Genomic DNA, 57,671 nt, shown 5'->3' with positions numbered 1-57,671 from the left:
TCAGCCTGTAGTTGATTTATATGAATCGCGTGTATTAGGGTTTGAAGCGCTGATTCGCTGGAATCACCCGGAATTTGGTTTGCTTCCCCCGGATAAATTTATCAGCATTGCCGAAGATACAGGCTTAATAGAATCAATTGGCAGCTGGGTATTGGATCAGGCTGCAGCGCAAATTAAAAAATGGGCACAGCCGGGGCGGAAAGATTTATTTATGGCGGTGAATGTTTCGGTAAGGCAGTTTCGCGGTAACTATTTTTTAGATGAATTAAAAACGGTGATCCAGCGCCATGATATTTTTCCTGAACAAATAGAAATAGAAATCACCGAATCAATGCTGCAGGATTTTCACAGCATCAGAAAAATGGTGCTGGGCATGCGTGAATTAGGCGTGAGTGTAGCGATTGATGATTTTGGCACCGGCTATTCATCACTGGCTCTGCTTAAATATCTGCCTGTTAGCCGAATTAAAATTGACCGCTCTTTTGTTATTTCCCTGCCGGGTACGGCTCGCGATGTGGGGCTGTTTTCGGCCATTATGCAAATGGCGAACAGCTTGGAACTAAATGTGACTGCTGAAGGCGTAGAAACATTTGAGCAGTCACAAATCTTACGCACCATGGGCTATCCGGCAGTGCAGGGGTATTTTTGGGGGCGGCCTAAGGCCGCTGAAGATTATGATGAAGCGTGGATTAAAAACAGCAGCGTAAGCGGTTACTTTTTGGCCGGAAATAAATAAGCTGATCTGCACTTTATATCAGCGCGTTTTAAACGGCATGAATAAAGACGGGCCGGTTTTTTTATATTTAATCTTTTTCGCCTTAAGCAAAAAACAGCATTGTGATTTTTTTATAAATAATGGACGGATTCAGGCTGACTGTGCCATTTTGTTGTTTTTTAAGGCGCGTCTTCGCAATATTTTTAAATATTTATATATCACGACAGGTGAAAATTCTTCGTGTAAAAAATGCCAAATCACTTTATGATTGCTATTGCAATTTTCTTGAGTTCCTTAGTTTGGCACTTTATAATTAAATTTCGGTTTTTTTATATATTTTCTTTTAATTTGCTGCTTGGGAACGGGTTTTTTCGTAAATCCACCTGGATTGAGAGTCAAAATGAGACGCTTCTTTTTGCGTTCGGTGTTTGGGTTGCTGTGTGTCAGTGCATCATCTGCTGCGTGGGCTGCTGAAGTTTTGCGTGTTTTAGCATGGCCGGGCTATGCAGACGGTGACTGGGTAAGCGAGTTTGAAAAGCGCTTCGATGCACGTGTTGAAGTGACTTTTATCGATACAGATGAGGCGCTGTGGGACAAACTGAGCAAAAACCGGGGGGAAAATTTTGATGTTTTTGCCGCCAATACGGCAGAAATGCAGCGCTATATTGATCAGGCCATTGCCGCTCCAATTAAATCAGCACGTATTCCGAATACTAAAAAACAATTACCCCGGTTCAGGCGGGTTGAAAAAATACCCAGTATTAACCGGGATGGGTATTTATATGCTATTCCTTTTGTCTATTCTGAAATGGGCCTGATTTACGATAAAAAACAAATGAAGCAAGCACCTGCTTCTATGAATGAGTTATGGAATAAAAAATATCTTGGTAAAGTTGTTTTGCATGATGGCAGTAATCATAATTTTAGCTTTACTGCCCTGACTATTGGAATTAAAGATCCGTTTAATTTAAATAAACAGGAAATGGCACGGTCGGTAAACAGGCTGCTGGAGCTGCGTGATCAAAAACCATTTTTTTATAACAGCCCGGAAGAAGGCACTCAGGCTTTTATAAAAAACAAAGCCGCCTTAATGTTTGCAAATTATGGCATGCAGCAGCTTAAATTATTACGCGCTGCCGGGGCGGATGTGGGTTATATCGTGCCAAAAGAAGGCGCTCTGGCATGGCTGGATTGCTGGGCAATCAGTATTAAGGCAAAAAATAAAATGCTTGCAGAAAATTGGATTAATTTTATGCTGGATAAATCGGTGAGTAATGAATTAACTCAGAGGCAGGGGCTGGCCAATACGCTGAGTAAATCTAATTTATCTGCACGCGATAAAATTATCTGGATTCAATCGTCCGAAGATTTTGCTTTGCGCTCGCAATATTGGGATCGTATCCGTGCGGGCAATGCCAGAAATGGTAATAACAGGCCAAAAAAACCAACTGTATAAGCTGGGTTTTTAATATATATTTCTGATTAAATCTGCTGCAGAATGCCTGCTTTGGCTGGCTTTATTTGCGTGGGGCAGATCAGGCATGGCGTCCGGCAGCGAACGCCTCGCAGATGGGTTTACAAAGGGTTTTCAAACTTATTTAGCGAGCAAAGGCAGGGCATCGCCACCGTGTTTTTTAATCTGTTTAGCTGCTTTCTTTTCTTTGGCGCTCAGCAGCGGTTGCTTCTTTGATTCTTTGAGGCTTTGCTTAGACTTACTCATGGCACGGCTCCTGTTGGGTACTGGCAAATGCACAGTACGCATTCAGTATAGGCCGATGTAAGAGATATAAAAGCCAGAATTAAGGAAATATGTGCCTTGATTTAATCTTTATTTGAGTGGCGATCAAAGCGTGCTGCAAGCCACAAGCCACTGTTTTTCATGGCAAAACCAAAAATCAGCCCCATCAGCAGTGAGGCACTCACAAGCTGCCAGTTGCCATTTGCTGCAAAAGTGGCACAAGCGCCAATAAATGTGCCCGGTATAAAACTCAGCCAGCGCTGTTTAGCCTGAATACACATCAGAAACGCCACCACGCCAGTCAGCAGATAGCCTGCGATCTCTAGGTGAGGTGCAATCGCGCTGCCCTGAATAATCACCATGGCCCAAAATACACCGCTGCAGCAGCTTAATGCGCTGAGCAGCAGGCCACGTATGCCGCCTTGCGGGCAGGCAAAATAAGCCGTACAGCCTAAAAATCCTGCCCAGCTTAATAAGCCCAAAGAAACAGCCGCCCAGCCCCAAAGGCTGGAAAGCGCGCCTGTGGTGATGGCAATCATGAGAAGTGGATTCATTGTTTTCAGCAAAAAAGGCCGAAGTGTAGCGGATTAAGCGGCTTTCTTTTTGACCAGGATCTAGTTTTTACGAGGCCTGACGACAGGCGGCACAGGCTGCCAGCCTATTTATTGGTTTAAGCAATGAGGTACGAAACGCCCGGCGTTTCGTACCTGCTTATTGAATGCGATGTTAGTGAATCGAGTGGGCTTCAGCCTGGCAGGTAGTTAAGGCTGCTCTTGTCTGCTGGTTAAGGCAAGCCTGCTGTCTGCAGTGGATTAATCGATATGGCTTTTCCTTTTGTTTCTGGCGCTTTTGCTGATGATTTTCCATTTGGCCAGCTGTGCTTGTTTTTGCAAGGGCGTCTGGCTTTCTCTGCTTTGCTCCCGCAGCAGTTTATGAAAGCTTTTTAGCCTGTCGCTGCTGATTTGCCCGCGCACAGCGCAGCCAGGCTCATCCTGATGCTGGCAATCCCTGAAACGGCATAGGGCCGCCTGCGCCGTAATATCGGCAAAAGCGGCGTGGATGCCTGCTTCATCGCTATCCAGGCTGATGGTGCGCAAACCCGGCGTATCAATAATGCAAGCGCCATTGGGGCAAAGGTGCAGGCTGCGCGAGGTGGTTGTGTGCCGCCCCCGGCTGTCATCCATGCGTACTGCACCTGTGTCCTGCACCCGGGCGCTGATCAGGGTGTTGGTCAGTGTGCTTTTACCTGCGCCGGATGAGCCAAGCAGCACCACGGTCTGGCCTGCAGCCAGCCAGGGTAATAAAGCTTCTCTTGCAGAATCTCCCCGGCCATCCAGCGCCAGCAGCCCGATATGGGCGGGCAGGTGGGCACGGGCCTGAGCCATTTTCTCTGCCGCCTGTGGTGAGCAATCGGCCTTGCTGAGCACCAGCAGCGGGGTTACATCATTGGCAATACAAAGGGTGAGATAGCGATCCAGGCGGCGCAAATTAAAATCGTGATCCAGCCCCATTACCAGCAGGGCCAGATCAATATTGGCGACTAAAGCTTGTTTTTGCCCTTCGGTATTACGGCGGCTGAGGCGATTTTTTGCCGGAAGAATGTTTTCTATCCATGCGTGATCCTGCTGGCTGAACAGCACCCAATCGCCCACGGCCAGCGTTTCAGCCCGGCTTTGCAGCGCATGATAAAGCGCAGGCCGCAGCTGTGCAGGCTGTTCAGATGCACCATCGTGCAGCATAAAGCGATCACGCTGAATATTGCTGATTCGGGCCAGCTGCAGCGGGCTGCTGCCTGGCTCTGATTGAATAAGGTGAAATGCTTGTAAAGCGTGCTGGTCGAAGCCGATCGCACGCAATTTTTCTATAGAGGGGTACATGGTCTTATCCGAAAGACGAGTCAGAAAGCCTAGCGCAGCGCAGGGGCTGCCAGGCAAGAAGCTGGGCCGGTCGGATAAAAGTGGCGGTTTATGCCTTGCTGAGATATCCGACCGCAGTAGAAATAGGCGCAGATGTATTCATGGCTTGTCCCCGGTCGGTGAATGGAAGTGGCAATTTAGGCTGGCTTGCCGCCTGGGTCAAGCTGGATGAGGAAGACTGTTGCAAAGATGTTGAAAGCATTTATGCCTGGGGCTTAACTTAATGATCTGTACTTTCGCTGAAACATGAATCCATGTCTTTACCCAAAATGCATTATCTTTTTTTCATAAGATATTGATTTATTGAGTGAATAAATGCTGATCGGGTCGTTTTGGGGTGGAATATTCAGGTGATATTTACAATATGACGATCATTTAGCTCAGATGCTGAAAGTGGTACTAATTCGCCTACCGGCCAAAGTGAAAATAATGATAAAAAGCGCCCCGCAGGGATGATGTTAATGAGATTAATTTCTTTTTAGCCAGGGTCTGCTTTCGTCGCATGCCTTGTGCCTGGCCGTTTTCCGGCTCAGCGCAATTGTGAATGAAACGTCAACAGACCCTGGCATCTGCCTTTTTTTTAAACACAGGAAACCCGAAGCAAGATGGACCCAGAGCCTCCCGGTTGTTGTTTTAACTGGAATTCACTTTTTAAAATTATTCCGGCATTGCGCGGAAGGCCTCCCCTCGTTTAAAAATTGAGAGGTGTCCTGATGCGCGCTGCCGCTGAAGGATATCGACTCTATGAAGCACCATGAATTATCAAACGCCATTCAGGCTATGCTGCGCCAATACGATAGCCAGGCCTTTGCAAGGCTGGCCCGCAGCACCCCTCTGGCCGATATGGCCGATGTTTTAGAAGCTCATCCCATCGCGCAAATTGCGCAATTGTTGCGAGCGCTTGATCCTGCCGCCCGCTGCGCTTTGTTTGCCCATTTTGCGGCCCCGGTACAAGACAAAATTCTCGCTGCTTTACCTGCAGATATCGTGGTTAATTTGTTTGAGCTGCTGGCTTCAGATAAACGCGCCGATATTTTTAACCGCTTAAATGCAGAAAAAAAAGAGCTGCTGCTGCCTGCGCTGGCCAAGGCAGAGCGCGACGATATTCTGAATCTGGCGTCTTTTCCTGAAGGCTCGGTGGGCTCTGCCACCACTTCTGAATATGCCACAATCACATCGCAGCAGACGGCAGAGCAGGCTTTGCTGTCCTTGCGCCAGGGCGCACCGGATAAAGAAACCATTTATGTGGTGTATGTGGTGAATGAGGGCAGGCAGTTACTGGGTACCGTTTCCTTGCGGGAATTAGTGCTGGCAAGGCCAGAGATGCGGGTGGATGAAATGATGAAAACCAATTCGGTTTTTGCCCGTGCAGAATGGCCAGCCGCAGAGGCTGCTGAACTGATCCGCCGCTATGATTTATTGGCAATACCCGTGCTGGATCAGAATGAGCGCATGATCGGCATCATGACCGTTGATGATGCGATGGATATTGAAAAAGAGCAGGACGCAACGCGCTTGTCTCAGTTTGGCGGTACCGCATCGGGCGGCGGGGCGGATCTTAGTCTGCGTGATTCAAGCATCCGGCAATTATTTAAAGTGCGGGTGCTGTGGCTGATTATCCTTACCGGTTTTGGCATCATCACCAGTACCTTTGTATCGCAGCAGGAAGATTTAATCAGCGAAGTGATTATTCTGGCCGCGTTTTTGGCGCCCATTGTGGATATGGGCGGCAACACCGGCAGCCAGTCTGCCACCCTGGTGCTGCGGGCCATGGCTCTCGGTGAAGTGCGCCTCTGCTGGAAAGACGTCTGGTTTGTGATTAAGCGCGAAATACCTGTGGCTTTGGCGATTGCCATTGTGATTGGTATTCTGGAAACCATACTGGCTTATTTCAGCAAGGACGCAATGAACTTTGACATCCTGATGGTGATTGGTCTGAGCATGATGGTTTGTACAGCCGCTGGCGGCATTATTGGTGCTCTGCTGCCTTTCGGTGCCCGCCTGATGCGTGCGGACCCGGCCACACTGAGCGCACCTTTAATTACCTCAATCATGGATTTACTCGGCGTCTTTATTTACTTTGGCTTTGCTTATGCGTTTCTCGGGCATCTGATCAAGTAATTTAGCCTGCAGTCATTGTTTTACAGGGGGCGCAGCTGCGCCCCCTGTTGTTTTTAAAGAAATCATTCAGGCGGCTGGTTTGGTGGCCAGATCAATCTGGCGCACGCTGCCTGCTCCGCCATGCTCACCAAGCCATACGCTGCTGGCGCGAATCTGGCCAAGTAACTGCTCGTTTTCTTTCATGCCATATTCCGTTTGCACGCTGGCGGTGGCCATGGCACCTACGCCAGCTTGCGCCAGTGTTTGCACCCGCCCGGCAGGCTGATCACCGCTTTGCCAGAGTTTCAGATCTTTATAAGCTGCATCGCCTTCGTCTATCCAGCCATTGTGGTCCTCATCCAGTCTGGCCAAATCATTAAAGCCATTACCGCTTTGCGGGCCAAACAGTTCACTGCCATTATCGGCGATGCCATTCTGGTTTTTGTCTAAAAACAGCAGGCCAGAGCTGGCATCAGGCAGGCGCATGCTTTCTTTTTTGCCATCATTATCTAAATCAAAATCCACACTTTGCTGGCTGAGCTTCGTGGTGGCTGGCCCCATATCAAGCACCAGCGGGTCTTTTAATGTAAGCCACTGTGCCCCCAGTATTTTAGTGCTCTCGCTGCTTTGGGCATTCTGATAAGCAACGTCAAATTGCCGCGTGCTGCCATCTTGCAGGCAAACCTTGCCGCTGGCATTAAAACTGCAGCTCTCGGTGGTTTTGTTGTGCTCAACAGCCAGCACTTGCAGGGTAATGGGCTGCGGCTTGGGTGTGGCCGGGCTGCCGGCACCGGACTCCGCCGCCGTGGATTTGTCCGGGCAAGTGGCCGCTGGCTGGCTGCTGGTGTGATTGCCAAACAGCATTTCCCATAAAGATTGAAAACGCTGCGCCTGGCTTTTATCCACCGCCTGCAAGGCTTCTTCCTGTTTAGCGTCTGTTTGCGGCGCAAAGCGGGCAAGGGCGGATAATTCCTGATTAAAAAACGCTGAAAACGGGGTTTGCGATGGATCTGCCGAAGCGGACCCTTCCGCTATTTGCAAGGATTTCCAGCTTTCGCTGCTGCTGGCCTGATGGCTGGTGAGCTTTAAATCACTCTGCTCGATACGCATGATATTTCCCTTTAGTGAATGCAGAAGGAAAGATGCGATCAGCATGATTTATGCCAGAGGGGATGAGAGGTTGCCCTCTCAAGCAACTTAAGCCGCTTTTCGCAGGGGGAAAACCCGCCGCTTTTATCGTACGTCATAGCAAAATCTGGCGGGCTTCACCTCATGTGCGCCAACTAAAGTCAAAAAGACCTTTTTAGTGCCTTCGGCACGTTGATTTTGGAGCGGTAGCCACCGCGGGGGCCTTCCTTTCTTGAACGGCCAAGAAACGAAGCCAAGCCGCAACCCCAAAAGCACGAAGGTCCCTCACTGCGGATAATCGGCTCGGCGAAAAAGGCTGCTCGCTCGCTGCCTCGCTACCCCTTTTCCGAAACCCCGATCCGCTTGTTCCTCGCTTCGGCGTGCTTCAAGGGGACCCTAAAGCCCCGTGCAAAGAGCGCGTGTATTGCATTTGTCACTGTTTGCGAATAACAAATCATAATTTCAGCTTTTAACTGTTAACGCAGACATAGCTTTGATAAAGGGGGAGACTGCAGCACTAAAATGAAGCTAAAAGTTGAGCCATAGAATGAGTTTCAACCTCCGTGTAACTATTTAATGGTTTTTTTTGTGTACTCACTGATCTTTGTGTCTGCAGATCTTTTGTCTTCTATGGCTCTGTGGGCACAACCCTGTGCCTACCCTGCATTTACCCCCCTGAAAACGCATACTGCTTGCCCATCTGGCTCAGCCCCAGCCCTGCTGATTTATGGATTTTTAGCTGCACGGGGATACGTTCTTTCAGGGCTTCTACGTGGCTGATGATGCCTATCATTTTGCCGCTGGCATTGAGATGGTCGAGCGCGTCGAGGGCGATTTCCAGTGTTTCGCCGTCCAGCGTGCCAAAGCCTTCGTCTAAAAACAGCGAGTCAATCGATGTTTTGTGGCTCACCAGATCAGACAGCGCCAGGGCCAGAGCCAGGCTGACCAAAAAGCTTTCGCCGCCCGATAATGTTTTGGTGTCTCGTGCCACATCGCCTTGCCATGTGTCGATAATCCCCAGCTCCAGCTCACCTGTGCTTTTACGCATCAGCTGGTAGCGGCCATGCAGGCGCTCCAGCTGACGGTTGGCCAGATGAATCAGATGATCCAGCGTTAAGCCCTGTGCAAATTTGCGATATTTTGCACCATCAGCCGAGCCAATCAGGCTGTTGAGGTGCTGCCAGTAATCGAAATCCACGCTCATGGCTGCAATCTCAGCAAACAGTGCTGCCTGGCCGCTGCGCCTTGCATCGTCACCCAGCAATGCCCCGCGAATTTCGCCCTGGCGCTGCGCCAGCTGGCTGATTTCTGCACTGAGGCTGGCCAGCTGCTCATCCAGTTCAGGTATTTCAAGCGTTGTTTTGGCCTCTGCCTGCAGCGGCGTTAAGATTTGTTCCGCGCTGCTGAGCAGGGTGCTGGCACTGATCAGTGCGGTATCGAGCTGCTGTTTGAGCGCACTTAATGCATTGCGCTGATCGTCTTCGAGGCGTGCGGCCATAAATGCCGCTTCATCAGCAAAAGGGCTGGCAGCCAGCGCGGCCAGCCATGCACTGCTGGCGTGCTGCAGCTGCTCCTCATGCTCTTGCCTGCGCTTTTGCAAGGTGATTTCACGGCCTTTTTGCTGATTAATCTGCTCTTGCAGGCGGTTGATCTGCGTGATGCACGCGGCTAGATCAGCTGCTGGCTGAGGTGAGGCGGGCAGGGGGGGCTGTGCTGCCGCGCCCGTATCCTGCCAGCATTTTTGCCAGGTGTTTTTTGCCTCTTCAGCGGCATTGACGGCCTGCTGCTGAACAATTAAATCTTGTGCCAGCTTTTGCAACTGTTGCTGCGCGGCTTGCCAGCCTTGCCATAGTGATTCTTGCGCCTGCAGCCAAGCGTTGCTGTCAGCAGGAAGCTTTTGATCGGGCAGAGAGCATCGCAATGCTTCAGTTTCTGTGCTTATTTGCCCGGCCAGCTTGTTTTTTCTCTGGTTTAAATCTTGCAGATGGGCCTGTGCGTTTTCCAGCTTTTGCGTCAGCAGTTGCAAAGCTTGCTGGCATTCAGCCAGTGCTTTTTCAGCGGCCAGCTTTACTTTTTGCGCTTCGTCCAGCCGCGCTTTAATTTGGGCCAGCTGGTTTAAGGTGGCATCTGCATCCTGCAAGGCTGCGGCGTGTTGCTGGCTGAGTGTGGCTAAATCAGGTGCGGGAGCAGCCAGCTTGCTGCAGAGCTGTTTCCACTGCTCAAGCTGCTCAGCGCTAAGAGCTGCGATATTTTGCAGCTGAGATTCCAGCGCGCTGATTTCTGCTTCCAGCCGGGTGAGATCAAGCTTGAGCGCCTGCCCCTCTTCAGTAAGCTTTTCCAGTTCTGCTTGTTTGGCCTCCATTGCTGCTGTGGTGGCAGAAACATTCAGCGCCTCGTAATCATGAATGGCCGGATGCTCATGAGACCCGCAGAGCGGGCAGGCTTCGCCGGCTTGCAATTGCTGGCGGTAGGCTTCCAGCCCTTGAATGCGTTGTTCTTGCTCCAGCAATTTTTTCTTATCGTTCAGCTGTTGTTTTAAATCGCTGAATACCAGCCTGAGCATTGCCAGCGCCTGCTCTTTCTGGCTTACCATGGTCTGTTTTTCGGCCAGCGTGGTGGCCAGCAGTGCAGATTGCTGCTGTGTTTTTTGGTTGCTGATTTCCAGCTCGGCCAGCTTAGCGATATCTGCGCCACGCGCAAGTAAGCTTTGTTTCTGCTCCCAAAAAGCCGCTTCGTCTTTACCGGAAAGCAAAGCCTGCCATGCCGCTTGTGCGGTGTGTTCTGCCAGCCCAGCCGCCTGGCTTTCTGCTTGCTGGCTGCTGACGCTTAGAATGTTTGCCGCTTGTTGCTCAATCAGTGCCTGGATATTTTGCTGATTGATCTCTGCTTCCAGCTTGCTCATCCCGCTTGCCAGATTATTTAAGCTTAAAAATTGCGCCCGCCAGCCCACCAGTTGCTCGCCCAGTTTTGCGTGCTCGGGGCGCTGGCTGCTGATTAATGCGCTTTGCGCGGCTTGGGTTTGGCTAAGCTGGGCGCGGCTTAGCTGGCTTTGTTGCATCGCCAGCTGCTGCGCCTGCCAGAGTCTCGCCCGGTGTTCTTCAAGTGCGCTGTTTTGCTCTGCGCTTAGCTGCAGCAGCTCTTGCCCGGTCTGGGCGAGTGCCGCTGTGGCCATGCTTAATGTGTTGTATGGCAATTGTAGTTTGGCTGCTGGCTCGCTTCGGGCAAGCTGATCCAGCTGCGGCCGGGCGCTGGCCAGTGCAGCATGGGCTTCTTGCTGGCGGGATTGAGCCTCAGCATGCTGGTGATTGGCTTTACTCAGTGCTTCGCGCCACTGGCGGTTGATTTGCACCTGGCTGAGTTGGCTTTGCAGCGCTTGCCCGGTATGGGCTAAGTCAAATGCTTCCTGGTGTAAGCCGCTGCGCTGCTCTTCGCTCAGCAGCTCTACGCCCGATGCTTTGGCACGCAGCTGATCGAGCGCTTGCTTGCTGCTGCGGGTTTGCTCAAACACAGATTGTGAAATCTGGCCGTAAATATCGGTGCCGGTCAGTTCTTCTAAAAGCTCGGCGCGCTCGTTGGCGGCGGCATTTAAAAAGGCCGCAAAGCCACCCTGTGCCAGCAACATGGATTTGGTAAAACGGCCAAAATCAAGGCCGGTCAGGGCCTCGGTGAGTTTGAGTTTTTCATTAATTTTATCGGAGAGGATTTGCCCACTGGCGTCTGCCAGCTCCACTCTGGGCGCTTGCAATGCGCCGCTGGGCAGATTACGCGCACGGCGCTGGCTCCAGAAAGCACGGTAGCGGCTGCCTTTCACTTCAAACTCGACTTCTGCAAGGCAATCGCTGGTGTGGCGGGTCATCAGTTCATTGCTGCTGGCCGAAATACTGCTCATGCGCGGCGTTTGATGATAAAGCGCCAGGCAGATGGCATCCAGCAGGGTGGTTTTACCTGCGCCGGTGGGGCCGGTAATGGCAAACAGGCCGTTATCTTTAAAGGGCGCGGCGGTGAAATCGATTTTCCACTCGCCTTTTAAAGAGTTCAGGTTTTTTAAACGCAGGCTAAGCAGCTTCATGCCTTGCCCTCCTGCAATAGGGTGATGGTTTGTGCATAGCGTTTTTCCAGCTCAATCAGGAGTGGCGCTTCGATTTCTTCGCTGGCGATGCGCTGGGCAAATACATCGGCAGGGCTCAGCTCGGCCAGCGTTTCCTTGCTGTCTGCTTGCCAGGTGCTGGCCGCATTGCCGCGCTCTCTGCGGATGCGCAGCACTTCTATTTGCGTGTCTTTTGTCAGCCCTTCTATGCGGCTTTGTAAGTCGCTAAGGTAATCATCGCTGCTGACCAGCACTTCCAGCCAGATTGATTCGTTTTTTTCGAGAGAGCTGATGGCTAATTCCAGCTCAGCCAGATTGCCGCGCAGTGAGATCAGTTGCTGAGAGCGGGGGATGGCGAGCGGCTCAACCGCTTGCAGGCCCTGATGATCTAAGCTGACCAGCAGCACTTCTTTGGCCTGCTTAGCTTCATCAAAGCTCAGTGGAATCGGCGAGCCGCAGTAGCGGATATGCTCAAAGCCACCTACTTTTTGCGGGCGGTGAATATGCCCCAGCGCAATATAGTCAGCAGGTGGAAAGGCGCTGGTGGGGAAGGCTTCCAGCGCGCCAACATAAATCTCCCGCACCGATTCACTGGCGCTGGCACCAACTGTGGTGAGATGGCCGGTGGCGATAATGGGCAAGGCAGGCAATCTCAGCTCGTTTCGCACAGCTAATGCCCGCTGATACAGCGTTTGATAGTGCTGAAAAATACCTGCTTGCAGGCTGAGCTGCTTTTCATCGCCGCTTTGCCCCGCTACGCTTTGCTGCACATCGCGCGCACGGATAAAGGGTATCGCACATAAAACCGCCCCGGCGCTGCCGTCTTTTTGCCTGAGCAGCAAAACCTGTTCGCCAGCATCCGCTGCCATGCCAGGAATCACGCTGGTGTTCAGCTCAGCAAGCAGCGATTTGCTTTCGCCTAAGGTGGCAACCGAGTCATGATTCCCACCCAAAATAATCAGCCTGGCGCCGGTTTTGCTGAGGGCCACAATAAAGTGGTTGTAAAGCTCGCGGGCATAGCTGGGCGGCGATCCGGTATCGAAAATATCCCCGGCCACCAAAATAGCGTCGGCATTGTGGGTAATCGCAGCGGCCAGCAGCCAGTCTAAAAAAGCCTGATGCTCAGCCTGGCGCGTCTTGCCCATAAAATGCTGGCCCAGATGCCAGTCCGAGGTGTGGATGATTTTCATGTGGGGGAGTGGTCATTCAGGATGAGGGGATTATGAAGGCTGGCGGAGAGGGTGTCTTGCTTACCGGCGCTAAAACCCAAATCTTGAACCACGGAGAATACAGAGGACACAGAGAAAACCGGTCGTTTCCTCTGTGCTCTGCGTGTTCTCAGTGGTTCGGGATTTTGCTCCCGGACATCAGCAAAGTATTTCGGCAGCCTCTTGGGGCTGATCAATAACCGGGCTTAGATTATGCGCCCGCCGCGCCTTATTACATTGCTCATCCCCAGCCATGACTTCTTTACACGTGCTTGAGCGCTGCTCATAGATGCTGCAGCTGACCGCTTCACCTACTTTTCCTGTGAGTGCCACGCAGCGGCTGGGGTGCTGGTCTGTGCCGCGCATGGCAACATAAACAGAATGGATGGGGATGGTTAAGCGGGCTGGCACGCTGCCGCCCTGTGCAGCATCGCTTTCACCCCAATAGAATGAAACCCGGAAATGGGCGCAGCATGCGCCACAGCTTTGGCAATGATCGCTCATGGTTGTATTTGAGTCTGCTGATCAGATGATAATGGTTGTCAGGTTTTAGACAGTGTATTGTGGATTAACTTTAATAGGTGAAATTTAAAATGCCCAAAATAATACAAAAAAAGGATTTACCCGTGCAAGCCTGGAAAAACGGCGGGGGAATAACGTCAGAGATTGTTATTTTTCCGAAAGACGCATCGCTGGATTATTTTGACTGGCGTATCAGCATGGCCACGATCGGGCTTGACGGTGGCTTTTCAGAATTTGCAGGCGTTGACCGCAGCCTGGCTATTGTGGCGGGGAAGGGGGTAAGCCTGCAATTTGGCAAGGGCGGGCCGCAGACTCTGATGCCCCAAGATCAGCCGCTGCGTTTTGCCGGCGAGGCTAAGGTGCATGCCCGTCTGCTGCAGGGCGAAGTGATTGATTTTAATGTGATGACAAGGCGCAGCAGCTATCGCCATTTATTGCGCCAGCAGGTATTTAGCCAGCCGGAAACCTGGGTTTTTTCGGGTGAAAGTGGCCTCTTATTTTTGGCCGGAGGTGAATCTTTTTTATGCCAGAAGGGCGGGCAGCAGTTTGTTTTAAAGGCGATGGATAGTTTGTTCTTAAGTGCAGATGATGCAGGTGAATGGCTTTTGGTGCCTTATGGGGAGGTGTGTCTCTTTTTTACTGATTTTAATAAAGTGTGATTAAGCGTTTAAATCAATATCCTAATAAGCAATTATGCTTACAATAATTTATGTATTTACTTTCTATTTAATTGAATTTTCCTTTCTTGATTATTTAAATATGTTTATTTAAATAAATCATAAGCACATAATGATGTTCTAATTTTTTAAGTATTACTAATTGGAGCTGACTTATGCGCATTAAAAAAGTAATAAATAAGCGAAGTACGCAGGCTGGCGTATTGGCAATTGCTCTTGCCAGCATCATGGCCGCATGCGTGACAACGGGAGGCGAAAGCACGGCAGAGTCTGCCCCGCCACCCGCTGCCAGCCAGCAGGGTCAATCAGAGCATGCCCCTGTTCTGGGTGAGCAGCCCAGCTATCCGTTTGGCCTGCCGCCACAGGCCGGGGCAAAAGGATTGCCTGATCATCCACAGGTATCAGCCCTGCAAAAAGGCGTGGCGGCAGCGCCGCTTTATGCAGAATGCGATCAGCGATTATTTTCTTTATCGGGCGCGGCACTGGCCAGCTATGTGGCGACGGTAGAAGGGCGCTGTATTAACCGGCTTTTTGAGGCCGATGCGGCAACTTACCCGGTGATCTCGGCTGCAAATATGCAGGCCGTAGCAAAAGAAGCCCGCTTGCGCGCACGCCAGTGGAATCCGGCCAAGCCCAATGGCCTTTGGCCTCTGGCCACATTTTTAAAAGCGGGTTATTTCACCCAGTACAGCCATGCCAGAGAAGTGGGCGAATACGGGCGCACAGTGGATCAGCCTGTGATGCAGGTGGTGAGCGCGCTGGCAGATAACCCGGCGATCTGGTTAAACCCTGCAGAGGATGAATCTCTGTCCAGTGAGGCATGGGAGCGCCAGAATGATGCGCGGCAAAGTGTCAGTGAAACCATGATTCTGGCCGATTCGGTGCGCCAGCCTGAATATGCCTTGCCATTGCTTAGCGCTTTTTTTGGCCGTTATCAGGGGCAGTTTAAGCAAAGCTATGCTCAATACGCTTTGCATCCTATGCAAACCACTTTGTTTAATTTGCACGGGCAGAGTGGCTTTGATCAGAAAGCAGAATCAGGCCAGCTTGATGGTTTGGTTAAGTCTCTGGCGGCTATTGTGCGCCAGGGCAGCTCTGCTTTTGCAGATGAGCAGATGTTTTTAAATACACTGCGTGAAACCGGCCGCTTTATGCTTTACCCAAGAACCTCGCCACTTGCCGAGCCTGCTGTGGCGCAGCATCTGAATTCAGAGCGCTATTCTGCGGCTTGGGCCGAGGCGGTTTATGCGCTGAAAAAAATCGCCAAAGTGCCTTGCGATCGTTACAACATTTGCAATGCCGAAGCCGGGCTGAAAGCCCGCTTATTTCCTAATCGCTGGTCATTTGATAATGGCAATCTGGTTTTTGAAACGCCGCTTAGCCGCAAGCAGGTAGAGCCGCTTTATTACGCCATGAAGCAGGTTGAGGCGCAGCTTAAGCGGGTAAGTGGCGTAAGCCAGCCGGTAAAAGATGATCCGAATGCACGTTTACGTATGGTGATTTACGGTACAAAAACCGATTACGGCCGCTATCAGGGCTTACTCAATGATTTATCTGCCGATAACGGGGGTATTTATATTGAAAACGGCGCTACTTTTTATACCTTTGAGCGCACCAGCCAGGAAAGCACGCTGTCTTTAGAAGAGCTGGTCCGCCACGAATATGTGCATTATTTATCCGGCCGCTTTATTCAGCCGGGCATGTGGGGCTCCGGCGAATTCTTCCGCGACAGCCGCCGTATGCCCTGGTATGACGAAGGCTTTGCCGAGTTTATGGCGTGGAGCACCTCGCGTGAGGGCATTAAAGTTCGTGGCCATGTAGTGGATGTGGTAGCGAATAACTGGCCAGCCAGTTTTCAGACTCCCGCGCAAATTATGCGTTCAAGCTATAGCGATGGCTGGGATTTCTACAGCCATTCGGCACTGTGGTTTTACTTCTTGCATCGCAATGAGCCGGGCATTCTGGCCGATGTATTGCAGCAATTGCGTAACGATGATGTAAAAGGCTTTGATGCACTGGTGAAACGCCTCGGCGCTGATACGGCTTTAAGTGCCCGCTTTAAAGAGTTTGTCGCGCAGCAAGTTGCATTGCAAAAGGCTGGCCAGCTGGGGGATACCTCTACTATCGAGGGCCAGGACTGGCTGGCGCAACCGGCATGGCAGTTAAGTGATGTGGCGCATATTCAATCCTTAATGGGCAAAGCGCTGCCGCTGGCCTGCCGCATATGGGCAGAGGGCGCGGGCAGCGAGCTGCGCCGTTTTGAATGCACAGGTCAAACTGCTATTCGTGCCAGTACGCTGACAGAAGCGCATCAGGAAAGCGATGTCTTACTAAATAATGCACTGAAAAACCTGCAAGGCAGCGCCAATAATATGCTGGCGGTTAACTGCTTTGCCAGTGATTATCAGCTGGATGCGCATCGTGCCGCGCTGCGCTGCGAAGGCCCGCTGGCCAATGGCACGGGGCCAGCACCAACGGCTGTACCTGTTGCACCGCCAATCCGCCCGACTGCAACGCCTGTGCCAACCAGCCCGCCAGTCCGCCCTACTGCGGTGCCAACGCCGGTCAGCCCGCCAACGCGGCCTTCTGCAGTGCCAACTACGGTGCCCACCCTGCCACCAGTTAATCCCAATAATCTGGCCTTGTTACAAACGCGCTTTAGCAGTGCAGGGCGCTGCCTGCGGGTTACCCTGGCCGCTAATCAGCAGGTTGATCGCTTTGTGCTGCTGAATTCAGCCAGGCTGGGGCGGATTAATTTTGCTGAATATGGCAGCTTCACTTACCACCGCGATGCCGGTCAGGCCGGGCTGGCAGACAGCATTACTGTTCGCCTGCAGCGCGGTACGCAATTTAAAGATATCCGGGTGGTGCTGGATGCAAAACCTGTGAACCAAAGTGAAGAGGCCTGCTGGGCCGGGGCTTAAGCGTATTGGATGAAATCAGGGCAGCTGCTGCCCTGGTTTTATTTTTTATTGCAGGGCAGGCCTTGGCAGACCGGCGTTTATTCTGGGTCTTATTACCAGAAACAGCCTTGCTGATTAGAAAACATCAGGGCTGTTTTTAGCCCTCGATATGGGTATTTACTGGTTTTAACTACTTGTAATAAAAGATTTTTTACCGCTTTGTAAATGCCTCTTAAGCAAGGGCTCTGAATAAGACCATGGCCGTGCTTCAGCAAACTCATGGCTTTTTTCTGGCTTGACAGCCCACCGCTGCACGGCCGAAGATGCGCTCACTATGATGAATCTGATCCGCGCTTTTTCTTATTATTATCTGGCCTGCCCACTGGCAGCCCGATGGTTCGCGTTCATCTGAAACACACAGATTAAAGCATCCAAGGCCGCCAAATCAGGCGGCCTTTTTGCATTTATGGCCCGCCTGATTTGCTGGTTCCTTAGCTCAAAAAAATAAAGGACCACATCATGACTACTCGCTCTAACTGGGGCTCTAAGCTGGGATTTATCCTTGCCGCAGCAGGCTCGGCCATTGGCCTTGGGGCTATATGGAAATTTCCTTACGTGACGGCCATGAATGGCGGTGGCGTGTTTTTACTGCTGTTTTTATTCTTTAGCTTCACCCTGGGTCTTGCCCAGATGGTGGTGGAATTTACCCTGGGCCGCAGCGCGCAAACCGGCCCGGTAGGGATGTTTCGTAAGCTGGCGGGTAAATCCTGGCCGCTGATTGGCATGATGGGGATTTTCGCAGGCTTTGTGCTCTACAGCTTTTACAGCGTAGTGGGCGGCTGGACGCTGGCGTACCTTGCGCTGGCCATGGATGGCTCGGTGCTGACTACCGACACCAAGGTGCTAAAAGATACTTTCGAGCATTATGTATCTAATCCTTTCTGGCCGATTCTGACCCACGGCGCTTTTGTGCTGGCAACGCTGGGCATTGTGATTGGCGGTATTGAAAAAGGCATTGAGCGCGCCAGCAAATTGCTGATGCCCGGCCTCTTTATCATCATGCTGATTCTGATTGCCCGCTCTTTGACGCTGCCAGGCGCATGGCAGGGCGTGGTGGCCTTCTTTGCCCCTGATTTTTCAAAGCTAACACCTGCTATGGTGGTCGATGCCCTTGGCCTTGCGTTTTTTTCCTTGTCTTTGGGCACGGGCGGCATGATTGCTTACGGCTCTTACGTTAAACAAGAAACACCGGTATTGCACTCGGCAGCCTGGGTGGTAGGCCTCTCTTGTACCGTAGCGATCTTGGCCGGGCTGATGATTTTTCCTGCGCTGTTTGCCTTTAAGCTGAACCCTGGTGCAGGCCCTGGCCTGACCTTTATGACTATGCCGGTGGTGTTTGCCAGCCTGCCCTTCGGCCAAATCTTCGCCATCGCCTTCTTTGCCCTGCTCTCGGTGGCCGCGCTGACGTCATCTGTTTCGATGCTCGAGCTGATCGCCACATTATTTCTGGATGAATATAAACTGCCACGCCGCAAAGTGATTCTTTGTTTATCGCTGGCGGTTTTCCTCTGTGGCATCCCGGCATCGCTGTCTTTTGGCCCTTGGGCAGATGTGAAATTCTTTGGTAAAACTATTTTTGACCTGATGGATTACAGCGTATCCAATGTGATGATGCCGCTGGGGGGCATCGGCGTGGCGCTGTTCGCAGGCTGGCGCGTATGGCCGTTATTGGAAGAGCACTCTGGCCTTGCTGGCCTGCCACTCCTGGGCCTGAAATGGAGCTGCCGCGTCATCGCGCCTTTATCCATTGCGGTGATTTTGGTGAAGAATCTTTGATATTAATTTGCAAACTCTAAAATCAAGATAAATACCCAAACCCTGAAATACGGCGTTTCACGTAGAAAAACAGGCGCAAATTAAAGCGTTTAAATGGGTTTTAACATTGTTCAAACTCAGCAATTTGAATTTTGAGCATTACTCTTGGCATGGGGCTTAAATCACCCCCTGAAAACACGCTTCGCTCCGAACAAGCGGGGTGGGGTAGTCGTCAATTCGTGTTTGAGCGAAGCGAGTTGACACAACGCCACTGTCCGCAGCGAGGGGCCTTCGTGCATTTGCGGTTGCGGCTTGGCTTCGTTTCTTGGCCGCGCAAGAAAGGAAGGTCCAGCGGGACGCCCGCACCTAAATACCGTGCTGAAGGCACTTAAAAGACCTTGTTTTAGATTTGTTGAATGCTTACAGGCTGTAACTAGCCCCGAGGCCTATTTAATTAATAAACGCAGGATGTTTTATGACAACACGTAATGCTTGGGGCTCGCGTTTGGGCTTTATTCTGGCTGCGGCTGGCTCTGCCATTGGGCTGGGGGCAATCTGGAAGTTTCCTTATGTCACGGCCATGAATGGTGGCGGGGCGTTTTTGCTGTTGTTTCTGATTTTTAGCTTTACCCTGGGCCTCGCGCTGATGATGGCCGAGATTGCCCTGGGCCGCTCGGCCGCCAATGGCGCGGTGGGCGCGTTTAAAAAAGTGGGTGGCAAGCACTGGGCGCTCCTGGGCCTGCTTGGCGTAATTGCAGGCTTTGTGCTGTTTTCATTTTATAGCGTGGTGGGCGGCTGGACTTTTGCCTACCTTGGCAAGGCCATGGATGGCAGCGTACTCAGTGCTGATCCAAAAGCATTAGAAGCGATGTTTGGCAGCTTTGTATCTGATCCGGTGAAGCCCCTGATTACCCACGCGCTGTTTACGCTGGCCACTTTGGGCATTGTGCTGGGCGGCATCGAGAAAGGCATAGAGCGGGCAGGCAAGGTGCTGATGCCGGCGCTGTTTATTATTATGCTGATCCTGATGGTGCGCTCTTTAACACTGCCTGGCGCATGGGCCGGAGTGGTGCAGTTTTTAGCGCCAGACTGGAGCCGCGTTAATCCGGCTATGGTGGTGGAAGCGCTGGGGCTGGCGTTTTTCTCGCTGTCTTTGGGCGTGGGGGCGATGGTGGCTTATGGCTCTTATATGCATTCCAGCGAAGAAATTCTTTCAGCATCGCTGTGGGTGGTGTTTTTGGCGGTGATGATTGCGCTCTTAGCCGGGCTGATGATTTTCCCTGCAGTGGCGGCTTTTGGCTTAAACCCGGCGGCGGGGCCAGGGCTCACCTTTATGACCATGCCGGTGGTGTTTATGCATCTGCCCTTTGGTCAGCTGTTTGCGATTGCCTTTTTTGCCCTCCTGGCCACTGCAGCCTTGTCTTCATCAGTGGCGATGCTGGAATTAATCGCTATCTGGTTTATTGACGATTTAAAACTGCCGCGTCGCCCTGTATTGACCGGCATCGCGCTGGCCGTGTTTCTCTGCGGTATCCCGGCATCCTGGTCGTTTGGTATCTGGTCTGATGTGCGCATCTTTGGCAAAAGTGTTTTTGATGCAATGGATTACTTTGTATCCAATCTGGCTATGCCTGTGGGCGGGATAGGCTTGGCGCTGCTGGCGGGCTGGAAGGCAGGCGACACGCTGGTGGATGAAGTGGGCCTGCAAGGCTGGAAACGGCAGGCATGGCTGATTACCTGCCGCTACCTTGCGCCTGTGCTGATTACCACGGTGCTGGTGAAAAATCTGTAAACACTTGCTGCAATGCAAAATTGCTACTTGACGGCCTCACGGCTTACAAGGCATTCTAAAAGCATGAATACAAAACAGATCAATTCCTTTGCAGGCTGGTGGCGCTTCTAATTTGAGCGGCACCATTGATCTATGGGGCCGCCGAAAGGGCGGCCTTTTATTTAGCTCGCGCATTCGGTGGCAGATTTATTTGGCAAATGGCTTTTATATTTGCCGCTACCAGGAAATAGCGCATGTCTCGTTCGCAATGGAGCTCTAAACTCGGCTTTATTCTTGCCTCTGCAGGGGCAACGGTCGGTTTGGGATCAATCTGGAAGTTTCCCTACGTCACGGCCATGAATGGTGGCGGTGCCTTTCTGCTTATTTTTATTCTGATCACTTTTACCCTTGGTATTGCGCTGATGCTGGCCGAAATCGCGATTGGCCGTGCTGCCGCGTGTGGTGCTGTGGGGGCGTTTAAAAAGCTGGGCGGCAAGGGCTGGTCGGCCGTCGGCTATATCGGCGTGTTGTGTGGGCTGACCGTGTTTTCTTTTTACAGCGTGGTGGGCGGCTGGACGATCGGCTATCTGCTGCGTGCCATCGATGGCCGCGTCATGAGCAACGATCCCAAGGCTCTGGGCGCTTTATTTGGGCAATATGTTTCCAGCCCGGTTGAGCCGATTATCACCCATGCCCTGTTTGCCCTGCTTACCCTGATTGTGGTGATGTCCGGCATTCAAAAAGGCATAGAGCGAGCAGGCAAGATACTGATGCCTGCCTTATTTTTGCTGATGCTGGGTCTGATTGTCCGCTCTCTCACTTTGCCGGGAGCAGGGACTGGCGTGCTGGCGTTTTTAGCGCCGGATTTCTCTAAAGTAAACTCAAAAATGCTGGTCGATGCGCTGGGCCTGGCTTTCTTTTCGCTATCAGTAGGCGCGGGCTGCATGCTGGCTTATGGCTCCTACCTGGGGCGTGATGTGAAGCTCACCAATGCCGCAATGTGGGTCACCGGCTTAACCACGATGACCTCCATTCTGGCTGGCCTGATGATTTTCCCGGCCATTACCGCCTTTGGCCTAGATGCCGCAGCAGGCCCGGGCCTTACCTATATGACCATGCCGGTGGTGTTTAACCATCTGCCTTTTGGCCAATTTTTTGCCACGGCTTTCTTTGCACTGCTGCTGGTAGCGGCGCTTACCTCATCGGTATCTTTGCTGGAGCTGGTGGCGGTGTACCCGATTGATGAATGGAATCTGCCACGTAAAGCCACCACCGGTGTGATTACTCTGCTGGTGTTTCTTGCAGGCGTGCCAGCCTCGCTCTCCTTTGGTGTGCTGGGCGAATACAAATGGTTTGGCCGCAATGTGTTCGAGCTGATGGATTACAGCGCATCCAATATCCTGCTGCCGCTGGGTGGCATTGGCACGGCACTGTTTGCAGGCTGGAGAATCTGGCCCGTAATCGAAGCCGAGCTGGAGCTCAGCCCTGTTTCAAACTGGGGAATGAAGTGGATGTGCCGCGTAGTGGCCCCGGCGCTGATTGCTTTGATTCTGGTTTACAACTTGTAAGGAGCGGGTTGCAGACTGATTAATCAAGTAAACGAATCCGTCATCCCCGAGTGAATTTATCGGGGATCCAGTTCAGTGCATGATGGATCAATCTATGCAGGTTTTATGGTTTGGATAACCTTACCGTTTATCCCCGATCCAGTAGCACAAGCTTGTGAGTGCGCTGTGGATAAGTAGCGCAAGTGCTTGATCTGTAGGTGGCTTTTTTTGCTGATTAAATTTTAAGCAAGCAAGCTTTCAGGCATGCTCATAGATACTAAAAAGGCCAGCATCTTTGCTGGCCTTTCTCTTATTTGGCTTTCTGCCAGCGCTTTTGCAAGCCATCAAAGCTCAGATATAGCGCCGGGGTGATGTAGAGGGTGATGAGTTGCGACAGCACTAAGCCGCCAACTACCGCCACGCCCATAGGCTGGCGCAGCTCGGCCCCTGCACCGATCCCGATGGCAATCGGCATGGCGCCCATAATGGCGGCCAGCGTGGTCATCATAATGGGGCGGAATCGTAATAAGCAGGCTTCACGAATCGCGTCCACAGGCGCTTTGCCTTCTTTGCGCTCGGCTTCCAGCGCAAAGTCGATCATCATAATGGCGTTTTTCTTGACGATACCAATCAGGAGTAAAATCCCGACCATGGCGATAAAGGTGAGCGGCAGGCCGACCAGATCCAGTGCAATCAGCGCCCCAACGGCAGCCGATGGAATGCCCGCCAGAATGGTAAGCGGGTGAATCCAGCTTTCATACAGCACACCCAGAATCACATAAATCACCGCCACAGCCACCAGAATTAACCAAAGTTGGGTATTTTGCGATTGCTGGAATACGGCGGCATCCCCGGCAAAAGCACCAAATACTTTGGATGGCAGCTGGATTTCCTGCTTCAGGGCTTCGATCTTGGCTGCGGCTTCAGACAGCGTTTTGCCTTCGGCCATATTAAACGACAGCGTTACTGCAGGCAGCTGGCCCTGGTGGTTGATGGCGTTATTGGTCATGATGCGCTCGACGCTGGAAAACGCCGAGATCGGCACCAGCACGCCACTATTGCTGCGGGCATAGAGCTTATTGAGCGCCGATTCATCACGGCGATAATCGTCGCCAAGCTGCATCAGTACCGAGTAGCTGTCTTGAGGCAGATAAATGGTACTGATTTCGCGCTCGCCAAACGCGCCATACAGCGTTTCACGCAGATTTTGCATATCGATACCCAAGGTTTGGGCTTTGTCTCTGTCGATATTTAATCTGGCTTGCAGGCCGCGCTTTTCGGTGTCCGATGTGACTTCGGTAAAGATGGGGGATTGGCGCATGGCGCGCATCAGCTTGTCGGACCAATCGCTCAGCTCATCTGATTGCACGGCTTGCAGAGTGTACTGGTAGCGGCTTTTTGAGCTGCGTGCGCCAATTTTTAAGTTTTGGGTCGGGTTAAAAAACACCGAGATACCGGTAATACCGCTGGTGTCCTTACGCAGGCTGGCTACGGTTTTTTCCATAGAAAGCCGCTGATTGCGTGGCTTTAAGGTAATAAACATCCGGCCACGGTTGCCGCTGGATAAGCTGGAAACCACCACGTTTACATTGGGATTTTTTTGAATCCGCCCGGCTACTTCGGCATGCAGTTTAAGCATGGCAGGGTAGGCAATATCCTGCGGGCCCTCAGTGCTGGCCTGAATCTGGCCGATATCTTCTTCAGGGAAAAAGCCCTTGGGCATGGATTGATACAGCCAGCCGGTGAGTGCAAAGGTGGCAAGCGCAATGATCAGCATCAGCTTGCGGCGGCCCAAGCTCCAATCCAGCGTGCGCTGATACGCGCTAAGTACTTTATGAAAGCCATTTTCAAAAAAACGGCTCCATGCGGGCACATGGACATCAGGCGCTTCGTGTTTAATATAACGCGCCGCCAGCATTGGGATCAGCGTCAGCGCCACCACGGCGGACACCATAATCGCTAAGGTGACGACGGCGGCAAATTCATGGAATAAGAGGCCAATGGTGCCTGGCATAAAGAAAATCGGGATAAACACGGCAATCAGCGATACTGAAATCGATACCACGGTAAAGCCGACTTCCTGCGCGCCCTGAATGGCGGCTTCCATGGGCTTCATGCCGTTTTCAACGTGGCGCATGATGTTTTCAAGCACCACAATTGCATCATCTACCACCAAACCAATGGCAATGGTCAGCCCCATCAGCGAGATATTGTCGAGGCTGTAACCCAGCCAGTGCATCAGTGCAAAGGTGGCAATCAGCGAGATGGGCAGCGATAAAGCCGGAATCAGCGTGGCCGCAGCACGGCGTAAAAACAGCAGAATCACACCCACCACCAGCAGCATGGTCAGCAACATGGTGAGGTTTACATCGTGAATGGCTTCGCGCACCGATTGCGATCTGTCGTTTAAAACTTGTACATTTACAGAGGCGGGCATTTGCGATTTAAGCTGTGGCAGGGCCGCTTTAATCGCGTCAACCACGGCCACGGTATTGGCGTCCGACTGGCGCATTACGGCCAGCACGATAGAGCGCTCGCCGTTAATCCAGCTGCCGCTTTTTACGTCTTGTACGCTGTCTTCTACTGTGGCGACGTCTGACAGGCGCACCGGTTGTTTATTCTTTTGGGCAACGATTAAGTTGGAAAAATCGGCGGCATTTTTAAGCTGCTCATTGGCTTGCAGTGCTAAAACCTGCCGCTTGCCATCAAGCTGGCCAACCGGGCTGTTGGCATTGGCTGATTTAAGCGCTGCGGATAACTCGGCCAGTGTCATATCTCTTGCAGCTAATAGCTCCGGGTTAACCTGCACCCGTACGGCAAAGCGTTTTTGCCCGTAAACCGTTACTTGTGCTACGCCATTGAGGGTGGAAAGCGTGGGGGAAATCAGGTTGTCGCCGTAATCGTTCAGCTCAGACAAGCTCATCGATGGCGAGTTAATCCCCACCATCAGCACCGGTGCATCCGCAGGGTTTACTTTGCGGTAGCTTGGCGGGCTGGTCATATCTTTGGGCAGGCTGCGTGATGCGCGGTAGAGTGCGGCTTGCACATCGACGGCCGCATCGTCGATATTGCGGTTGGCGTCAAATTCCAGCGTCAGCGATACCTTGCCCTGAGTGCTGCTTGAGGTAATGACGGAAAGGCCGGGAATGGTTGAAAATTGCTTTTCAAGCGGTGTTGCCACCGAGGTGGACATCGTTTCCGGGCTGGCACCAGGCAAGCTGCCGGACACCTCGATGGTGGGCATATTAAAAGAGGGCAGGGCAGAAATCGGCAGATTAAACCAGGCGACTACCCCGGCCACCACCACCGCCAGCCACAGAAGCGTAGTTGCAATGGGCTTATTAATGCTGAGTAAGGAGATATTCATTTGAGCATCTCCTTCGTGAATGAATAAAAGGTGGGGCTGGTTTGGCGCGTGCTTTTTATGTAGATATTCATTTTGCGGCACTGGCGGCTGTTTTTGGAGCGCTTGCGTCACGCTTTTGGGCTTCGCGAACTTTGCTGCCTTCACGCAGATTTTGCCCGCCTTCTTTCACTACTTTGATATTGCTGCCTATGCCGCTGACCACGGCACGCTCGTTTTCAACTTGCAGCAATTCAATCTGAATTGCTTTAACCGTCTGATCGGCCTGAATGGCAAAAACAAAGCGATGATCCGGGCCGGTTTGCACCGCCTGAGTCGGCAAAACAACGGCGTTTTTAAGCATGCCAGCGGCCACCTGCACAGGTACAAAAGCGCCAGGCCAGAGCAGGTTTTTTGGGTTGGAAAATTCTGCTTTTAAGGCAATCGTGCCCGAGCTTGAGTTAACGGCGTTATCGATAAAGCTCAGCTTGCCCTGCATTTTATTGCCATCAGCTAAGGTGGCTCTGACTAAAATAGGCTGCGGTGCGTTTTGCAAAAGGCTTAAATCGCGCTCAGGCAGGCTGAAGGCCACGGTAATCGGGTCCAGCTTGCTGATGGTTACCAGCGGAATAGCAATACTTGGCTGTACATAGCTGCCGGTATGTACTTCCACCAGACCCGCACGGCCACTGAGCGGTGCTTTGATTTGCGAATAAGATAAATTGATTTTTGCTGCATCCACCGCCGCACGTTCTGCAGCCAGTGTGGCTTGCAGGGTTTCTAATTTGCTTTGGGCATTGTCGAGGGCTGTTTTGGAGATAAAGCTTTGCAGTGCCAGCTCTTTAGAGCGGGTGTAATCCCGCTCTGCCGCAGCAAGCTGCGCCTGGCTTTGTGCCAGTTTAGCAATGGCCTGGCGCACATTGGCTTCCTCGGTCCTGGCGTCCAGGCTGAATAAGAGCTGGCCTGCGCTGATCTGATCGCCTTCTTTAAAATGCACTTTACTAATCAGGCCACTTGTTTGCGGGCGTACTTCCACCTGATCCAGCGGGCTGACATGGCCCTGGGCACTTAAATTAAGCGCAATATCGGCTGTCTGCGTTGTGGTCGCCGTTATTTGCTGGGGAGGACGCTCAGTTTTTTCTTTTGCTGCTTCTTTGCCACAGCCCACAAGAATCAGGGCAATCAGGGTCAGGCTAAATTTAGTCATTCATAATTCCAGCACGAACACCGCGCCGGAATCGTACGGTGATCGCAATCATAGTCAGGGCCACCATCAGGCCAAAGCCGGTGATGATGGCGTACATAGGAGGAATTCCGCTGGCCTGGAATTGGTGGGCTACCGCTTTACTCACATTGTCGGTAATGGGATGGCTGAAGTACTTCACCATCATGGCGTGTATGCCCACCATCACCAGAATACCGATATTCTCATTAAAGTTTTGCACGGCAATTGAGTGCCCTGCACCCATCAGTGTATGCCCCCTGTGTTGCAACATTGCGTTCAATGGCACCACAAAGAAGCCGGACAGGCAGCCAACAATAAACATCAGAAACGCAGCCAGCCAGGTATTGTGAACAAACAGCATGCCGATCACCATAACGCCCATGGCGATACCAGCAGGCAATACACAAAATGCTTTTTTGAGCGGTACATAATGCCCGGCAAGAATGGCGCCTGCCGCAATGCCAAATGCAACAACAGCCACTAGCTGAGTCGCTTGCTCCATGGAAAAGTTCAACCAGATAATGGCCCAGTTCAATACTACCAGGCGCATGGTGGCCCCCGCCCCCCAAAAGAGTGTGGTTACACCCAGGGATAACTGGCCCTGAGGGTCTTTCCAAAGTTTGGCCACGCAGCCCCAGAATTCTTTAATCAGCGCGACAGGCTGCAGCTGCAGTGGTTTGAGTTCTACATTTAATTTAGGGATGTAGCAGTTCAGCCATGATGCGGCGAGATAAAGCAAAATAATTGCGGCAATGGCAAAGGTCGCTGGGGTAAAGAAAGCACCCAGCACGGTGCTGTTTAGCCAGGGGGCAACGTGCGAACCTGCCAGTAAGCCACCCAGGATGGTGCCAAAGATAATGGCACTGACGGTTGCGCCTTCCAGCCAGCCATTTGCGGCAACCAGTTTTTCGTGTGGTAAGTATTCGGTAATGATGCCGTATTTGGCAGGGGAATAGGCTGCAGCGCCAAACCCCACAAGGGCGTAGGCCATAATCGGCGGGATACCCACAAGCATGCCAAGGCAGCCAGCCAGCTTGATGCCATTACAAATCATCATGGCCTTGCCCTTGTGCATGGAATCGGCAAAAGAGCCGGCAAAAGGGGCAAGCACAACATAAGACACTGTAAAGCACCAGAGCAGCATGGATAAATGCCATTCGGGTGAATGTTGCTCTTTTAGTAGCGCAAGGGCCGCAAAGAAGAGGGCGTTGTCAGCAAGCGCAGATAAAAATTGCGCGCCAAGAATAATGAAAAATCCACGATCCATCTTGGAACAGTACCCTTTTTTATAGTGTGGGGTTTATATCACGAAACGCAGGCATCCTGCCGGACTTAGGCTGCCGAAGCAAAAAATTGCATGACCGGGATCAGATTTTGCCGGATTTACAGCGTAATTAGCGAGGTATTGGTCAATAAAACGGTTAAATGCAGGCTGCTAAGGTGGTTTTTATACCTGCAAAGATTAAGTACTGCGGCCTGCCATCAGTAAAGCATTGTCGCTTTTGCGTCTTACATGTAATCAACAAGGTTTATACTCTACGCTTTTCCTTTGCCATGGTTTTGTCATGACCCGCCCGATTCGTGCTGTGATTCATACGGCAGCACTTGCTTCTAATTATGCGCATGTAAAAGCATGTGCACCAAATAGTAAAGTTTTTGCAGTTGTTAAAGCGAATGCCTACGGCCATGGCATTGCAAATATGGCGGCTGCACTGCCCGGTGCTGATGCTTTTGCTACTTTAGAAATGCCTTCTGCGCTGACTTTAAGAGAGTTAGGGGTAAAGCAAGCCATCCTGTTATTAGAAGGTGTGTTTTCTGCCGCCGAGCTGCAGCTTTGCGCAAAGCACGATTTCTGGTTGTCTGTGCATGATGAGCGCGGCATAGGCTGGCTTGAAAACACAGCGTTAAGTCGCCCTGTACATATTTTCTTAAAATTAAATACTGGCATGAACCGGCTTGGTTTTCCTGCCGAAAAAGCGCCGGCTTTAGTTGAGCGCCTGCAACAATGCAGCAATGTGGCAAGCATTACCCTGATGGCACATTTTGCAACCGCTGATGATCCGGAGCAGGGTGTGGCCGCGCAATGCGCGCGTTTTGATGCTGCATGCAGCGGGCTGGGGCTGCCTGTTTCTCTTGCTAATTCGGCGGCCTTACTGGCTTATCCGGAAACACAGCGTCAGTGGGTAAGGCCTGGCATTGTTTTATATGGTTCATCTCCTTTTAGCGGAAAAAGTGCCGCAGAGCTGGGCCTGCAGGCCGCCATGACTTTAAGCGCCGAAGTGATTGCTGTTCAGGAGCTGAATGAAGGCGATACCGTTGGATATGGCGCCGGCTTTGTTGCGGCAAGGCCCATGCGGATAGGGATTGTGGCCTGCGGCTACGCCGATGGTTATCCGCGCCACGCACCCACGGGCACCCCTGCTTTAGTGGATGGCGCGCGCAGCCGGCTGATTGGCCGCGTATCAATGGATATGCTGGCTGTTGATTTAAGTGAATTACCTGGTTCAGGTGTGGGCAGCGAGGTTGAGCTCTGGGGTAAAAACGTGTCTGTTGATGATGTTGCGGCGGCGGCGGGCACTATCGGCTATGAGCTGATGTGCGCAGTTGCGGCCCGGGTGCCTGTATTTGTCGAGTTCTGATCCGGGCTTTAGCTATACCGCAATAAATAAAGGCGCAAACAAAGCTCATAAGTCAGCTTAAGGTTTGCGCCTTTTTTTGTTCAACACGATTTGTTTCTTTTGATTGTGTTTGCTTCTTTGTGTTGGTTTTTTGTTGTTCTGTGCGCTGAATGGCGGGCTAAGGGCGGAGTGTTTAAAACATATATTCATTGATTGTGATGTTTATGCCTAAACAGCATAACAATTCATGAATAAATAATGACTTAAACTGTTTTCTTGCTCGAAAAGATGGCCGGCTTTCATTACAATGATCTTTCCTTTTAAAACCTACCCAAGCAGCAGGTTTGATCCATGGCATTGATTGTCCAGAAATATGGCGGCACCTCGGTAGGTTCTACCGAGCGGATTAAAAACGTGGCTCGCCGCGTGGCTAAATTCAAAGCAGAAGGGCACGATATTGTCGTTGCTGTTTCTGCGATGTCCGGCGAAACCAATAAGCTGATCGCACTGGCTAAAGAAATTCAGGCCAACCCGGATCCTCGTGAATTGGATGTCATTGTCTCTACCGGTGAGCAGGTCACTATCGGCCTACTGGCTATGGCGCTGAAAGAAATCGGCGTTGATGCAGTAAGCTACACCGGTGGTCAGGTCAAGATCCTGACCGACAGCGCGCACACTAAGGCGCGCATCCAGCATATTGACGATGGCGGAATGCGCAGCGATTTGGCAGCTGGCAAGGTTGTAATTGTTGCTGGCTTCCAGGGCGTAGACGCACAGGGCAATATCACGACCTTAGGCCGTGGTGGCTCCGATACCACGGGTGTGGCGCTGGCCGCAGCACTAAAGGCTGACGAATGCCAGATTTACACGGATGTGGATGGCGTTTACACCACAGACCCGCGCGTAGTGCCTGAGGCACGCAAGCTTTCCACGATTACTTTTGAAGAAATGCTGGAAATGGCCAGCTTAGGCTCAAAGGTATTACAGACCCGATCGGTTGAATTTGCCGGCAAATACAATGTGAAGTTACGTGTCTTGTCTTCTTTTGAAGAAGAGGGCGATGGCACGCTGATTACCTTTGAGGAAGACAGTAAGATGGAAAAACCCGTTATTTCCGGCATTGCGTTTAACCGTGATGAAGCCCGTATCAATGTGATCGGCGTGCCAGATAAACCGGGCATTGCCTATCAAATCTTAGGTCCAGTGGCGGATGCCAATATCGACGTTGATATGATTATCCAAAACGTGGGCCAGGATGGCACAACTGATTTCTCCTTTACCGTGCCTAAAAATGATCTGGGCCGTGCGATTAAAGTATTAGAAGGCGCACAAAGCCAGATCAGCGCCCGCCAGATCAACGGCGACGATAAGATCTGTAAAGTATCTATCGTGGGCGTGGGCATGCGCTCGCATGTGGGCGTGGCGTCAACGATGTTCAGAACGCTGGCCGAAGAAGGGATCAATATTCAGATGATTTCTACTTCCGAGATTAAAATCTCGGTTGTGGTGGATGAAAAGTATCTTGAGCTTGCTGTGCGTGTGCTGCATAAAGCGTTTGGTCTGGATATGATTCAGTAAAATCAGCTCAAAATAAAGAATCTGACTCTGTTCTAAAACAATGTTTGCTATGTTTTTGACAGTGATCTCTGATTTTTTAAAAAGGTGCAGAATTTTTTATTCTGCACCTTTTTGTTTTTTATCCTTACAAAACAAATCACTAGCTTTGGATCGATGCAGTGCTGTAAGAAAGTGCTCATAAAACTTAAATTATTTGCAGCTTAGCGGTTGACGCCCTTCCGGTGTTTGCGTAGTATTCGGGTCCTTGACGGAGAGTTGGCCGAGTGGTCGAAGGCACTCCCCTGCTAAGGGAGCATACGGGCAAAACCTGTATCGAGGGTTCGAATCCCTTGCTCTCCGCCAAGCATGTTGCGGCTGTAGCTCAGTTGGATAGAGTATCTGGCTACGAACCAGAGGGTCAGGAGTTCGAATCTCTTCAGCCGCACCATTAAATATAATGAATCTTCTGATTCAGAAATATTTAGTATTTTTTAAAGATGTTCCCATAGTTTAGCGGTTAGAACACTGCCCTTTCACGGCGGCGGCCGGGGTTCGATTCCCCGTGGGAACGCCAGAATTTGTAAGACGTAAGTTCGGAATATCAAGGCCGGCTAAGCCGGTTTTTTTATTTTTTGAACTTGCAGAGCGGCTGTAGCTCAGTTGGATAGAGTATCTGGCTACGAACCAGAGGGTCAGGAGTTCGAATCTCTTCAGCCGCACCAGTAAATACGATGAGTCTTCTGATTCAGAAATGTTTAATATGTTTTAAAGATGTTCCCATAGTTTAGCGGTTAGAACACTGCCCTTTCACGGCGGCGGCCGGGGTTCGATTCCCCGTGGGAACGCCAGAATTTAGTATATATAGAAGTATGCGGCTGTAGCTCAGTTGGATAGAGTATCTGGCTACGAACCAGAGGGTCAGGAGTTCGAATCTCTTCAGCCGCACCAATAAATACGATGAGTCTTCTGATTCAGAAATATTTAGTATGTTTTAAAGATGTTCCCATAGTTTAGCGGTTAGAACACTGCCCTTTCACGGCGGCGGCCGGGGTTCGATTCCCCGTGGGAACGCCAGGTATCGCACAATGCATACTGTATAAATAACCACTCCACCTCATAGGTTGAGTGGTTTTTTTACGTCTGAAACTTGTGCAGCTTATTGACGCGGCTTGCTCAAATTGTTTTGTAAGCAGGCCTGGATACGTGGCACAACAAATTGAATAAATGCCTCATATTTTTTGGGGAGCGGATGATGGTAGGGGTAGACCAGATAAAAGGGGTAGGGCGCTGGTTGCCAGCCAGGTAAAACCTCCTGCATTTCACCTTTGCTGACCAGTGGCTCTGCAATATAGGCAGGTAATAAAGCGACACCAAAGCCAGCAGCAACAGCACTGGCTGTGCTGGCATAGCTATCAATAGAAAACTGGCTGCGCAGCTCAATTTGCTCAATTTTCCCTTCGCATTCCAGCAGCCAGCTGCCTTCCTGCTCCTGATGTAATTCTAGTAAAACACGGTGCGTTACTAAATCACACGGATGGTCCAGCCTCCCTGCCTGCGCAAGATAACTTGCTGAGGCGTATATCCTTTTTTGCGATAAGCCTAAATGCCTTGCCACCAGATTTTCATCCCCCACTGTTCTTGATCTGATGCAAAAATCAATGCCATCGGCGACAGGGTTTTTCAGCCTGTGATCGGTGTCTAATTCCATACGTATGCCGGGGTATTGCAAGCTGAATTCAACCAGGATGGGGGCCAGTATGGATTGCCCGAAGGCTTGAGTGGCACTGATACGAAGTGCTCCCTCTACCGTGGCCTGCAGGCCTTCAATATCCCGGCGGGATTGCTGAAGCATTTCACGCAATGCCGCAGCATGCATTGCCAGCCTGACTCCCGCCTCTGTGAGTGAGACGCGTCTTGTGGTTCTGAGCACAAGCAGGGTGGCCAGCTCAGCCTCCAGGCGTTTTACACTCTGGCTGATATGGCTTTTGGTGCAACCAAGCAAGTCAGCAGCGGCGGTAAAGCTGGCTGTACGTGCCAGTGCATCGAAAGCGAGTAAGGCATCAGGCGGAAGGATTGTTTTCATATGCAAACAGTGTGTCGTTTTTAGCTAGTTTATCGTAATTTAATTGCCAATTACTATGTCATTGTCAATTAATTAAAACGATGGTGCCGGAATGATTGCAATCTTACGTCAATTTTTTAATGCCCGTATTCAGCGGCCTGTGCAAAGAACTGGTCAACTGAAGCGAGTCATTACTGCGCTGGCAGGTTTTTGGTGGCGGGGCTTTTTGCCCTGCGGGAAGGCATTAAGGGATGAGATTGAGGCATTAGAGCGGGTGCGGGATCGCTGGCGTTCCCGTTAGGCAAGGGTTGGGTAATTCTGTCCATAAAAATACAGTATTTATGCTGTCTGCCATACCGCGATGGTCTGATCAGGGTTAATACCTGGCTGCGCAGCAACTGCTCTGTGGGACGCTCTGAGTAAATGAAGGTTTTGGGCAGTCCGCCAGAATGTTTCATAAAATGAAGAGGGTCTTTTAGTTTGCAAAAAGATTGTTCTAAAAGTTTATTTTTAGCGATTGTTGTTTGCTAACAGGGTGGAAAGCGCATTGGCTAAAATGGATCATTCTCATTCAGACTTACTCATTGTTTTGAATAAAGCTTTGCAATTAGCAGAGCAGCTTGCTGTTTGGCATGAAAAAAAAGGGGTGCATGGTGCTTTACGGCCTGAATATATCAGTTTTACAGATTCAGGCGTCAGTATCAGCCCTGCAGATCAGGAAGAGCTGGCATTAAGTCTGCGTTGTCTGCGTTATGCCTCACCAGAGCAGGCGGGGCGTTTAGCACAATTTGATAAACGCAGTGATTTATATTCCCTGGGCGTTATTCTCTATGAGTGGATTACAGGGCGCCTTCCTTTTTCTGCTGATGATTTACTTGATTTAGCACATCAGCAAATGTCTTCATTACCTGTTGCGCCAGCCTCGTTGGTGCCGCAATTACCCTTACAGATTTCTCATCTTATTTTAAAGCTCCTGGCGAAATCTCCGGAAGCAAGATATGCAACAGCCAGAGGCCTGGTTGCGGATATTGCTCTGTGTATTGAGCAATTAAAAACCGCAGGCTATATCGCTTTATTTACATTGGGCGAAACAGATTCAGGATCACAATTTATGATTCCGGATCATTTATATGGCCGGGAACAAGAAATTGATTATTTGCAGCATTTGTATTTAAGAGCGGCTCAGGGGCAAGCGATTATTTGCATGTTAGGCGGGTATTCGGGGGTAGGAAAATCCACTTTAGCACTTTCAATCCGGGATGAAGTCCAAAATAAGGGAGGGCGGCTTATTGTTGGTAAGTTTGATCAATTCAGACGTGATTCACCTTATTCAGCATTAATTGAAGCCTTTAAGTCACTGCTTCGTCAGGTATTAGCCAGTAAACAGGCAGAATTAGCACAATGGCGTGAGAAAATTGCAGACTCACTGGGTGATAACGCACAAATTGTTATTGATGTTCTTCCAGATTTAGAAAAAATAATTGGTCCACAATCCGCAGCACCTTTGTTAAGTGGCCTTGCGGCTCAGCGCCGTTTTAATGAGCTGTTTGCTCAGTTAGTTGCGCTGTTTGCCAGTAAAGAGCACCCGCTGGCGATATTTTTAGATGATTTACAGTGGGCTGATTTTGCTTCGCTGGCCTTGATTCAGTCATTTGCTAAAAGCAGTATGGCTGCCCATGTACTGATTATTGCGGCATATCGTGATAATGAGGTCGATGCGAATCACCCATTAGTTAATATGTTAAATGAATTACTTAAAAGCAAGGCTTGTGTGGAAAAGCTGGCTTTACAGCCTCTGCATGCGGAGCATTTAAGTGAAATGATTCAGGATACCTGCCGCAATATTCAGAATGTGGCTGAGTTAAGCCGTTTACTGATGAGCAAAACAGAAGGCAACCCATTTTATGCAAGGCAATTTCTTAAAAATATGCAGGCTAAAGGGCAGCTATTTTTTAATTTCACTGACAATACGTGGCACTGGCAATTAGACCAGGCCCGCCTTCAGGATGCTGCAGATAATGTAGTTGAATTAATGATGCAGCGTTTAAATCGCTTTTCAGTTGAAACTCAAACTGTATTACAAACCGCTGCCTGTATCGGAAAACGTTTCGACTTAACTTTATTGGCCGTTGTTGAAAACACAACAGAAGCCTTTGTACTTACTTTGCTGGCCCCTGCTTTGCATGATGAATTGCTCCTTGCTGTTCATGAAGGAGGTGAGCGAAAAGTATTTCAGTTCGCCCATGACCGGATCCAGCAAGCGGCATATTCTGTAACTTTAGAACGTAATTTAAACAGCCTGCATTTAGAGATTGGCCGCCGCTTATTGCAGCAAATATCTGCTGAGGCAACTGAAGCACCTTTATTTGAAATTGTGGATCAGCTTAATCATGGTCTGGATAAAGTGAAATTGCCTCAGGAGCGAATTGCATATGCTCAGCTTAATTTACGGGCAGGAATTAAAGCAAGAGAGGCAATGGCCTATCAGGCGGCCATGCGATATTTAGATACGGCTATTTCATTATTACCCGAAGATTCGTGGTCAGAACAATATCAGCTCAGCTTTGATATTTACTTAAATGCATCAGAGGCGTGCGATTTATGTAATCTGGATGAGCGATTTGAGTTGCTGGTTGAAACGTTGTTATTCAGGGGGCAGAGCGCCTTAGATAAAGCCCAGGCACGGATCAGACAAAGTATTTATTACAGCCGTAAAGGCAGAATGGCCGAAAACCTTGAAGCCGGCCGGCTTGGTTTGATTTTATTTGGCATGAATATTCCTGAAATAAATGATCACTATGGGATGAATGAGCGTTTTAAAAGTGAAATGGTGATATTCAGGGGTTATTTTTCAGATAAAGAATTGTCTGGCTTATATGATTTACCTTTTTCACATGATGCAGAAACAGATATTATTTTAAAGCTTATTGCGTCTATATCTGAATCTGCTATTTTTACTAATTACCCGTTATTTTCACTTATTTCTGTACTCGGCGCCAACCGTTCGATTGTATTTGGTAATGCAATGCTTTCTCCTTTTTGTTATACCCTTTTGGGTATTACATTAATTGCACAATTCAAAAATTATCAGGATGCCCGTAATATTGCAGATGCAGGTTTAAAGTTAAGCCGCGAAAAGCTGTTTGATTTGTGGGGGTATAACCGTGCATTTACTTATTACACATGGAATATTAATCATTGGACTTTACACGCTGAAACGACATTGCCCCTGCTGGATGAAAATTATAATCTGGCATTAAAAGCACATGATTTAGTTTATGGTGCCTATGTATTAGTGGCCAAGCCATGGAGTCATTTTATATTAGGCCGCAGTATGCTCGATGTGATTTCCAGCAACCAGCAGCTGGGGCAGTATTGTTTAACTCATGATGTGGTTTTCCCTGTAACACTGGCTCAGCCCTTTGAAGCTTTAGCCCGGGTGTTACATGGGGAAAGCAGCTCATTGAGCGATTTAAACAGTGAGCATTTTGATGTACAGGCATTCCGGCAAATCTGGAGTGGTGTGCCTATCGTGATGGCAGGTTTGCATATTGCACAACTTTCTTTGCATATTTATTCACAGGAATATGATGCTGCTTTGTTATTGGCGGAGCAAATAGGCAAAGATTATCCATCTACCTATTTATTAAATTTAGTCTGGAAGTTTTCCCATGGTTTGGCGCTGTCTGCTTTAGCGAGAAAGAATACAGGAAAAAAACGACAGGCTTATATTGATGCTCTGGAGGTCATCAGCGAATACTTTGAGCAAATTTCTAAAGAGGGAACGCCTGAAAATGTAGAGCATAAACTGGTTTTTTTACGCGCCGAGCAGGCGCGTCTGGATAACCGGACTGAGGATGCTGAGCTTTTATATTGGCACGCTATTCGCCTTGCACAGCAAAGAGGTTTTTTACTGGATGAGGGCTATTTTCATGAAATGCTTGGATTATGGCTGGAGGAAAGAGCCTGCGCTTTTGAGCCCATTCAGCAAATATTAACCCAGGCGGCAACCTGTTATCGCCAGTGCCATGCTTTAGCACTGATGGGGCGGGTTGAGCTGCGCTTAAAAGTATTGCCAAGGCAGGAGCTGGAGCTTATTCAAAACGATGTGGATGCGCTGCATGCCTTAGATAGCCTGGATACGCTGGCTATTTTGCGGGCCGTTCAGGCGATTTCCAGTGAAGTGGGCGTGCAGCCTTTATTGGGGCGCTTGCTAAAAATTATTATCGAAGCCGCAGGTGCTGATCGTGGTGCCATCGTGGTGCGAGATGGTGATCAGTTGCAAATTGAGGCTATTCTTAATTTTGTACAGCCGGTATTACCTGAGAGCTTATTGCGTTTTGTTTTTAATACAGGGCAAACCACTTTATTAAATGAGTTAACGCAGTTTTCTGAATTCAGGGGCGATATTTATTTTACTCAATACCGGCCTGCTTCTATTCTTTGCCGTGCACTGGGGCGCAGCAGTACCGGACGGCGCGTGCTGTATTTGGAGCACAGCACCATTAGCAATACTTTTTCTATGCAGCGCAGGCAGGTATTGGAGTGGTTGTCTGCGCAGGCTGCTATTTCAATTGAAAATGCGCAAATGTATCAGGAGCTTGAATCGCTTGTGGCAAAGCGTACTGTAGAGCTGGAGCGCAATCGAAATGTATTGGAATCCATTTTAGAATTCTCTCCTGCCCTGGTTTCTTTAAAAGATTTAAATGGCCGCTATTTGCGGCACAATTTGCGTTTTGCTGAATTATTTAATCGGGCAGGTGAATCTCTGGTAGGAATGACCGATGAAGAAATAGCAGGGGCAGAAACAGCAAGCCGGTTTTTGATTCAGGATAAGCGGGTTATTGCAGAGAATGCACCTCAGCGGGTTGAGGAAGAAATCATGACTGCTGATGGATTGCATACCTTCTTAACGCATAAATTTCCCCTGCGGGATGCAGATGGCAGTGTGTATGCTGTTGGCGGGATTGCGATGGATATTACTGAATTAAAATTAGCACAAAAAACAGCAGAAGCCGCAACACAGGCAAAAAGTGCATTTCTGGCCAATATGAGCCATGAAATCAGAACGCCAATGAATGCTGTAATTGGGATGGCTCATCTGGCATTGAAGACAGATTTAAATGAACGCCAGCGCGATTACGTGCAGAAAATACATTATGCTGGCCAGTCTTTATTGGGAATTATTAATGACATTTTAGATTTTTCTAAAATAGAAGAGGGAAAATTATCAATTGAAAAAATTGATTTTAATCTTGATCAGGTCTTTGCCAATATTGCGACTCTGACATCAGGCAAAGCAGAAGATAAAGGTATTGAATATCTTTTTCAAGTGCATCCGAATGTGCCCCGATATTTAGCCGGGGACCCCCTGCGTCTGGGGCAGGTATTACTGAATATGGTGAGTAATGCAATTAAATTTACTGAAGAAGGTGAAGTACATGTGATTTGTGAGTTAATCCGCTCCGATGAAAAGCAGGTGGTTTTGCGCTTTTCTGTCCGGGATACAGGTATGGGTATGAGTTCAGAGCAGGTGAAAAAACTGTTTTTACCTTTCAGCCAGGCGGATAGTACAACCACGCGTAAATTTGGTGGCACAGGTCTGGGATTATCGATTTCCAAGCGCCTGGTCGAAATGATGGGCGGGGAAATTGAAGTGCAAAGCGTGCCTGACCGGGGCTCTGTTTTTGCGTTTAGCTGTGTTTTTGGTCATGAAACCTCACAGCAGCACAACACCACACGCTTACCTCACCATTTACATGGCATGCGTATTTTAGTAGTGGATGATAATTCGGTTGCCCGTGAGATTTTGCAGGAATCACTGCAAAGTCTTACTTTTGTAGTTGATGCCGTGTCTTCCGGAGAAGATGCGCTGGTTAATTTGCACCGCGCCGATGCAAAACAGCAGCCCTATGGGGTGGTCTTTACAGACTGGCATATGCCGGAAATGAATGGCCTTGAATTAGCCCGCAGAATAAATCTGGATAAAAGATTGTTTCATACGCCATCGCTTGTGCTGGTGACTGCTTATACAAGGGAAGATATTCGTGCAGAAGCACAGGCTGCACATGTGGATGGTTTTTTGTTTAAGCCCATTAATCAATCAATGGTTGTAGATACTTTATTAACCATTTTTGCGCCTGAATTATTGCGTGATATAGCTTCATTTACCCGTACTGATATTATTCCTCATTTGAAAGGCATGCGTGTTTTATTGGTAGAGGATAATTTAGTGAATCAGCAGATTGCATTAGAGCTAATGCGATCTGCGGCTATTGAGGTTGATATTGCAAATAACGGCCATGAGGCCATTAAAAAAATTGTAGAGTTTGGCCCCAAGCATTATCACTGCGTATTAATGGATCTGCAAATGCCAAAAATGGATGGCCATGAAGCGACGGCTGTTATTCGCAGTGATGCGGTGTTTAATACCCTGCCGATTATTGCGATGACGGCCCATGCCATTAATGAAGAAAGAGCCCGTTGTTTAGCTGAAGGGATGAATGAACATATCACCAAGCCGATTGATCCGGCTTTATTATTTGAGCGTTTGCAATACTGGCATCAGCATCGTTTATCAGCTGATGGCAATACGCGTATTTATATTGGCGATCACTTGCCTGAGGAACTGGCCATTGAAACACCTCCGGAGGAGCCAAAACCAGCTGAGGTGATCTTATCCGGACCGAAGGATTTATCTGAATTGGATAAGCTGAAATTATTATCAGGTGTGGCTGGTTTGGATATGGATGATGGGCTGGCAAGGCTGGGCCATAATGCTGCATTGTATTGGCTGGTCATTCAGCAGCTGGCCATGACAGAGCAGGATAACCCGGAAAGAATTCGTGCTGCATTAGCACAGGGAGATTTTGAAAGTGCTTCCAGAGCAGCGCATTCTTTAAAAGGTGCTGCTGCAAATTTGTCGTTCAATGATATAACGCAATTTGCAGCCAAGGTTGAGTCTTTATTGCGCCAGGGTGAAAGAGGAGATATTTTATATCGGTATATCAATGAGCTTGATCAGTCTGTGCAGCTGCTGTGCCGTGCCATTGAGCAAATTGATCAGTAATTAATCTGCATATAAAAAAACACCGCATTGCTGCGGTGTTTTTATTTTAAGGCTGCGCGAGCTTGCCTTCTAATTGCTTTCTGATTTCCGGCATTCTGTGTTCCAAATAATGAATGCTGGTGCTGCCTTTAATAAAGGCTTCATCTAATAAAAGCTGCTGATGTAAAGGGATATTGGTGTTGATCCCTTGTACGACCATTTCAGACAATGCAATTCGCATTCTGGCCATGGCTTGAGCGCGATCATCACCATAGGTAATGATTTTACCAATCATCGAATCGTAATGCGATGGTACGGTATAGCCTTGGTAAACATGTGAATCCACGCGCACACCCGGGCCACCCGGGGTGTGGTAGGTGGTGATTTTGCCCGGGCTGGGGATAAACTTAAGCGGATCTTCAGCATTAATCCGGCACTCAATGGCGTGGCCTTTGAGTTTCACGTCTTTTTGCGTGTAGCGCAGCGGCAAATTAGCCGCTACACGAATCTGCTCTTGCACAATATCGATGCCGGTAATCATTTCGGTAACCGGATGCTCAACCTGAACACGGGTATTCATTTCAATGAAATAGAATTCGCCATTTTCAAATAAGAATTCGAATGTACCTGCGCCACGGTAATTAATTTTGCGGCAGGCAGCAGCGCATCTTTCACCAATCTGTTTACGTTGTGCTTCGGTAATGCCCGGTGCAGGTGCTTCTTCAATGACTTTTTGGTGACGGCGCTGCATGGAGCAATCGCGCTCGCCCAGATAAATGGCGTTGCCGTGCTGGTCGGCCAGAATCTGGATCTCGATATGGCGTGGGTTCTGCAGGTATTTTTCCATGTAAACCATGGCATTGCCAAAGAACTTTTCTGCTTCTGATTTGGTCAGCTCAACGGCCGCGACTAATTCTTCTTCAGTATTCACCACACGCATGCCGCGGCCACCGCCGCCGCCAGCTGCTTTAATAATGACCGGGTAGCCAACGGCTTTACCGATTTTCATTAATTCAGCAGGATCGTCCGGTAAAGCGCCATCAGAGCCGGGTACGCAAGGCACGCCTGCTTCTTTCATGGCGTCTTTGGCAGAAACCTTGTCGCCCATCAGGCGGATGGATTCCGGGCGCGGGCCAATAAAGGCAAAGCCGGATTCTTCAACGCGCTGGGCAAAGTCGGCGTTTTCACTTAAAAAACCGTAACCTGGGTGAATGGCCTGCGCTTCTGTGACTTCAGCTGCGGCAATCAGTGCTGGTACATTCAGATAGCTTAATGTGGAGGAGGCCGGGCCAATACATACCGATTCATCGGCTAATTTGACGTATTTTGCTTCGCGGTCGGCTTCAGAATGCACAACAACCGTTTTGATGCCCATTTCACGGCAGGCGCGCAAAATGCGCAGCGCAATTTCACCGCGATTTGCAATCAGGATTTTTTCAAACATGGGAAGCTCCGTGAGGAGTAAGGATGAAAGGGAAGCCAGGGGTTTTAACCCTGTTCTTCCCTTTTTAAGCCTTACCGAATCAGCCAATAATAAATAGTGGCTCACCGTATTCAACAGGGCGGCCATTTTCGACCAGGATCGATTTGATCACGCCTGCCTTGTCGGCTTCGATTTCGTTCAGGAGCTTCATCGCTTCGATGATGCACAGGGTGTCGCCCACATTGACTTGCTGGCCAACTTCTACAAAGTTTTTCGCTTCAGGAGAAGAGGCGCGGTAGAAAGTGCCGACCATAGGAGATTTGGCAACAAAGCCTTCTTGCTGTGCTTCTACTTCAGCGGCAACAGCAACGGCTACTGGTGCTGCGGCAGCAGGTGCGGCTGCAGGAGGCAGCTGGTATTGCATTGGCTGTGCGTAGGCAGGAATGTTTTGATTCACACGGGTGATACGAACGCGTTCTTCACCTTCGGTGACTTCAAGCTCGGCGATGCCAGATTCTTCAACCAGATCAATCAGTTTCTTAAGTTTGCGCAAATCCATAGGGGTCTCCTCTCTGTATATGAGAATTTATTGGCGTTGATTAATTATCAGGGGGCCTTGGGAGTAAAACGGAGTGCGAAATCCAGTGCGCATTCATAGCCGAATGCGCCCAGGCCGCAGATAACGCCAACCGCGAGGTCGGAAAAATAGGAGTGGTGCCGGAATGATTCACGAGCATGAACATTGGACAGGTGAACTTCAACAAAAGGAATTTGCACCCCGGCCAGCGCATCACGAATAGCAATGCTGGTATGTGTAAACGCAGCGGGGTTAATGATGATAAAATCCGTGCCGTCCAAACGGGCGGCATGAATGCGATCGATTAGCTCGTATTCGCGATTCGATTGGAAAGCATCAACGCGGGCAGCACGCTGTTGTCCCAGTTCAATGAGCTTAGAATTGATTGTCTCTAGGGTATCAGCACCGTAGTGCTGCGGCTCTCTTGACCCTAGCAGGTTCAAATTTGGGCCATGTAGTACTAGGATATTGCGTGTGTTTTGCATCCGCTACTCACTTTTGTTGCCTGTCATTGGGCGAAGTTTGCCGCAGTATGTGCGAATTTGTCCAGAAAAAGTGGGTAATTTCGGCGATTTGCATTCTAAAACACTTGTTTGAAAGTCCGCCAGGCCAATCTACATGCGGGTTTTATCGTACAAGGTGATACACGCCTTGTAGTTTTGTTACATCTTAAAAAAGGCTTGTTTTTACATGCAAGTAGCTGACTTTGATTACCATTTGCCTGAATCTCTGATTGCACAGTTTCCCCCTGATGCACGTGGAGAAAGCCGTTTGTTACATGTAGATGGTCTTACACGGCAAGATTCACATTTTCGCGAATTGCCGCAGTTTTTGCGTGCAGGTGATGTACTTATTTTTAACGATACCAAGGTGATTAAGGCCCGGGTGTTCGGTAAAAAAGAATCAGGCGGTGCGATTGAGGCTTTAATTGAACGCGTTTTGGATGAGCACAGCGCACTGGCTCATATCCGTTCATCCAAAGCACCCAAGCCCGGAGCGAGGCTTATTTTTGCAGATCGTTGGACGGCGACAATGACCGGGCGCAAAGATGATCTGTTTAAATTGCAGTTTGATGGCGAAGAAAGCGTTTTAGATATCCTGGAGCAGGCGGGCCAGCTGCCTTTGCCACCCTATATCACTCATATTCCTGATGACGAAGATGCCAAGCGCTACCAGACTATCTATGCGCGGGATCCTGGTGCTGTAGCAGCACCTACGGCCGGGCTGCATTTTACTGAAGATTTGCTCGCGCAATTACAAGCGATGGGCGTTAAAACAGGCTACCTGACTTTACACGTGGGCGCAGGTACTTTTCAGCCGGTGCGGGTAGATAATATTGCCGAACATACAATGCACCATGAGCGTTATTCCATCCCGGCAGCAACAGTGGCCCTGATTCAGGACGCTAAGGCGCAGGGCGGCCGTGTGATTGCGGTAGGAACCACCAGCCTGCGTGCACTGGAAGCGGCGTCTCAGCAAGGCTTACTGGCGGAGCCGGAAGGGGATACTAATATCTTTATCACGCCGGGCTATCAGTTCCGCGTGGTGGATCGCCTGATTACTAATTTTCATTTACCCAAATCTACTTTATTGATGCTGGTTGCGGCGTTTGCAGGCTACGACACAATGCGTGCCGCTTATCAGCATGCAGTGGAGCAAGAATACAGATTTTTCAGCTATGGCGATGCGATGCTATTGGAGCCTGCTACTCTGAAGTAAGCCACACAAAGAGCAGGGGTTTATTGTGTTTAGTGAAATCAGTCCTGAAGATGCAAAAGCTTTGATGCGTGGTATGGTCATCCCCCCGCGTCCTGATATTTTGCTGGCTCTAGAAGATGCTCAGCATTCTGAAGCCCCTGATTTTGCCGAGATTGCCCGCTTAATCAGCGCGGATATGGTTTTATCAGGGGCGGTCATTAAAACAGTAAACTCCCCGTTCTTTAGCCTGAGCACCCGGGTTAATTCGGTGCAACAGGCATTGCAGCTGCTGGGCTTAAAAAACTTAGCCAATATTGTGCAGGGTCTCGTGCTGAGGCAGGTATTAAGCCCGGCATCACTTGGGGATATGAGTGAATTCTGGGATTACTCTTCATCTGTTGCGATGGCTGCGGCTTATTTAGCAGAGGCGGTGCACGGTGTGTCCAGTGATGAGGCGTATACGCTGGGTTTGTTTCTGAACTGTGGCAAGCCGCTGATGGCCCTGCGATTCCCTGGCTACACGCTGCAGCATGCTGTGGATGATCATTGTACAAATCGGGCCTTAATCCTCCGGGAAGAGCAGCAGTATCGTGTCAGCCATAATGTGGTGGGCTATTTACTGGCACGCGCATGGTATTTACCGGTAGCAAGCAGCCTTGCTATTTTGCATCTGCAGGATGGTGATATTTCAGAATGTGCTGTGCAATGGCCGCACGTATGCGCCTTAATTGCACTGGCCCAGCTGGCTGAGCACATTGTTCAGCGTTCCATGCATCTGCCTGAGCAGCTGGGGTGGCCTCAGGCTGAAGTGCTGCTGCGGGGGCTGCTTGGCCTGAGTCAGGATGAGCTGGAAGACTTGCAGGATTCTGTGCAGCAAAAGCTGAATCACTGACAGGGCCAAAGGGCGGGCCTGTCGTATCAGTGAGGCACAGCATTCCCACTGACAGCACAGGCTTCCTGTCTGTGTTTTTCAAAAGCTGAATAAGCACTCTTATTTACTGAATGCCCGCTATTTTCACACCGCAATGACATTGCTTTGCTGCTGGCTTGGCGGTAATCTTGCGGCCCGTGCCGGACTGTGTTTCCGGCGGCGTTTAGGAAAAATAATGTTGAAATTTGAATTAAAAGCCACCAGTGGAGGCGCGCGTCGCGGCTCTATGACTTTAAATCACGGCGTAGTTGAAACGCCGGTGTTTATGCCTGTGGGCACTTATGGCACGGTAAAAGCCATGACCCCGCGCGATTTAAAAGAAATTGGTGCGCAAATTTGCCTCGGCAATACTTTCCATCTGTGGCTGCGCCCGGGCCTAGAAGTAGTTGAGCAATTTGGCGGCTTGCACGAATTTATGGGCTGGGATAAACCGATCCTGACTGACTCTGGCGGTTTTCAGGTATTTAGCCTGGGCGCAATGCGCAAAATCACCGAAGAAGGCGTGACTTTCCAAAGCCCGGTGAATGGCGATAAATTATTTTTAACGCCCGAAGAATCAATGAAAATTCAAACGGTGCTTAATTCTGACATCGTCATGATTTTTGACGAATGCACACCGTATCCTGCTGACCGCAAGCAAGCAGGCGATTCGATGCGGATGTCTTACCGCTGGGCCAAGCGCTCACGTGCTGAGTTTGATGCACAACAAAACCCGAATGCGCTGTTTGGCATTGTGCAGGGCGGGATGTATGAAGACCTGCGGGATGAATCGATTGCCGGTCTGTTAGAGATTGGTTTTGATGGTATGGCCATTGGTGGTTTGTCGGTGGGCGAGCCTAAAGAAGATATGGAGCGCATTCTGGCCCATACCGCACCAAAACTGCCAGTGAACAAGCCGCGCTATTTAATGGGCGTAGGCACGCCTGAAGACCTGGTGTATGGGGTGAGTCAGGGGATTGATATGTTCGATTGCGTGATGCCCACCCGCAACGCAAGGAATGGCATGTTGTTTACCCGCTTTGGCGATGTAAAAATCAAAAATGCCAAACATAAGCTGGATAAGCGTCCTTTGGACGAAACATGCACCTGCTACACCTGCAAGAACTTCAGCCGTGCATACCTGCATCATTTATTCCGCACCGGCGAGATTTTGGCGGCTCAGCTGAATACCATCCACAACCTGCATTACTATCAGGTGGTGATGGCAGAAATGCGCGCAGCCATTGAAGCGGATCAATTTACCAGCCATGTAGCGCAATTCCACGCGGATCGTGCGCGCGGGGTGGATTGATTTAATGGCGATGGGCACAGCGTGTGCCTTATTGTTCAGTGAGTGCCATGCAATATGAATCGCGCAGGGCAGGTGAAACCCCGCAACCAAAATCAAAAAAACCTTTTTAGTGCCTTCAGCAGGTTGATTTTTGTGTGGTATCCCCGTGAGGGGGGGCGACAGGGAAGGAAGCAAAACCGCAACTTCAAAAGCGCGAAGGTCCCTCGCTGCGGATAATCGCCCCGGTGAAATTAGTTATGAGTATAAAAAAACGGCATAGCCTGCGCTATGCCGTTTTTTTGTGGGAGATGACCGTCTTACTTGGCCAATTCCAGCGCTACCCTGGCGGGCAGGGCAATTTTATTGTCTGTGCTGTACTGATAGTCATGAAAAATATGCTCAGCCGACAGAATCTGATAGCTGCCATCTTCATGCTTGTGGCTGGTGTCTTTCAGGCGGTAGGTGTAGTGGCCACAGGTCCAGCAGTCAAAATTGCGCATATGGGTGCAAAGGCAGGTTTTATCCATCACCTTGATGCGTTTTGCATCGGGCTCAATGGCGATCACGCGGTTATATGCTTCGATATAGCTGCAGTTTCCCTTGGCATCGAGCAGATAGCCGTAGGCTTCGCAGTTTGGACGAATGCCTGCGCCAATCGATGGGCTGTTTTTTAACATGCGCATCGGATAGCCCGTTGGGGAAATCTGATTCACTTCGATATTGTCTTCGCTGGCTTTAAAGTATTCCTGCTGAACATTGGCAGGCAGTCCGCATTCAGTTGATACCGTAAAACGGGTGGCAACTTGTACTGCTGCAGCACCGGCTTCCAGGAAAGACACCGCATCGGTGCCAGTGAAAATACCACCGGCCGGGATAATCGGGATATCAAGGTGCTCGTCAAGCATAAACTGGCGGATTTCGGCCACGATCGTGGCTAAATCGTACTGTGCCCAATCCATGCCAAAGCCTAAGTGCCCGCCCGCCAGCGGGCCTTCAACTACGACGTAATCCGGCAGACGGTTGAGCTTAGCGTTTTTACGCAGAAATAACTGCAAGGCGCGCACGGAGGAAACAATAATTCCCAGCTTGGCGTCTCTGAAACGCGGATGATCTTCGATCAGCCCCATCGATCCCAGATGCAAACCGGCCGCCAGCGTAATCCCATCAATGCCTGCATCCAGTGCCGCTGTTAAACGCACCCGAAGTGTTTCTTTCGGGGCATTCATGGTGAGTTTTTCCATGCAGTTGATAAAGACCAGGCCATCTCCACGCTTCGCTTCCATGGTTTTACCCACGTGCAGCTTGGTGGCTTCTTCTAAGCGGCCTAAATCAAACTGAACTTCGGATTTATCCGGGTTGGCTACATTGTGTTTGTACTGCTGAAGTTTTTCTTTTACTTGCTTGGTTTTGTAGCGACGATCAGTCACAGTGTTGATCATGGCATCTGAAATATGGCCAACGCCACCGAGTCGAGCTGCTTCAAGTGCCAGATCGGCAGTGGAAATATCGACACCCATACCGCCAATCATGATCGGTACGAGTTCTTTTTTACCGAAGCGAAGGCGGAAATCATCTACACGTTTCATCGTTTGTACTTTAACCAAGTAATCAAAAAGGGGCTAAACCTTATCGGCACCGTCTATTCTTTATCGTGATAATCACCACGAGGGTGGGGATTTTGCTGGTAAATTCAAATTAAAATGAGCATTTGAATTCGGGTAATTGTTGCTTTACCGCTATTTTCTGCGTTTTTTATCCCCACCGCCATACCGATTTAAGGAAAATATCTCGCCAATACTGGCTTGATTTTCTTTCTAAATCAGAGGGCTAATGCTTTTTCCTGCATGGTGATCAGGTCCTGGATCCCTTTTTCAGCTAAATTTAATAATGTATTCATTTCTTCACGACTAAATGCATCACCTTCGGCTGTTCCTTGTACTTCTACAAATTTTCCGCTGCTGGTCATCACCACATTCATATCTGTTTCGCAGTCTGAATCTTCCGGGTAATCCAGGTCCAGCACAGCTGCGCCTTTATAAATACCCACCGAAATCGCTGCAACGTGTTCACGAATCGGTGAGGCGGTAAGCTTGCCTGCCGCAATCAGGCCGTTAATTGCATCGGTCAGGGCGACGAATGCACCGGTAATACTGGCGGTGCGGGTGCCGCCATCGGCCTGGATTACATCACAATCGATCACAATCTGGCGCTCGCCTAAGGCCGCCATATCAACCACAGAGCGTAATGAGCGGCCAATCAGGCGCTGAATTTCCTGTGTGCGGCCACTTTGCTTGCCCTGAGCCGCTTCGCGGCGCATACGGCTGTTGGTAGAGCGCGGCAGCATGCCGTATTCCGCAGTGACCCAGCCCTGGCCCTTGCCTTTTAAAAAAGGCGGCACGTTTTCTTCGACTGAAGCAGTGCAGAGAACTTTGGTGTCGCCAAACTCAATCAATACCGAGCCTTCGGCATGACGGGTGTATTGGCGGGTGATGCGAACGCTGCGAAGTTCATCGGGACGACGTGAGGAAGGGCGCATGGCGAGTCTCATTTAGATGTAAGTTTCAGTGATTATACCTTTGCCAGGGCATTTCTAATGCTTAGCAATGGCTGACCCTGCAATAAGTCACACTGACACATTACCGTGATCATATGACTAATATGTGGCGAAGCGGGGCAGATAGACGTTTACTCTGCTGTTTTATATTGAAATTTGCAGTTTATTTTTTGAAAATCAGCCCGAGGATGGCAAAGAGAATGGGCTGGTGTAATAAATAAATGATCAGGCTGTGTCTGCCCATCCAGCGTATGGCGGCAAGATATCTGTTACTGCCCATGCTCAGCCATGCACCAGGAATAAGCCGTTGTGCTGCAACACCCAGTAAGACCACCCCAAACCAGGGCAGGAGCGGTACATAGTCTTCGGTCATGGGCTTGTAAGTCATCATGCCCAGCCAGGCCAGTGCCGGGTGATTAAACAGCGGGGCCTGAAAATAAGCCCCCAGTAAAATAAACAGTGGCCCCAGAAGCAAACTGGCTGAAGTTTTACCGACAAAAAGAGGAGCAAGCAGGCCGGCTGCAAAAAAGAAGTGCAAAACACCAAACCAGATCACTGCATGAGGAAATATAAACCAGCTGCCAAGGGTAGCCGCCCCTGCGCAGGCGAGGAGTTTGAGCTGGCGTTTAGGGCTGATTTTCTCTGCGGCAGACAAGCCAGCAACAGTAGCAAAAAGAGTCACAATCAGGGTTCTGAGTGCAACCCATTCTGGGTCGATATTGGTTTGGACGGCCAGTTTGCCAAAATAGGCCAGATCAAAGCAAAAATGAAAAAACACCATCAAAATAACGGCAATGCCCCTGAGTAAGTCGGGCAGGGGTTTGCGGCTGGCTGCAGGCATTATTTAGAGTATTTCTGGATGGCAGCCTGAATCTCGGCGATGGCCGCTTCGATATCTTCATCCGTAATATCGGCGGCAATGGTGGATGGATCAATATGGGTGCTGATGGTATTGAGATCGAGCTTTTGTGTGGAGACAAAGGCATTTTCAGAAATAAGCTGATCATCAGCATCGTGCCAGTTAATCCCCAGCGCACTGATATTATCTGCCTGCTTGCCGCCATGTAATTCGGCCTGATCCATCAGCTGAGGAATCGAAAACAGCACAGGAAAAGACGATAAAAAGTGGACCAGCTGGTTTTCCGTAACACCGCCCCACAGTCCGTCCGTGCACAGCAGCAGGGTATCGCTGTCGCAAAGCGCAATAATGCCGCCCAGCTCGATTTCTGGCTTGATGCTGCCACCAAGGCAGTTATAAATTTTATTGCGCTCTGGGTGAATCAGGGCTTCTTCAGCGGTGATCTTGCCACTATCCAGTAATTTTTGGACTTTAGAATGGTCCTTGGTTTGCAGCAGGATCTCACCTTTGCGCAGCAAATACAGCCGCGAATCGCCCACATGTGCCCAAAATAAAATGCCATCCTGAATCACACAGGCCACAACGGTGGTGCGGGGGATTTCCAGCAGGTGATGCTTGCTGGCGTAATCAGAAATAGCAGCATGGCATTTGAGTAATGCATCGTTTAAAAACTGATTGGGGCTTTTAAGGATGGGCTGCGCTTTTTTCTGAAACAGATCGGTCAGCAGCTCCACAGCAATTTGCGCGGCGATTTCGCCATGCAGATGCCCGCCCATGCCGTCGGCCACTACAAGCAACAGCGCATCGCGGCTGTAGGAGTAGCCCAGACGGTCCTGATTATATTGGCGGCCGCCCTGGCGGCTGTTTTGGTATACGGTAAATTTCATTCTGTTTCCAGCTGGCCTTTGTTTGAATATTCTGACCACTTACGGCGCAAAATACTGACAAGGCCACTACGTTTAACAGGGGCAGAGCCCCGCTCTAAAAGTTGCTTCTGAAGCTGAGGCACGCTTTGTGGCCTGCTGCCCGGGTCTAAATTCAGGCAGGAAGAAATAAGCTCAATCAGCTCTGGTGAATAACGGTCTCCGTAGCGGTCGTGCAGCTTGACCACTTTATCGAGTTTTAATCGCTGATCCGCAGCTTGTGGTGCTGTGCCTGCGATACAGGCAAATAAGCTGGCGCCCACGCCATAAATATCGGTCCAGGGGCCGTGAGGGTCTTTTTTATTATATTGCTCAGGGGCGGCAAAACCCGGTGTATACATTGGGGTGAGTTTGCTTTGCTCCGTGGCCAGTGTCTGGCGGGCAGAGCCAAAATCCAGCAGCACCGGCGAGCCGTCTTTGCGGATATAAATATTGGCAGGCTTGATATCCAGATGCAGCAGCTTATTCAGATGTACTTCGCGCAGGCCATTGAGTAAATGATAAAACACATGGCGGATCAGGCCTTCATCCACACCGCCTCTGCTGTGTTTCAGCTGGATTTCTTTTTGCAAAGTACGGCCGCGCTCGTATTCCATCACCATATATACGGTATCGTTAGCGCGGAAAAAGTTGCGAACCCGGATAATATTCGGGTGCTGAATATGGGCTAAAGTTTTACCCTCTTCAAAAAAACATTTTAAGCCGTGACGAAACAAGGCAATACTGTCTTCGCTGCGTGCCTGCACCAGTTCACCCTCTGTTCTGAGGGCTAAAGAATTGGGTAAATACTCCTTAATGGCGACTGGATAATCTTTTTCATCATGCGCCAGATACACAATGCTAAAGCCTCCTGCGGACAGCAGTTTAGCGATCGTGTAGTTCTGAAGCTGATAGCCGCGTGCGAGCGGTTGATTGCTTGGGGTTGCCATGCGTGTCTTTTCGTTATACTTGTGTATCTGTTAATTTTGATTTCAGCTTGATGGAATGTAAAGCAAATCCCATAAAGGAGCTCTAATGATTTTAAGTATGACTGGTTTTGCCTCAATTCAACGTGAATTGACAGGCGGCACCTTAAGTATCGAGCTGCGTTCGGTTAATCACCGTTTTTTAGACCTTACTCTCAGAACACCGGAAGAAATCCGCCCGTTTGAAGGCGGGATTCGTGAGCGCGTATCAGCAAAACTGGCCCGTGGCAAAGTAGAGTGCCGGGTGAACTGGAACGCAAGAGCTGGTGGCGAAGCCGCTTTACAGCTGAATACAGAACTATTACAGCAGCTTTTAGCCGCCGCTGCAGTTGCAAAAAAAATTGCTCCTCTGGCTTCTGAGCTGCAGCTTGGCGAGCTTTTACGCTGGCCGGGTGTTCTATCTGCACAGGTTGCGGCACCAGAATCACTGGGCACGGCCTGTCTGGAAGTACTGGACGAAGCACTCCTTGATTTTAGCGCCAGCCGTGGCCGTGAGGGTGAAAAGCTCAAGGCGCATCTTTTAGAGCGTGTTGCAGGTATGCAAACCATTGTGAATGAAGTTACCCCGCTGATTCCGCAGCTGGCCGCTTCTTACGAAGCCCGCATGAAAGCGCGCTTTTTAGATGCACTGGGCACGATGGACGACGACAGAGTGCGTCAGGAGATTGTGATCTTTGCGCAAAAAATTGATATCGACGAAGAACTCTCTCGCCTGAATGCGCATTTCAGCGAAATTCGACGCATTCTGGAAAAAGGCGGCTCCGTTGGTAAACGCCTCGATTTTCTGATGCAAGAGCTCAACCGCGAAGCCAATACCCTTGGATCCAAATCAGTCAGCGCCGAAACCAGCCGCGCCTCTATTGAGCTTAAAGTATTGATTGAGCAGATGCGTGAGCAGATTCAGAATATTGAATAGTGCTGTGCCTCTGCCCGAAAAAAACAAAGCCCGGATTTTGCCGGGCTTTTTCTTAACAAGCTTACCTCTTTATTTTTGCCGCACTACAGGCTTAAATTCCGCTCAAAATTTACCAGATCTGCTCCCGGTTTCAGTGTGTAAAGCTGAGCCATGCGCCCGCCTGATGGGATTTTTTCTTCGCTGATTTCAAAGATGCCGGATGCCTCGATCCGGCGCATCAGGCTTTTTCTTTGTATGGGTTTTTCAATAATGGCTTCAATGACCGTTTTGAGCTGGGCAATAGTAAATTGCCCGGGCAGGCAAAATACTGGCGTCATGGAATACAGCGTTTTTTGCTGCAAGCGCTGCTTTGCCATTTGAATAATCTGCAGATGATCAAAAGCCAGGTTTGTTTTTTTCAGATCATTTACCGCAATCCAGCTGGCAGATTCAACGCTGCTGATTTGGGGGCTGACATCCTGCCATGCCACCAGAGCAAAGTAGGCAAGGGTAACACTAAAGCCGCGCGGGTCCCGGTCTGGCCCTGATATCACCTGCAGCTGCTCCAGATAAGCAGGTTTCAAGCCGGTTTTGGCTTCCAGCTTACGGCTTGCCGTGGCATCGGTATTTTTATCCTGCTGCACGTCTATAAAGCCGCCGGGCAGTGCCCAATCGCCTGTAAATGGCGCTTGGGCGCGCTTTACCAGCAGCACCATCAGCTGCCCGTTTTTTACCGTAAACAGCACGCTGTCAACGGTGAACAATGGATTTGTATATTCTGTACTCATTAAGCAGCCTTGCTTGTGTCTCAGGGACATTATAAAGCATATACCTTAGTTTGTTTTGGCGGATTTTTATGCCGCAGTGATTGACATAGTGTCACAGGGACACTAATATGCTTATCACTGCTTCAGTATTTAAAAACATTTTCAGCACAGTCTTTTAACCAGATGCAGTCTTATTGGGTGATCATGATGGATGGAAGTTCTAGTCGTTTTTATTTACCCCGCATAGAAAACACGGGGGCAGAATATAAGCAGTTTCAATTTGGCGCGGGTGAAAATCATTTTCAAATATTGTCCCCGGCCAGCCGACATGCTGAAATTATGTTTTGCTATTCAGGTGATCATTCCATTATTCAGCTGCTCTTATTAACGGATGCTTTAAAGCGGCATGGCGCAGAAGTGATTGACCTCTATATCCCTTATTTCCCCGGAGCACGGCAGGACAGGGTATGTAATCAGGGGGAGGCTCTTTCTGTAAAGGTATATGCAGACATCATTAATCAGCAGGATTTTAATCGGGTATTCATATTTGACCCGCATAGTGATGTGACAGCGGCCGTATTAAATAAATCGCAGATTGTAAAAAATCATCAGCTGATTAAACAGGTGATTGCAGAAATTGCAGAAGAAGTTGTATTAATCTCGCCCGATGCTGGATCAAATAAAAAAATATTTGAATTATCTGTTCAGCTGGGCGGGCTGGAAGTAATCAGGGCAGATAAAGTGCGTGATGTGAGTAATGGCAGGATTATTGATACAGAAGTGTATTGTGATCATCTGGGTGGAAAAACCTGCGTTATTATTGATGATATCTGCGCCGGTGGCCGCACCTTTATGGAATTAGCTAAAAAACTAAAAGCTAAAAATGCTGGCAGGATTATTTTAATTGTTTCACATTATGAGGGCGTGGCCAGCGAGGGTGATTTACGCGCCAGTGGTATTGATGCAGTCTTTACGACCAATAGCCTGAAAAATATGATTAGTACTGATTTTATTAACGTAAAAGATATCTGGTCCTTTATGCCGCTTCAAGGAGAATCAAAATGAACTTAAATCCAGTTACTGCGATTGATGGCTATAAAGTAGACCATCGCAGACAATATCCTGATCAGACTGAAATTGTATTCAGCAACTTAACCGCCAGAACCACGCGCAGAAACTATACCGATAAAATGGTGTTTTTTGGCCTGCAGTATTTTATTAAAGATTTTCTGATTAAGCGCTGGAATGCTGATTTTTTTCAACAGCCTAAAGAAGCCGTTATCAGCCGTTTTGAGCGCCGTATAAATAATTATCTTGGCCCGAATAATGTGGGCACTCAGCATATTGCAGATTTGCATGATCTGGGTTATTTACCGATTAAAATCATGGCCCTGCCTGAAGGATCGGTTTACCCGCTGCGAGTGCCTTGCCTCGTGATTTTTAATACGGATGAGCGTTTTTTCTGGCTGACAAATTATCTGGAAACGATTCTTTCGACTAATGTCTGGGGAATGTGTACCAGTGCAACAACGGCGCATGAATATAAAAAAATTCTTACCCGATATGCCCTGGAAACCGATGGCAGTACTGATTTTGTAAACTGGCAAGGCCATGATTTCAGTTTCAGGGGTATGTTTGGTGCAGAGGCCGCAGCAATGAGTGGTGCTGCTCATTTATTGAGTTTTACCGGCACGGATACCATTCCGGCCATTGATTTTCTGGAAGACTATTACCTGGCCGATAGTGATAAGGAATTGGTGGGCGGCAGCGTGGCAGCCACCGAACATTCGGTGATGTGTGCAGGGGGAATGGAAAATGAATTAGAAACATTCCGCCGCTTAATTGAAGATATTTATCCGGCCGGAATTGTGAGTATTGTTTCAGATTCATGGGATTTCTGGCAGGTGATGACTGATTTCACCGTGCAGCTGAAAGATAAAATTATGGCCCGTAATGGTAAAGTTGTATTCAGGCCTGATACCGGATCGCCGGTGAAAATGATTTGTGGTGATGCCACAGCACAGCCAGGCAGCCCTGAATATAAAGGTGCAATTGAATGCCTGTGGGAAGTATTTGGTGGCACTGAAAGCAGTAAGGGTTATAAACAGCTTGATCCGCATGTGGGTTTAATTTATGGCGATTCTATTACCATTGAAATTGCCGAAGCCATTTGTGCAGGTTTAAAAGCCAAAGGCTTTGCTTCGACCAATGTGGTGTTTGGTATTGGCAGCTATACCTATCAGTATGTCACCCGTGACACCGATGGTTTTGCGGTAAAAGCAACGTTTGCAAAAATTGCCGGGGCTGATAAAGAAATATTCAAAGCGCCTAAAACCGGTGATGGCACAAAAAATTCGGCTAAAGGTTTGGTCGCTGTATATAAAAACCAACAGGGCGGGTTTTATTTAAAAGATCAGGCCAGCTGGAGCGATGTTTATAACTGTGAGTTTATCCCCGTATTTGAAAACGGGAAAATCCTGAATGAAGCGAGCCTTGCAGAGATCAGAGCCAGATTAGCTGCAAATTAATGTTAGGATTATGAGGGTTTAAGGTAAAAGGGTGAGCCAGTCTCACCCTTTTTTATAAGCGCTGTTATTTCATTGATTCATTACAGGAGAAAGCGATGAATTCGTTTCAACGTTTGCTGTTAGGTGCAATGGTTTTAACTACGTTTCAGGCCGGGGCGGCAGCGCCTATGGTAAAAACCTCGGCACCAGGGTTTTATCGGGTGATGCTGGGTGATTTTGAAATAACGGCTTTATCAGATGGCACCGTTTCACTGCCGGTGAGCAATATCCTTACGAATACCAGCAAGACTAAAGTTGAAAAAACTTTGGCAAAGTCTTATTTAGCTAGCCCATTAGAAACTTCTGTGAATGCCTATTTAATCAATACCGGTGAGAAACTCGTGTTGGTGGATACTGGTGCGGCGGGTTTATTTGGCCCAACGCTGGGGCATTTTGGCGAAAGCTTAAAAGCTGCAGGTTATTCGCCTGAGCAAATTGATGAAGTCTATATCACCCATTTGCATGGCGATCATATGGGCGGGCTGATGGCGGGGGGGGAGCTGGCTTTTCCAAATGCCACCTTGCGGCTGGATCAGCGTGATGTGGATTTCTGGCTGAGCCAGGCCAATATGGATGCTGCACCTGCTGATGCCAAAATATATTTCCAGGGTGCAATCGCTTCGGTGACCCCTTATATCAAAGCGGGAAAGCTTAAAACGTTTAATGGCGACACGGATTTAATTCCTGGTGTTAAAGCCGTGGCAGCGCATGGCCATACCGCAGGGCATAGTGTTTATAAGATAGAAAGTAAGGGGCAAACGCTGGTGCTGTGGGGAGATTTAATGCACGTTGCCGCTGTGCAATTTGCTCAGCCCGGCGTAACGATTCAATATGACAGCGACAGCAAGGCGGCGGCTAAAGAGCGTAAAAAAGCCTATGCCGAAGCAGCTAAGCAGGGCTATTTAATCGGCTCTGCTCACCTTTCTTTTCCTGGGCTTGGGCATTTGCGCAAAGCGGACAAGGGCTATGAATGGCTGCCGGTGAATTACTCGCCGATGTACGGGAAGTAGGCAGGGTGCTTAATTAAAAAGCCGAAGCAATTCGGCTTTTTTTAATTGCAAGCTTATTCTTGATCTGCGATTGCGCATGGCTGCGGCGCTTAAACCACAGACCGATAGCTTGGGTTGGTCGTTTTATTGTGTAAGCCAATCTGCAAAAGCATCAGCCTTACTCGTTCTTCAGTTGACAGGGCTGGCTTCAAAGCCTGCTTTACTCCGTGAAACACGCAGTTCTCTATGCCCTCCGTGTTTCAGGGGGTGGCTTGCGTAACCTTCTTTATTCAAACAACACCAAACACCGCTCCTTATGCTCAGGATGCGGGATGACGGTGGATGCGATGCCGTAGGCTGCGCTGAGCAGGCAGGGTGTGAGAACTTCCTTGGGGATGCCGCAGGCGACGGTGCTGCCGTTTTTCAGCAGCAGTAAATGGTTGCACCAGCGGGCGGCGAGGTTTACGTCGTGCAGGACGACAGCCACGGCGATGTTTTCGCTCTGCGCCAGGCGGCTGACTACGGCGAGTAAATCATGCTGATGGCGCGGGTCAAGGCTGGCGGTGGGCTCATCCAGCAGCAAATATCGTGGCTGGCCCGGATTTGCGAGGATTTGCAGCAGCACACGGGCAAACTGCACCCGTTGTTGCTCGCCGCCGGATAGCTGGGTGTAACGGCGCCGGGCCAGATGGCTGATATCGGCAAGCTGCAAAACCTTTAAGCTTAGATTGTGCACCGTGTGGGGTGACAGCTCTGCAAAAGGATATGCCCCCATGGTGATGACTTCTTCGACCCCAAGATCGAAAGTCAGATTCGGATTTTGCGGCAGCACAGCGCGCTGACGGGCGAGCTTTGCCGCTGGCATATCAGCGATATTTTCCCCTTTTAAGCAGATATCACCCTGATCGGCCTTGATCTCGCCAGACAGCAGCGACAGCAGTGTGGATTTTCCTGCGCCATTGGCGCCCAGAATCGCCGTGACTTCACCGGCACGCAGCGTCAGAGAAACATCATTTAAAATCAGCTGTTTGCCACGTTTAAAGTAAAGATTCTGAGCAATTAATAAGCTGGGCATTCGTTTTTCCACACGGTAAGAGAGTATTTGCGGCTGAAGCCGCTTCTGCTGATATCGGTTACTTTAAAAAGGGGAGTGACAAAGTAGCGCTAAAGCAGATGTTCGCCAAAAACACAAAAGGCACAAAATTACGGGTCATTTTTCCAGGTATCCTCCGTATCACTCTGTGCCTGTGGTTCAGGATTTAGGTTTTGTGCG

Annotated in this window: 40 protein-coding genes and 7 tRNA genes (1 of these 47 only partly in view); 26 read left to right on the top strand and 21 right to left on the bottom strand. The window is 49.7% G+C overall.

What is annotated here, in order from left to right; all coding sequences use genetic code 11:
* Both HA050_RS01710 and HA050_RS01705 read left to right on the top strand, forming a co-directional pair.
* Positions 1-736, top strand: partial view of a two-component system response regulator gene (locus HA050_RS01710; RefSeq protein ID WP_166821258.1) — the 3' portion only. The gene continues 1,706 nt to the left of window position 1, outside the view; the window shows 736 of its 2,442 coding nt (coding positions 1,707-2,442); its start codon lies off the left edge, out of view; the stop codon is at positions 734-736.
* A gap of 379 nt (positions 737-1,115) precedes the next feature.
* The gene (locus HA050_RS01705; RefSeq protein ID WP_166821255.1) at positions 1,116-2,171 is read left to right on the top strand and encodes an extracellular solute-binding protein; all 1,056 of its coding nucleotides are present in this window, start codon (positions 1,116-1,118) and stop codon (positions 2,169-2,171) included.
* A 138-nt stretch (positions 2,172-2,309) separates the two neighbouring features.
* On the opposite strand, the gene HA050_RS22280 is transcribed toward HA050_RS01705, so the two are convergent.
* The 3 genes from HA050_RS22280 to rsgA form a co-directional block, all read right to left on the bottom strand.
* Complete coding sequence (locus HA050_RS22280) at positions 2,310-2,435, bottom strand: hypothetical protein (RefSeq protein ID WP_277344347.1); 126 nt, start codon at positions 2,433-2,435, stop codon at positions 2,310-2,312.
* A 101-nt stretch (positions 2,436-2,536) separates the two neighbouring features.
* Positions 2,537-3,007 (bottom strand): DUF1097 domain-containing protein, encoded by a 471-nt coding sequence (locus tag HA050_RS01700; protein WP_166821253.1) that lies wholly within the window; start codon positions 3,005-3,007, stop codon positions 2,537-2,539.
* Between the two features lie 258 nt (positions 3,008-3,265).
* Positions 3,266-4,330, bottom strand: coding sequence for a ribosome small subunit-dependent GTPase A (rsgA, locus tag HA050_RS01695; RefSeq protein WP_166821251.1), 1,065 nt, complete (start codon positions 4,328-4,330; stop codon positions 3,266-3,268).
* A 783-nt stretch (positions 4,331-5,113) separates the two neighbouring features.
* On the opposite strand from rsgA, the gene mgtE reads away from it, so the two are divergent.
* Complete coding sequence (mgtE, locus tag HA050_RS01690; RefSeq protein WP_166821248.1) at positions 5,114-6,490, top strand: magnesium transporter; 1,377 nt, start codon at positions 5,114-5,116, stop codon at positions 6,488-6,490.
* 66 nt (positions 6,491-6,556) lie between these two features.
* Here the strand turns inward: mgtE and HA050_RS01685 are convergent, their stop codons facing one another.
* The 4 genes from HA050_RS01685 to HA050_RS01670 form a co-directional block, all read right to left on the bottom strand.
* Positions 6,557-7,579: an SPM autocatalytic domain-containing protein gene (locus HA050_RS01685; RefSeq protein ID WP_166821246.1), complete on the bottom strand. Its 1,023-nt coding sequence runs from the start codon at positions 7,577-7,579 to the stop codon at positions 6,557-6,559.
* Between the two features lie 685 nt (positions 7,580-8,264).
* On the bottom strand, positions 8,265-11,666 hold the full coding sequence (sbcC, locus tag HA050_RS01680) for an exonuclease subunit SbcC (RefSeq protein ID WP_166821244.1): 3,402 nt from the start codon (positions 11,664-11,666) through the stop codon (positions 8,265-8,267).
* Positions 11,663-12,874 carry an exonuclease subunit SbcD gene (gene sbcD / locus HA050_RS01675; protein ID WP_166821241.1) on the bottom strand — a complete coding sequence of 404 codons (1,212 nt, stop codon included), beginning with the start codon at positions 12,872-12,874 and terminating at the stop codon, positions 11,663-11,665. The genes sbcC and sbcD overlap by 4 nt, the downstream gene beginning before the upstream one ends.
* Before the next feature lie 177 nt (positions 12,875-13,051).
* On the bottom strand, positions 13,052-13,396 hold the full coding sequence (locus HA050_RS01670) for a YkgJ family cysteine cluster protein (RefSeq protein ID WP_166821239.1): 345 nt from the start codon (positions 13,394-13,396) through the stop codon (positions 13,052-13,054).
* Positions 13,397-13,518: 122 nt separating this feature from the next.
* On the opposite strand from HA050_RS01670, the gene HA050_RS01665 reads away from it, so the two are divergent.
* The 5 genes from HA050_RS01665 to HA050_RS01645 all read left to right on the top strand — a co-directional run bounded on the left by HA050_RS01665 (position 13,519) and on the right by HA050_RS01645 (position 22,148).
* Positions 13,519-14,073 carry a HutD/Ves family protein gene (locus HA050_RS01665; protein ID WP_166821237.1) on the top strand — a complete coding sequence of 185 codons (555 nt, stop codon included), beginning with the start codon at positions 13,519-13,521 and terminating at the stop codon, positions 14,071-14,073.
* 173 nt (positions 14,074-14,246) lie between these two features.
* Complete coding sequence (locus HA050_RS22275; protein WP_166821235.1) at positions 14,247-17,015, top strand: collagenase; 2,769 nt, start codon at positions 14,247-14,249, stop codon at positions 17,013-17,015.
* A 498-nt stretch (positions 17,016-17,513) separates the two neighbouring features.
* Positions 17,514-18,830: a sodium-dependent transporter gene (locus tag HA050_RS01655; RefSeq protein WP_166821232.1), complete on the top strand. Its 1,317-nt coding sequence runs from the start codon at positions 17,514-17,516 to the stop codon at positions 18,828-18,830.
* A 454-nt stretch (positions 18,831-19,284) separates the two neighbouring features.
* The gene (locus tag HA050_RS01650) at positions 19,285-20,601 is read left to right on the top strand and encodes a sodium-dependent transporter (RefSeq protein WP_166821229.1); all 1,317 of its coding nucleotides are present in this window, start codon (positions 19,285-19,287) and stop codon (positions 20,599-20,601) included.
* A gap of 233 nt (positions 20,602-20,834) precedes the next feature.
* The gene (locus HA050_RS01645) at positions 20,835-22,148 is read left to right on the top strand and encodes a sodium-dependent transporter (protein WP_166821226.1); all 1,314 of its coding nucleotides are present in this window, start codon (positions 20,835-20,837) and stop codon (positions 22,146-22,148) included.
* 289 nt (positions 22,149-22,437) lie between these two features.
* Here HA050_RS01645 and HA050_RS01640 read toward each other — a convergent pair whose 3' ends face one another.
* The 3 genes from HA050_RS01640 to lplT all read right to left on the bottom strand — a co-directional run bounded on the left by HA050_RS01640 (position 22,438) and on the right by lplT (position 27,962).
* Positions 22,438-25,494 carry an efflux RND transporter permease subunit gene (locus HA050_RS01640; protein WP_166821223.1) on the bottom strand — a complete coding sequence of 1,019 codons (3,057 nt, stop codon included), beginning with the start codon at positions 25,492-25,494 and terminating at the stop codon, positions 22,438-22,440.
* 67 nt (positions 25,495-25,561) lie between these two features.
* On the bottom strand, positions 25,562-26,677 hold the full coding sequence (locus HA050_RS01635; protein ID WP_166821220.1) for an efflux RND transporter periplasmic adaptor subunit: 1,116 nt from the start codon (positions 26,675-26,677) through the stop codon (positions 25,562-25,564).
* On the bottom strand, positions 26,670-27,962 hold the full coding sequence (lplT, locus tag HA050_RS01630) for a lysophospholipid transporter LplT (protein WP_166821217.1): 1,293 nt from the start codon (positions 27,960-27,962) through the stop codon (positions 26,670-26,672). The genes HA050_RS01635 and lplT overlap by 8 nt, the downstream gene beginning before the upstream one ends.
* A 298-nt stretch (positions 27,963-28,260) precedes the next feature.
* Between lplT and alr the strand changes: the two genes are divergently transcribed.
* The 9 genes from alr (at position 28,261) to HA050_RS01585 (ending at position 31,944) form a co-directional block, all read left to right on the top strand.
* Positions 28,261-29,334: an alanine racemase gene (gene alr, locus HA050_RS01625; RefSeq protein WP_166821214.1), complete on the top strand. Its 1,074-nt coding sequence runs from the start codon at positions 28,261-28,263 to the stop codon at positions 29,332-29,334.
* A 330-nt stretch (positions 29,335-29,664) separates the two neighbouring features.
* The gene (locus HA050_RS01620) at positions 29,665-30,891 is read left to right on the top strand and encodes an aspartate kinase (protein WP_099398194.1); all 1,227 of its coding nucleotides are present in this window, start codon (positions 29,665-29,667) and stop codon (positions 30,889-30,891) included.
* Between the two features lie 249 nt (positions 30,892-31,140).
* A tRNA-Ser gene (locus HA050_RS01615) sits at positions 31,141-31,233 on the top strand.
* 8 nt (positions 31,234-31,241) lie between these two features.
* Positions 31,242-31,318, top strand: a tRNA-Arg gene (locus HA050_RS01610).
* Positions 31,319-31,369: 51 nt separating this feature from the next.
* A tRNA-Glu gene (locus HA050_RS01605) sits at positions 31,370-31,444 on the top strand.
* Between the two features lie 71 nt (positions 31,445-31,515).
* Positions 31,516-31,592 (top strand) — tRNA-Arg (locus HA050_RS01600).
* A gap of 51 nt (positions 31,593-31,643) precedes the next feature.
* Positions 31,644-31,718, top strand: a tRNA-Glu gene (locus HA050_RS01595).
* Positions 31,719-31,741: 23 nt separating this feature from the next.
* Positions 31,742-31,818 (top strand) — tRNA-Arg (locus HA050_RS01590).
* Between the two features lie 51 nt (positions 31,819-31,869).
* Positions 31,870-31,944 (top strand) — tRNA-Glu (locus HA050_RS01585).
* 82 nt (positions 31,945-32,026) lie between these two features.
* Here the strand turns inward: HA050_RS01585 and HA050_RS01580 are convergent.
* Positions 32,027-32,953 (bottom strand): LysR family transcriptional regulator, encoded by a 927-nt coding sequence (locus HA050_RS01580; protein WP_166821211.1) that lies wholly within the window; start codon positions 32,951-32,953, stop codon positions 32,027-32,029.
* A gap of 91 nt (positions 32,954-33,044) precedes the next feature.
* Here HA050_RS01580 and HA050_RS01575 point away from each other — a divergent pair, with 91 nt between their 5' ends.
* Together HA050_RS01575 and HA050_RS01570 are read left to right on the top strand one after the other, a co-directional pair.
* Positions 33,045-33,233, top strand: a complete 189-nt coding sequence (locus HA050_RS01575; protein WP_166821208.1) for a hypothetical protein — start codon at positions 33,045-33,047, stop codon at positions 33,231-33,233.
* A 255-nt stretch (positions 33,234-33,488) separates the two neighbouring features.
* Complete coding sequence (locus HA050_RS01570) at positions 33,489-40,001, top strand: response regulator (RefSeq protein ID WP_166821205.1); 6,513 nt, start codon at positions 33,489-33,491, stop codon at positions 39,999-40,001.
* A 46-nt stretch (positions 40,002-40,047) separates the two neighbouring features.
* Here the strand turns inward: HA050_RS01570 and accC are convergent, their stop codons facing one another.
* The 3 genes from accC to aroQ all read right to left on the bottom strand — a co-directional run bounded on the left by accC (position 40,048) and on the right by aroQ (position 42,465).
* Positions 40,048-41,424, bottom strand: a complete 1,377-nt coding sequence (accC, locus tag HA050_RS01565) for an acetyl-CoA carboxylase biotin carboxylase subunit (protein ID WP_115225829.1) — start codon at positions 41,422-41,424, stop codon at positions 40,048-40,050.
* A gap of 79 nt (positions 41,425-41,503) precedes the next feature.
* The gene (gene accB, locus HA050_RS01560) at positions 41,504-41,962 is read right to left on the bottom strand and encodes an acetyl-CoA carboxylase biotin carboxyl carrier protein (protein ID WP_166821202.1); all 459 of its coding nucleotides are present in this window, start codon (positions 41,960-41,962) and stop codon (positions 41,504-41,506) included.
* 47 nt (positions 41,963-42,009) lie between these two features.
* Positions 42,010-42,465, bottom strand: coding sequence for a type II 3-dehydroquinate dehydratase (gene aroQ, locus HA050_RS01555; protein ID WP_099398200.1), 456 nt, complete (start codon positions 42,463-42,465; stop codon positions 42,010-42,012).
* 205 nt (positions 42,466-42,670) lie between these two features.
* Between aroQ and queA the strand changes: the two genes are divergently transcribed.
* The 3 genes from queA to tgt all read left to right on the top strand — a co-directional run bounded on the left by queA (position 42,671) and on the right by tgt (position 45,900).
* Complete coding sequence (gene queA, locus HA050_RS01550) at positions 42,671-43,699, top strand: tRNA preQ1(34) S-adenosylmethionine ribosyltransferase-isomerase QueA (RefSeq protein WP_166821199.1); 1,029 nt, start codon at positions 42,671-42,673, stop codon at positions 43,697-43,699.
* Positions 43,700-43,724: 25 nt separating this feature from the next.
* Positions 43,725-44,570 (top strand): HDOD domain-containing protein, encoded by an 846-nt coding sequence (locus HA050_RS01545; protein WP_166821196.1) that lies wholly within the window; start codon positions 43,725-43,727, stop codon positions 44,568-44,570.
* A 214-nt stretch (positions 44,571-44,784) separates the two neighbouring features.
* Complete coding sequence (tgt, locus tag HA050_RS01540; protein WP_166821193.1) at positions 44,785-45,900, top strand: tRNA guanosine(34) transglycosylase Tgt; 1,116 nt, start codon at positions 44,785-44,787, stop codon at positions 45,898-45,900.
* A gap of 296 nt (positions 45,901-46,196) precedes the next feature.
* On the opposite strand, the gene HA050_RS01535 is transcribed toward tgt, so the two are convergent.
* From HA050_RS01535 to HA050_RS01515, 5 genes are all read right to left on the bottom strand, one after another.
* Positions 46,197-47,465, bottom strand: a complete 1,269-nt coding sequence (locus HA050_RS01535) for a nitronate monooxygenase (protein WP_166821190.1) — start codon at positions 47,463-47,465, stop codon at positions 46,197-46,199.
* Positions 47,466-47,698: 233 nt separating this feature from the next.
* Entirely contained in the window at positions 47,699-48,415 is a 717-nt protein-coding gene (gene rph / locus HA050_RS01530) for a ribonuclease PH (protein WP_166821188.1), read from the bottom strand.
* Between the two features lie 181 nt (positions 48,416-48,596).
* Positions 48,597-49,274, bottom strand: coding sequence for a heparan-alpha-glucosaminide N-acetyltransferase (locus HA050_RS01525; RefSeq protein WP_166821185.1), 678 nt, complete (start codon positions 49,272-49,274; stop codon positions 48,597-48,599).
* Positions 49,274-50,179, bottom strand: a complete 906-nt coding sequence (locus HA050_RS01520; protein ID WP_166821182.1) for a PP2C family protein-serine/threonine phosphatase — start codon at positions 50,177-50,179, stop codon at positions 49,274-49,276. The genes HA050_RS01525 and HA050_RS01520 overlap by 1 nt, the downstream gene beginning before the upstream one ends.
* A complete protein-coding gene (locus HA050_RS01515) occupies positions 50,176-51,144 on the bottom strand; it encodes a serine/threonine protein kinase (RefSeq protein WP_166821179.1) in 969 nt (322 codons plus the stop codon). The genes HA050_RS01520 and HA050_RS01515 overlap by 4 nt, the downstream gene beginning before the upstream one ends.
* Positions 51,145-51,229: 85 nt before the next feature.
* On the opposite strand from HA050_RS01515, the gene HA050_RS01510 reads away from it, so the two are divergent.
* A complete protein-coding gene (locus HA050_RS01510) occupies positions 51,230-52,096 on the top strand; it encodes a YicC/YloC family endoribonuclease (protein WP_115225838.1) in 867 nt (288 codons plus the stop codon).
* A gap of 83 nt (positions 52,097-52,179) precedes the next feature.
* Here HA050_RS01510 and HA050_RS01505 read toward each other — a convergent pair whose 3' ends face one another.
* Complete coding sequence (locus tag HA050_RS01505) at positions 52,180-52,863, bottom strand: NUDIX domain-containing protein (protein ID WP_205836248.1); 684 nt, start codon at positions 52,861-52,863, stop codon at positions 52,180-52,182.
* Between the two features lie 183 nt (positions 52,864-53,046).
* On the opposite strand from HA050_RS01505, the gene prs reads away from it, so the two are divergent.
* From prs to HA050_RS01490, 3 genes are all read left to right on the top strand, one after another.
* Complete coding sequence (gene prs / locus HA050_RS01500) at positions 53,047-53,907, top strand: ribose-phosphate diphosphokinase (protein ID WP_205836247.1); 861 nt, start codon at positions 53,047-53,049, stop codon at positions 53,905-53,907.
* Entirely contained in the window at positions 53,904-55,370 is a 1,467-nt protein-coding gene (locus HA050_RS01495) for a nicotinate phosphoribosyltransferase (protein WP_166821171.1), read from the top strand. The genes prs and HA050_RS01495 overlap by 4 nt, the downstream gene beginning before the upstream one ends.
* Positions 55,371-55,465: 95 nt before the next feature.
* A complete protein-coding gene (locus HA050_RS01490; RefSeq protein WP_166821169.1) occupies positions 55,466-56,419 on the top strand; it encodes an MBL fold metallo-hydrolase in 954 nt (317 codons plus the stop codon).
* Positions 56,420-56,684: 265 nt separating this feature from the next.
* On the opposite strand, the gene HA050_RS01485 is transcribed toward HA050_RS01490, so the two are convergent.
* Positions 56,685-57,473: a heme ABC transporter ATP-binding protein gene (locus tag HA050_RS01485; RefSeq protein ID WP_166821167.1), complete on the bottom strand. Its 789-nt coding sequence runs from the start codon at positions 57,471-57,473 to the stop codon at positions 56,685-56,687.
* Positions 57,474-57,671 lie beyond the last annotated feature (198 nt).

This window comes from Iodobacter violaceini, assembly GCF_011601265.1.
Classification (GTDB): domain Bacteria; phylum Pseudomonadota; class Gammaproteobacteria; order Burkholderiales; family Chitinibacteraceae; genus Iodobacter; species Iodobacter violaceini.
This window is presented reverse-complemented; position numbering and strand designations above follow the sequence as displayed.

Bases quoted from the DNA above. Each gene is read 5' to 3' on its own strand.
- queA (WP_166821199.1), top strand. From the start codon at position 42,671: ATGCAAGTAGCTGACTTTGATTACCATTTGCCTGAATCTCTGATTGCA.
- HA050_RS01655 (WP_166821232.1), top strand. From the start codon at position 17,514: ATGACTACTCGCTCTAACTGGGGCTCTAAGCTGGGATTTATCCTTGCC.
- HA050_RS01700 (WP_166821253.1), bottom strand. From the start codon at position 3,007: ATGAATCCACTTCTCATGATTGCCATCACCACAGGCGCGCTTTCCAGC.
- HA050_RS01490 (WP_166821169.1), top strand. From the start codon at position 55,466: ATGAATTCGTTTCAACGTTTGCTGTTAGGTGCAATGGTTTTAACTACG.
- tgt (WP_166821193.1), top strand. From the start codon at position 44,785: ATGTTGAAATTTGAATTAAAAGCCACCAGTGGAGGCGCGCGTCGCGGC.
- lplT (WP_166821217.1), bottom strand. From the start codon at position 27,962: ATGGATCGTGGATTTTTCATTATTCTTGGCGCGCAATTTTTATCTGCG.
- accB (WP_166821202.1), bottom strand. From the start codon at position 41,962: ATGGATTTGCGCAAACTTAAGAAACTGATTGATCTGGTTGAAGAATCT.
- HA050_RS01670 (WP_166821239.1), bottom strand. From the start codon at position 13,396: ATGAGCGATCATTGCCAAAGCTGTGGCGCATGCTGCGCCCATTTCCGG.
- HA050_RS01645 (WP_166821226.1), top strand. From the start codon at position 20,835: ATGTCTCGTTCGCAATGGAGCTCTAAACTCGGCTTTATTCTTGCCTCT.
- HA050_RS01685 (WP_166821246.1), bottom strand. From the start codon at position 7,579: ATGCGTATCGAGCAGAGTGATTTAAAGCTCACCAGCCATCAGGCCAGC.
- HA050_RS01510 (WP_115225838.1), top strand. From the start codon at position 51,230: ATGATTTTAAGTATGACTGGTTTTGCCTCAATTCAACGTGAATTGACA.
- HA050_RS01505 (WP_205836248.1), bottom strand. From the start codon at position 52,863: ATGAGTACAGAATATACAAATCCATTGTTCACCGTTGACAGCGTGCTG.
- aroQ (WP_099398200.1), bottom strand. From the start codon at position 42,465: ATGCAAAACACACGCAATATCCTAGTACTACATGGCCCAAATTTGAAC.
- HA050_RS01635 (WP_166821220.1), bottom strand. From the start codon at position 26,677: ATGACTAAATTTAGCCTGACCCTGATTGCCCTGATTCTTGTGGGCTGT.
- HA050_RS22280 (WP_277344347.1), bottom strand. From the start codon at position 2,435: ATGAGTAAGTCTAAGCAAAGCCTCAAAGAATCAAAGAAGCAACCGCTG.
- HA050_RS01640 (WP_166821223.1), bottom strand. From the start codon at position 25,494: ATGAATATCTCCTTACTCAGCATTAATAAGCCCATTGCAACTACGCTT.
- mgtE (WP_166821248.1), top strand. From the start codon at position 5,114: ATGAAGCACCATGAATTATCAAACGCCATTCAGGCTATGCTGCGCCAA.
- accC (WP_115225829.1), bottom strand. From the start codon at position 41,424: ATGTTTGAAAAAATCCTGATTGCAAATCGCGGTGAAATTGCGCTGCGC.
- rsgA (WP_166821251.1), bottom strand. From the start codon at position 4,330: ATGTACCCCTCTATAGAAAAATTGCGTGCGATCGGCTTCGACCAGCAC.
- HA050_RS22275 (WP_166821235.1), top strand. From the start codon at position 14,247: ATGCGCATTAAAAAAGTAATAAATAAGCGAAGTACGCAGGCTGGCGTA.
- HA050_RS01535 (WP_166821190.1), bottom strand. From the start codon at position 47,465: ATGAAACGTGTAGATGATTTCCGCCTTCGCTTCGGTAAAAAAGAACTC.
- rph (WP_166821188.1), bottom strand. From the start codon at position 48,415: ATGCGCCCTTCCTCACGTCGTCCCGATGAACTTCGCAGCGTTCGCATC.
- HA050_RS01620 (WP_099398194.1), top strand. From the start codon at position 29,665: ATGGCATTGATTGTCCAGAAATATGGCGGCACCTCGGTAGGTTCTACC.
- HA050_RS01525 (WP_166821185.1), bottom strand. From the start codon at position 49,274: ATGCCTGCAGCCAGCCGCAAACCCCTGCCCGACTTACTCAGGGGCATT.
- HA050_RS01570 (WP_166821205.1), top strand. From the start codon at position 33,489: ATGGATCATTCTCATTCAGACTTACTCATTGTTTTGAATAAAGCTTTG.
- HA050_RS01705 (WP_166821255.1), top strand. From the start codon at position 1,116: ATGAGACGCTTCTTTTTGCGTTCGGTGTTTGGGTTGCTGTGTGTCAGT.
- HA050_RS01485 (WP_166821167.1), bottom strand. From the start codon at position 57,473: ATGCCCAGCTTATTAATTGCTCAGAATCTTTACTTTAAACGTGGCAAA.
- prs (WP_205836247.1), top strand. From the start codon at position 53,047: ATGATGGATGGAAGTTCTAGTCGTTTTTATTTACCCCGCATAGAAAAC.
- sbcD (WP_166821241.1), bottom strand. From the start codon at position 12,874: ATGAAAATCATCCACACCTCGGACTGGCATCTGGGCCAGCATTTTATG.
- alr (WP_166821214.1), top strand. From the start codon at position 28,261: ATGACCCGCCCGATTCGTGCTGTGATTCATACGGCAGCACTTGCTTCT.
- HA050_RS01580 (WP_166821211.1), bottom strand. From the start codon at position 32,953: ATGAAAACAATCCTTCCGCCTGATGCCTTACTCGCTTTCGATGCACTG.
- sbcC (WP_166821244.1), bottom strand. From the start codon at position 11,666: ATGAAGCTGCTTAGCCTGCGTTTAAAAAACCTGAACTCTTTAAAAGGC.
- HA050_RS01650 (WP_166821229.1), top strand. From the start codon at position 19,285: ATGACAACACGTAATGCTTGGGGCTCGCGTTTGGGCTTTATTCTGGCT.
- HA050_RS01495 (WP_166821171.1), top strand. From the start codon at position 53,904: ATGAACTTAAATCCAGTTACTGCGATTGATGGCTATAAAGTAGACCAT.
- HA050_RS01515 (WP_166821179.1), bottom strand. From the start codon at position 51,144: ATGGCAACCCCAAGCAATCAACCGCTCGCACGCGGCTATCAGCTTCAG.
- HA050_RS01575 (WP_166821208.1), top strand. From the start codon at position 33,045: ATGATTGCAATCTTACGTCAATTTTTTAATGCCCGTATTCAGCGGCCT.
- HA050_RS01520 (WP_166821182.1), bottom strand. From the start codon at position 50,179: ATGAAATTTACCGTATACCAAAACAGCCGCCAGGGCGGCCGCCAATAT.